Genomic DNA, 57,671 nt, shown 5'->3' on the forward strand with positions numbered 1-57,671 from the left:
TGAAAAAGTGAGTTGCCGGATTTTAATTGAGTATAGTCGTTGAAAACTGAATGCCTCTTCCTATCAGAGAACTCTAATACAGCAAAGTCATAAGGCCCGCCAATTCTTTTGACAAAATCTTAGTACCTACCTAATATTTCGCCATCAATGAAAGTAGCAAAAAGAACATTTCCCAAAAGGAAACGGAGTCATTATTCCTTGAAAGGAAAGTTAATGTCCCGGTTACAATACCCGATAAGGATCTGGCAGCCATTATTTGAGAATCGAGAAAAGAACAGATATAACTGAAATAGGAATCGGGAACGGATTCTAATACATAAAACCCGGCCAAATCATCTGTAAGCACCATTCTATCCTGAAAAAATATTAATTAAAAAAGGAAAGAAGTCTAATATAACAAAATATTAAATGGCTACCGGAGCTTTAATACCTGGATGCGGATCGTAGTTTTCCAATGTAAAATCTTCAAAGTTAAAATCAAAAATATCTTTGATCTCAGGATTCAGTTTCATAGTTGGAAGGGGTCTTGGATCCCTTGAAAGCTGTCTGTTTACCTGTTCAAAATGGTTGTTGTAGATATGAACGTCTCCAAAACTATGAACATAATCTCCTACTTCAAGATTACAAACCTGTGCTACCATCATCAACAATAAGGCATAGCTGGCAATATTAAATGGTACCCCAAGGAAAACATCAGCACTTCTCTGATATAATTGAAGAGAAAGTTTACCATCTGCTACGTAGAACTGGAATAATGCATGACAAGGTGCAAGTGCCATATTGGGAATTTCGGCAACGTTCCATGCAGATACAATTAATCTTCTGGAGTCCGGGTTCTTTTTAATTTGGTCAATCACTTCAGTAATCTGATCTACTATCTTACCGTCAGCGCCCTGCCAGCTTCTCCACTGCGCTCCATACACAGGTCCCAGGTCTCCATTTTCGTTTGCCCATTCATCCCAGATACTTACTCCGTTATCCTTTAGATATTTGATATTGGTTTCTCCTTTCAAAAACCACAGCAATTCATAAATAATGGATTTTAAATGTACTTTTTTAGTGGTTACCAAAGGAAAACCTTTTGACAGGTCATATCTCAGCTGATATCCGAAAACACTTCTGGTTCCGGTACCGGTTCTGTCGGTTTTATCTGTTCCGTTGTCTAGGATATGTTGTAAAAGGTTCAGGTAATTTTGCATTTTGAAAGGAATTTTATGCCCCAAATTTAGTAAAAAGCATTAAAAAAAGCACCCACTTTCATGAATGCTTTTTATAAGTGCTATATCATTTTTCTATTAACCGGCTGGATACCTGCTGTATAGATTTAATAATAATTTTACCAGATTGTTTCTATATTTTGCTGAATGGTATTGATCGTAAAAGATTCCCCTGCTTTTTTCCCATACATCATTTTTACCAAAGGAGATTCTGCGGAAACGGTCATGATTTTCTGGTTTTCCAATACAATTTCACCCAATGACGCAGAAACATAAAACATTCCTTTATTAGTTTTCACCAATGCTCCGTTTTGAACTTTTTCAGACGGCTCTGCTGTTATTTTCTGCAAAACAGATTGTTGGCTCAAGGTCTCATTAAGCTGCCTCTGAAGATTGTTGATCTCCTGCTGAAGCATCTCTCTTCCGGTTTCATATTTATCTCCCATTGAGCTTTTGGTATCGTTATTGGAAGCTCTTGTTTCTGCAATCAGATTTTCAAAATACTGGATCTTCTCTGTAATTTTTGTATTGATTGTATGTAATATCTCCTGTTTGTTCATTGTCATGATCGTTGTTTTATAATAAATGGCAAAAACCACCCCGTCAAAATCTATGATTTTTACCCCCCTCCAACGGAGGGGAATTAAGTACCTTTAAAGAATAGTTATTAAGGCTTTACAGTTTCTGTCAGAATTTCAAAAGCTTTACTGCTTATTTTTCAAATACAGCATAATCTGAAACTTTGAAACTGAAATCTTTTCCATTATTGAAATCTCTTCTGGTTTTATCAAAAATATTTTTGAATGTACCCGATAGATGTTCATCTTCAATCGAAAAGTTGACAGATTCTTTTGACATATTCAGTACAACAAGTACTTCATCTTTTCCGTTTTTCCTTACGTACGCCAGAATTTTATCATTAGCCGTTGTATTGAGCAGATAAGTCGTTACATTGGAATCTCCGCCTCTTAAAGCCGGATTAGAAGATTTTAATTCTAATAATGTTTTATAAAAATCGGCAACCTGATACGTGTTGGTCCATTTGATGGCATCTTTTTCGAAAAATTCAAGTCTTTTCATATTGGGAAGCTCCTGCCCTGAGTACAATAATGGAACTCCATTCCACGTTGCAGAGAATACTGCCATAGGTTTTGTAATGACTCCATATTTTTCGTACTCTGTTCCGTTCCATGAGTTTTCGTCATGATTTGCCGTAAACCACGCTCTCATAGAAGCGTCTCCGATGTTGGAATATTGTACTAGCAAATCTTTAAGCTCCTGAAGAGGTTCATTTTTCTTATAATAATCCGCGGATTTATGCATCCACTTCCAGGAATAGCTGGCATCAAAAACTTTTCCATATTCAGGACTTTCCAGCTCGTCAAATTCTCCCAGCCAGAAAAGGGGCTTTACTCTTTCCACTTCCGGACGGGCCTGTTCCCAGAAATCTACTTCTACCCATGAAGCCAGATCGCATCTGAAACCATCGATATCTGTTTCCTGTACCCAGAACTTCATTGCATCGATCATAGCATGACGCATTTCCTGATTTTTATAATCCAGTTCGATGATATCATCCATACCTGAAGCGATATGAAATTGTCCATCCGGATCCTTTAGGTAAAATTCAGGATGTGTTTTGGTCCAGACATGATCCCATCCGGTATGGTTGGCAACCCAGTCGATAATAACTTTAAAACCTAATCGGTGTGCTTCATTCACCATATCTTTAAAATCCTGCAGGGTTCCAAACTCCGGATTGACAGAGGTATAATCTGCGGCTGCATAAGGACTTCCTAAGCTGCCTTTTTTCTTCAGTTGAGCGATGGGGGTAATGGGCATAAACCAAAGGGTTTTAACTCCCATAGATTTCAGTCGGGGCATTTCTTTGGCAAAAGCCTTGAAGGTTCCTTCCTGAGTATATTGTCTGATATTTACTTCATAGATATTGGTGGTGTGTTTCCATTCTTTTGGCAATACTGTCATCTTCTTTGTATTTTTTTGAGTGGTACAGGAAACAATTCCCAGACCAATTGCTGTTAATAAAATTAATTTTTTCATTAATCTATTTTTAACAAAAGTAAGGATTGTTTTCTGGGTGAAAAGGGGAAACTATAAAAAGATAAACCTATAGATGGGTTATTTACTGAAAAGACAAAAAAAGCCCCGGATTAAAATCCGGGGCCGTATATTTTACTGATTATCTTTCATCATCATTGTCATCCTCATCATCAAAGACATCATCGTTGTAGTCTTCTTCTTCCTCATCATCGAAATTGTCATCATCCTCGTCTGAGAAGTTTCCTCCAGCTCCGAAATCATCATCGAATCCAAATTCATCGTCTGCCAAAGGCATTGCTGATTTCTTTTTGCTTCCTCCTGCACTTCCGTTCTTGCTTGGAGCCTTCAAGGGAACATTTCCAAATCGGTATACTGTAATTGGGTAATTTACTCCTTTAGTCTCTTCGATTACTTCTATAAGCTCACAGAAGAATTCCCAAAGATCTAAAAGCCCGTACTGGAACTGTGCTTTGTCTCCTACACTTTCAAAAGCCTCATCAATGTAAACGTCTGACATAATCTCACCGTCACCATCATCGCTCATATCTTCCAACGGAACACTTTTTACTATCGTTCCGTCATCTTCTAACAGATTAAAAGTAGAAAGCTCATCTCCCTGCAGACTGAATGCACTTTTAATTCCTAAATGTAAGTTCCATAATGTTTGTTTTCCCTTAACTTCAATATCACGGAAAATATCCTCTTTCGCATCTAATATTACGCGGATTTTGTAAACCATATCAGTTTCTTAAATTACTTTTTTGCCTTTATAATTATGATAAATCTCTGGTGCAAATATATAATAAATGACAGGTGACAAAAAAATATTTCAGGATTTTTTAAAATATTTTTTTTTCTTACATTTTGCCGAAGTTATTTACTTTTTTCAAGCATAAAACTGAATTTTGTTCCTTCAAGATAAACACTCTCTACTGTAATGTTTTCGTTGTGAGCTTCAAGGATGTGTTTAACGATCGCTAAACCTAATCCGGAACCGCCTTCTCTTCTGCTTCGGCTGGTTTCTACTCTGTAGAACCTTTCAAAGATTCTTGGAAGAATTTCAGATTTGATCCCCATACCATTATCGATTACCTCTATCAAAACTTTATTTTTCAGAATGCTGGTTTTTACAATAACTTTAGCTTCCTGTCTGTTAGCGTAATGAATCGCATTGGAAATCAAATTAATAAAAACCTGAGAAATTTTCTGTTTATCAGCTTCTACAAAAATCTGCGGATGAAGGGTCTGAATCTGTAATGTTGTATTTCTTTTTTCTGCCTCAAGGTCGAGAAGGTCAAAGATTTCCTTTATCAGAAGATTGACATCAAATTTTGAAACGGTAAGGTTAATTTCTCCTGCTTCCAGCCTGTTGATCATATCAAGATCTTTCACAATAGCAATAAGCCTTTCCACCGATATATCAATTCTTTCGAGATATTTGTCTCTGATGGTAAGGTTGTCTACTCCGCCGTCTCTCAGGGTCTCTACATAACCCTGAATAGAAAAAAGAGGGGTTTTCAGTTCATGGGAAACGTTTCCGATATATTCTTTACGGTAGCTTTCCATTTCCTTCATCATATCAATTTCCGTTGCTCTCTGCTGGTTGAGGTCCGAGAATCTTTCCCCCAATTCTTTAATGGTGATATTTTCATCATTATCCTGAACCATTTCCTGAGGAAGAATACCGGAAAGTCCTCTTACCTGCTTCTTTCCGTAATAGTTGAAAAGAAGTTCGAGAACCACATAATTGATAATAAATATGAGTATTACACAGATCAGAAGACCGGTCTTAAATAAAGGGGTCTCCTGATAGATATCTTTTAGTGAATCAAAAATGATGACTAAAAAAAGCATCACCAATGTCAGCAGACAAGAGGCAACAAGGGTAAGTCTGTAAAATTTCAATTTTACAAAATTTTAAGGATTGAACGTAAAGTTAGAACTTTTTTATGATTAAACGATCAGTTTATAACCAATACCTTTTAAAGTCTGAATGGTATTGATTCCTAATTTTTCTCTTAATCTTCTGATGTGAACATCAATAGTTCTTTCCCCTACAATCACATCATTCCCCCAAACTTTCTCCAGAATTTCTTCTCTTTTGAAAACTTTTTCAGTATTGGAAGCCAACAGATAAAGTAAATCAAATTCTTTTTTAGGTAAAAGAAATTGCTGCCCGCTTTTGGAAACTCTGAAATTATCTTTATCGATAACAAGATCACCAATTTCGATCAGTTTGGCGTTATCAGAAACCTGAGAGGTTAGCTGTAATAAGGCATTTACTTTAGAAATAAGGATTTTCGGTTTGATCAGCTTTACCACGTAGTCATTAGCACCCGCCTGGAAGCCCGCCAATTGAGAAAACTCTTCGCTTCTTGCGGAAAGAAAAACGATAAGTGTTTTTTGAAGTTCTTTCACTTTACGAAGTTCCTGACAGGTTTCGATGCCATCTTTTTCAGGCATCATTACATCTAGCAGGATAAGATCAGGGATAATTTCCTTTGCTTTTTCTATACCTTCGTTACCATTAGTGGCTGTATAGATATCATATCCTTCTTTTTCTAAATTGTAAGACAGAATCTCTAAAATGTCCAGTTCATCGTCTATTAAAAGAATTTTTTTGCTCATCTTCTAGTTTAAGAATTCCCACAAAAATAGCTATTTTCATTGGTCTTCGTTATTATACTATGTTAACTAATTATTAAAAAACAAATTGTCAATTTTAAATTGAAAAATCAACAAAAAAAGCACTCAATAAATAAATATAAAACAAATATACTAAATATTTTCTAAAATAAAAACAAAAAATACATAGATAAAAAATGAATCCCACGCCCTTTTAATAGACCTTATCTATTAACACAAACTTCACAATTAATTAAAATTCTCCTAAAGTTTTCTTAAAATCTTAGCCTTTATTTTGCCCTTGAAAAAGAAGTAAAAGAAGTAATAATGAAAAAACAACTCCACAAGAGCATTGTGCTACTTGCCTTGTTTTCTGCTGGCTATGCGTTTGCACAAAGTCAGATTCTGGAAGGTAGGGTATTGGATGAAAAAGACAATACTCCTATACAAGGTGTAAAAGTAAAAGTAAATGATCAGGAAGTAACTACTGACATTTCCGGATACTACTCTATCAACTTATCACCCGGCACCAATTACATTATAACAGTAAGTTCTAATGGGTACAACAAAAAAGAGATCAGTGAAGTTATTGTAAAAAATGACAGTAATACTCATCTTGATATTGTGTTGGACAAGCCAACTACCAAAGAAAAAGAAATTGAGGGAGTTGTCATCAGATCAAACGCCAGAAAAGAAACCATCGCTTCTACTATCGGATTGCAAAAGAATGCCGGCGTAGTTTCTCAGGTTATCGGGGTTGAAGCTATTAAAAGAAGCCCGGACAGAAATACCGGAGAAGTTCTGAAAAGAGTTTCAGGGGTGAGTCTATTCGACGGAAAATACATTGTCGTAAGAGGTTTATCTGACCGTTATAACCAGGCAATGTTAAATGGTATTCAGCTTTCCAGTACGGAACCAGACCGTAAAACATTCTCTTTTGACCTTTTTCCAGCGAACGTTATTGAAACACTGGTGATCAACAAGACCTTTATTCCTGAATATACAGGTGAATGGGGAGGCGGATTGATCCAGGTAAATACAAAAGATATTCCCAATAAAGATTTCCTGAATGTACAGGTAGGTGTTGGAGGTAACACCGCCACTATGGGGCAGGAATTTTATATGCAGAAAGGCGGAAAATGGGACTTCTTAGGGATAGATGACGGTACAAGAAAAATTCCTACTAATATGCCTGCCAAAAATGCATTCAGTATTTTAACAGAAGCGCAGAAAACTGAAATTGGTAAAGGATATACTAAGAATTTTGGATACAACACAGTAGGATACCCTGAAAATATCAGTTTTCAATTGGACGGAGGTTTCAATACAAAGCTTTTCGGAAAGGATCTAGGGGTAATCGCAGTAGTGAATTACAGCAATAATAAGAGAAGAACAGAGTCTACCAACCGTTTCTTTACCATCAACAATCAACTTGCAGACACCAACTTTGATTATTTTACTGAAAAGTACAGTAATGACGTGATCCTGGGAGGGATGTTGAACCTTTCTTTAAAGTTTAACAACAATAATAAAATTTCCCTAAAGAACATCATCACCAGCAATACGGTGAACCATATGTCTTTCAGAACCGGAAAAGATTTCGAATTTGATCCGATCAATGGAACCAACATCATGGCAAGGGAAATAGGTTTTAAACAAACTACTTTCTATAACTCTACCATCAATGGTACTCATAAAATAGATGCTCTGGGTGGCTTTACGGTGAACTGGTACGGAAGTTTCGGGATCCTGGATCAGTATATTCCATTGCTACAGCGTCTGCAGTATAACCAATATACAAACATAGACGGAAGCCCTTATCTGGCATTGATCTCTAACGGTCTTTCCCAGAAATCCGGGAGTGTTTTCTACTCTACTCTGAGCGACTATTTATATAATGCCGGTGGGGATATTTCTAAAACATTCACAATGTTTGGGCAGAAACAAACCATCAAAGGTGGGTATTTGTTCCAGGTAAAAGACAGAATTTACAACTCAAGACCTTTCTCTGTAAGGCTTGAAAATTATAATCAGGGATTACTTTCTCAACCATTTGAGACTATTTTTAATCCAAACAACTTCGGGAACGACGGAAGATTTACGTTTGATGAAATCGCCGGAGATCAGTACCGATATATCGCCAACACGATCCTTAATGCAGGATATTTACAGTTTGACAACAACTTTACACCATGGTTAAGAGCTATTTGGGGATTAAGAGTTGAGAATTTCGACCAGTTAGTGGGAAGCACAAAAAGAAGTGACGACCGTTTTGTAAATACACGGGTAACCGACTTCTTACCAGCAGTAAACTTAACATTCAAGATAAATCCTAAAATGAACATCCGTCTTGCAGGTTCTCAAACTGTGGTAAGACCGGAATTCAGAGAGGTTTCTCCTTTGGCATATTATGATTTCGATCTGGGAGCTACTGTGATTGGTAACAAATCTATTGAAAGAACGAAAATTACAAATGCTGACCTTCGTTGGGAATTCTATCCAAGAAACGGAGAGATCGTTTCCGTGGCAGGTTTCTATAAAAACTTCAAAAAGCCGATCGAGCTGTACTTTAACCAATCAGGGGTAGGTACAAGTAACACGTTCAACTATCTTAACGTAGATAAAGCCGATGCTTATGGAGTGGAGCTTGAATTCAGAAAAAAACTTGACTTCGCAAGCGCTCTTAAAAACTTCACTTTAGGTGGAAACTTCGCATTGATCAAGAACAGAGTAACAGATGAGGCTACGAAGATCGACAGACCCATGCAGGGACAGTCTCCGTACACCATCAACTTAAGCCTTCAGTATGATGCAGAGAAAAGCGGATGGAGCTCTACTGTACTTTTCAACATGATCGGGAGAAGAATACTTTATGTAGGAAACGATCAGGTTCCACCAATCTGGGAAGCACCAAGACCTTTACTAGACTTCCAGGTAGCTAAGAAAATCTGGAAAAACAAAGGAGAAATCAAGCTTAATGTTTCAGATATCCTGAACCGTCGTGCTAAGTTCTACCATGACCTGAACGACAATGGCAAATATGACGGCAAAGATGCTCTTGCTATTGAAAGACTTACGGGAACCAATATCAGCTTAACACTGGGATACAGTTTTTAATTCAATCAACAAATAATCTAATAAAAATAATTTAATTCTTTATAACATGAAAAAGTTCGTTTTATATTCTTTAATGCTTGGCGCTATAGTATCAACTACCGCTTGTAGAAATATAGAAGAAGATGGACCTACCATCATTCAAAATGGAGGTAACGGAAACGGAGAAACTGAAAATCTTATTCTTTCAGGAAAAATCACATCAAATCTTACCCTTAAAGCTAATAAAATTTATAAACTAAGAGGATTAGTATATGTAACAAATGGAGCTACTTTAACCATCGAGCCTGGTACAAAAATCGTAGGTGAGGCAGATAAAAACGGTGCTCTTATCATTACAAAAGGAAGTAAAATAATGGCGGAAGGAACTGCTGCGAACCCTATCATCTTCACATCTGAAAAACCAAGCCCTAAAAGAGGTGACTGGGCAGGTGTTGTGATCTTAGGAAATGCCCCTACCAACGCATCTTTCGGTGGTGTAAATGGTGTTGGAGAAATTGAAGGAGGAATCAACAACTCTGAAGGTCTTGGACTTTACGGAGGAACGAATGCTGCTGATAACAGTGGTATCTTAAAATATGTAAGAATTGAATATGCTGGATATGCTTTCTTACCGGATAAAGAGATCAACGGACTTACATTCGGAGGAGTTGGTAACGGTACTACAGTAGATTATGTAGAGGTTGCTTACGCTAACGATGACAGTTTTGAGTGGTTCGGAGGTACCGTAAACTGTTCTCACCTTATTTCTTACAAAGGTCTTGATGATGATTTCGATACTGATAACGGTTTCTCAGGAAATATACAGTTCGGTATTGCGGTAAGAGATCCTCAGGTAGCTGACGTTTCAGGTTCTAACGCATTTGAGTCTGATAACGATGCAAACGGTTCTTCTTTATTACCTCAAACATCTGCTACATTCTCGAACATGACGATCATCGGGCCAATCAACTCTGCGGCTCCTGGATCTATCAACTCATTATTCCAGAATGCATTACAGATCAGAAGAAACTCTACTATATCTGTATTTAACTCAGCGTTCACAGGATTCCCTGTAGGTTTATTCATTGATGCTACTAAAGGTACACCAACAGATAACAATATTGTAGGAAACAGATTATTCTTTGAAAACAATATTTTAGCAGGAAACACGACTCCTTTAAAATTCGGACCGTCTACTTCTACGCCAACAACTTATACAATCAACGACCTTACAAGCTGGTATAATGCTAAAGGAAACACGATCCTTGCTTCTACCGCTGACTTAAAACTTGCCGGTGCATGGGCTCCTGCAGGAACAACACCAAACTTTACGCCTTCTGCCGGATCTCCATTATTAACAGGCGGAGTCTTCACCAATGCTAAACTGAGCACTTGGTTCAAGAAAGTAACGTACAGAGGTGCTGTTGCAGATGCTAATGACACTTGGTATGCTGGATGGACCAACTTTAACCTGTAATATTTTACATCAATATAGTAGTTAGATTTCATTTCAAATCAAAAGCCTTCGGAACTCTTTCCGAAGGCTTTTTGTATATAATCACCTCAAACAGGAATTTTCAATATGAATAAGTGTTTACATTGAATAAGCGTACACCATAAATTCCATCACAATCCGACTCCCTATTCAACATCCAACTAAGGATGAATTCAACATTTCTTATACTCATATGTACAATTAATCTCTACGAATCACTAAAGCAAATTGAATTTCTAAATCTTAATTACAAAAAAAACAGCCACCGAAAACACGATGACTGCTTCACAAAAAACAAGGGTATAAAAATAGGGGGCTATATACAATTTTACATTACTGTCATTCTGACGAAGGAAGAATCTCATAATATAGCTTAGATTCTTCATTTCACTTCGTTACATTCAGAATGACAGAGTCATCATAATAAGATAACCGCATTAGTGCAAAATTGTGTGTAATTACCTAAAAATATATACGTTTCAATTAATTTCTCAGGAACAAATTCCCGTTATGCATCAAACCTTTTATCTCAGAAATTCTGGAAACAGCTTCTGCCGAACATGAAGCATCTGCAAGGACTACTGCTGCTTCATCACCAGCTTTAGGCCATTGCTGATTCCCTTTCTCATCTAAAGGAAGCGTACTCTGAGTCGCAAACTGTAACGCTCTGGACAATGCCAATTCTGTTGCATACCCATACAGTTCGGCAATCAGATTAGCTTTCTGAAGCATACTTCCGGATCCGAAAGTACTCCAATAATCCTGTACATTATCATTTCCTATCAATACATTTACGCCATATTTTTTCAAAGTTGGAATAGGCATTATGGTTTTATTGAAAGGTACGGAAGAAGCAATCCCAACCTTTCCTGCGGCCAGTCTTTCTGCAATCTGTTCTGTTTCTTTAGGAGAAAGATGAGCCAAGGCAAAAGCATGGCTTACAAATGTTTTTCCCTGAAGTGCAGGATTTTCAATTGCTTTATCTATCAGATAGTTGATGGTCTTTATTCCGGACTCTCCTACTTCATGAAGGTGAATATCTATTCCTTTCTGATGATCCAGTGCAAGCTGTACAGTAAAATCCATGACTTTCTCAATACTCCCATCAATACTTAAAGGATCCAATCCGCCAATAAAGCTTACACTTTTAAGCTGAGCGGCTTCTTTCATTAAAGGAACCGTTTCTGTATAATAAACTCCATGCTGTGGAAAGGCAACCAGTTCTGCTTTAAAAGAATCTTTTTTATTTTCAAGAGCCTGTTCAAGATGTTCAAGAGATTTCAAGCCTGAAGTCGGGTCTATATTGAAATGGGTTCGGGCAAAATGAGTCCCGTAATGTTGCTGTAAACTGATAAGCTGCTCTGCTCTTTCTACGGATGTTTCCAACAGTTTGGGAATGATTTCCTGTTCATAGGCAATCATATCTTTTACGGTTCTTCTCTTCGGAGAAAGTGCCTGCCACGGAAGTCCGTATAATGTTTTATCCAAATGAATGTGCATATCCCGAAATGCAGGAAGCATCAGATATCCTTTGGCATCTATTGCATGGGAAGAAGGATCGTTGGTTTTTATCTTTTTAATTTTTCCATCTTCAATTTCGATACTGAAAAGGTCTGTTTTTGTACCAATAACCTCTTCATTTTCGTATTCAAAACCTGTTTCCAGGCGGACATTTTTTAAGGTATATTTTCCTTTTGCAGCTGATTGATAAGGGAATTGCATGATTTAATATTTTAACCCTACAAAATTACATCAGCTTCATCCGAAAACCGGTGTATTAATTATGTCTTATTTTGTATAAATTATTCCTTGAACTGGGAAGGAGTCATCCCTGTCTGTGCTTTAAAGAATTTTGAAAAACTCGCATGGTCATAGAAACCGAGGTCGTATACAATATCTTTCACCGACATTTCAGACACTTTTAAAAGGCGCTTTGCTTCCAGTAAAATACGATCCTGAATAAGAGATGAAGCAGAAGCATTAAGATTTTTTTTACAGACAATATTCAGATAATTGGCAGAAATATTAAGCTTATCCGCATAAAAGGAAACAGATCGTTCTGTTTTGAAATGATGATCAATAAGGGACAGGAATTTTGAAATGATAGGGTTTGAATTGTAGACTTCAAAATCTTTAAAAGCTCCTTCCACCGTTTTACTGACCAATAAACCTATGAGCTCACTACGTTTCTGAATAAGATCCCAAAACACATTTTCTCCATTCAGTTCTTTCTGAATAGCCTGAAATTCATACAGAAACACCTCAAAATCATCTTTAGAAAGGTTAATAACAGGATGATTCTGATAATAAGAAGCGGAAAATCTTAATGAAGGTAAAAAACTTTCAAACCAATCTCTGCTGATCATCAACTGATATCCCACAGTGTCCTTTTCAATGACCCACTGATGAACCTGATCCGGAAAAACAAGATGAATCTGGAAGTCTTTCACCTGATATTCTGTAAAATCTATGGTATGTGAGCCTACTCCATGCTCAAAAAGATTGATGATAAAAAAGTCATGCTTATGAGGGGCATCAATAGAGCGTGCTCCATGAAGTTCATTGAACAACAAATGACAGCCTTTCAGCTGATTTTCATTAAACTCATGAATTCCTAAAACCGGAAAATGTTCTGTATGATAGCTCACGCAACCTGTATTTCTTCTAAAATTAATAAAATTTATGAGAAAAAATAAAATAACCACAAAAGAAATTACGATTCCCTTTGTGGCTAAAAAACACTCACTAAATTATATTCTGTTTTGAAAAATCAAAGAATTTATCGTTTAAAATATCCGAATTTCAAAGAAATAGGAAAGCTTTCACCGTTATGAATCTTCAGTTAAAAAACAACATTTCCCTGATGCACCAGTGACTTCACTTCAGAAATCCTTGATACTGCCTCTGCTGAACAGCTTGCATCGATCAGAACAAAATCTGCCTGATCACCGGCCTTAGGCCACTGTTGAGTTCCTTTATCATCTAACGGAAGTATATTTCCTGTGGCCAATTTCAAACTTCTTGACAGCATCAACTCAGTTGAATACCCATATAACTGCGACATCAGATTGGCTTTCTGAAGTACACTTCCTGTTCCAAATGTATTCCAGTGATCTACAATGCTGTCGTTACCGGTTAAAACCGTTACATGATGTTTGTATAATGTTGGAATTGGCATAATCATTCTTCCAAAAGGAATGGTAGAAACGATTCCGATCTGTGCTTCTCCCAGTTTTTCTGCAATTTCTTCCTGCTTTGTGGCTTCCAGTTTGGCCAATATAAAACAGTGGCTCAGATAAGTTTTTCCTTTTAATGAAGGATTTTCATTCACCTTTTTAATAAGATATTCTACTGTTTTTAATCCGGAATCGGCAGTTTCATGTAAATGAATATCGATGCCCTTTTTGTTGTCTAAAGCCAGCTGAACAGTAAAATCCACTACCTTTTCTATATCACCATCTATATTGAATGGGTCTACTCCACCAATGAAATCGATATCCATGGCGGCAGCTTCTTTAAGATAAGGTACAGAATCTGTATAAAATACTCCATGTTGCGGAAATGCTACCAATTCTGATCCAAATCCTTTCTTTTTGTTATCTAAAGCTTTCTGAAGATTTTTTAAAGACTGCAGTTTTGAAGTTGGTTCAATATTCACATGACTTCTTGCAAAAGAAGTTCCTTTTGATTGTAATAATTCAATCATTTTTTCAGCTTTGAATGTTGAGTTTTTCAACATTTCAGGGAGAATCTTCTTCTCAAGCTCAATCATTCCTTTTACGCCTCCGGTTCTTTTTCTCACGGCCTGCCAATGATCTCCATAAAAAGTTTTATCCAGATGAATATGCATATCTTTAAATGCAGGCAACATCAAAAGGCCTTTGGCATCTATTGCTTTAGAATGCGGCTGATTAGGAGCAATCTTAGTAATCTTTCCTTTTTCAATTTCTATATAGAACAGATCGGTTTTGGTAGAAGCAACTTCACCTTCTTCGTAGGTAAAACCTGTTTCAAGACGAACGTTTTTAAGACTTATTTTCCCTTTTGCCAGACTATTATTCTGTTCAAAAAGCGGTGATGCTGTCATGATACTGGGTATTAAAGTAAATCCCGCCATTGCCAATGCTGAATTTCTAATAAAATCCTTACGGGATATGGTATTGTCTGAAGTCTTCATTTCCAATCTATTTATGACAAAATTAAAAAGAAGTACTCTGAACGAGGTGTATGGTTTATTACAAAATCTGTATGATTTATGCTTTGTAGCGGTTACTTGCTAAAATACCTGGTTTATATTTTCAAATTACAATAAAAAGGCATCCATGGCAATTGTCATTCCGTAGCAATCCAGATTATGTTGTTTTACTTTGTTGAGAATCCTTCGGAGTGACAAACATTATGGATATTTTATCAAGCTCTTTATCCATTACGAAGAAACATGAACTTCTTTTGCATAGAAAAACCGGATTTTTAAATCCGGTTTCACTTATTTTTACTCGTTAGAATATTCAAATTTTCTTACTGCTTCCAGTGTCATATCAATTTCCTGATCCTTTATAGCATCACTGATGAAATAAGTTTCATATCCACTTGGTGGAAGGTAAACACCCTTTCCAAGCATTTGATGGAAGAAATTATTGAACAATGCATGATTAGCTTCCTGTGCTTCATCAAAATTAGACACGCTTTTGATATGGAAAAATACGGACATCATTGAACCTTTTCTGTTGATTCTATGGGCGATTCCTTTTTCATTTAAAATTTTTCCAATTTCAAAATCTAAGGTTTCTGTTGTCTTATTTAACCTGTTGAAAAATTCAGGATCGTTTTTAATCAGTTGAAGTGTTTTTAATCCAGCTCTCATAGCCAAAGGGTTACCACTTAATGTACCTGCCTGATATACACCTCCTTTTGGAGCCAGATGATCCATAATTTCATTTCTTCCCGCAAAAGCACCTACCGGAAGTCCTCCTCCGATTACTTTTCCGTAAGTAACCAAATCTGCTTTCACATTGAAAAGTTCCTGCGCTCCTCCAAATTCTAATCTGAAACCTGTCATTACTTCATCAAAGATTAATAAAGCTCCGTTTTCGTCACAGATTTTTCTTAAGTTCTGTAAGAAGTCATTTTCAGGTAAAACGCATCCCATATTTCCTGCAACAGGTTCTATGATGACGGCAGCAATTTCTCCCGGATTATGACGGAATAAGTCTTGGACCTGCTCAAAATCATTATAACGAGCCAATAACGTATCTTTTGCTGTTCCTGCTGTTACTCCCGGAGAGTTTGGATTTCCGAAAGTAGCGGCACCGCTACCTGCTTTGATCAGGAAAGAATCCGAATGCCCATGATAACATCCTTCAAATTTCACAATTTTATCTCTTCCCGTGTAGCCTCTTGCCAGTCTGATAGCACTCATACAAGCTTCTGTTCCTGAAGAAACCATTCTGATCTGATCAATATTCGGAACATTTTCAATAATAAATTTGGCAATTTCAGTTTCCAGTTCTGTAGGTGCTCCGAAAGAGAATCCTTTTTCTGCCTGGATTTTAAGTTCTTCCAATACTTCAGGATGAGTGTGTCCCAAAATTGCCGGTCCCCAAGAATTGATATAATCAATGTAGGTATTATCATCGGCATCAGTAAGGTAAGCACCTTTTGCCGATTTCATGAAAACAGGCACTCCTCCTACGGATTTGAATGCTCTTACCGGTGAGTTTACTCCTCCCGGAATGTATTTGTAGGCTTCATCAAATAAAGCCGAACTTCTTTGATACTTCATATATAATATAAAAATTGAGAGGTAGGCAGATTATGTATAATAACCTATTCTCAACAAAATTAGTTTCGAGGTTTTCTATCTATTAAATAAATTAGCTGCCCTGCAGATGGCTGTTGTCCTTCATCCATTCTGTTTTTAGCATATAATTTATGTAGTTTAATTCCGAATTTCTGAGCAATATCGTGCATATCTTCTCCAGATTCGGCTTTATAAGTAGCTGTATTTCCTGTAGAGTTTTTAGATTCAAGGAAGACGATATCGTTTTTCTTCAACGTTTCATTGTCCAGCTCGTTCCATTTCATCAGTCGGCTTTCGCTAACTTTAAATTTGTTGGCTATGAATTTTATATCGGTATCTTCAGGAATTACAACATATTTCAGACCGTCATTAGGGTGGCTTTTAATCAGGATCGAGTTAAGAATTTCCGCTTTCGTTTTGATTCTTTCCACTCTTTTCTGCTGCTGAGCATAAGAGGTCTGCTTGTAAGGAACCTCTACAGTCACCGGTTCTTTCACTTTCCTTCCGGCTTTAGATGGTTCCAGCTGTGCCATGAAAGTTCTGTCGTCCTTCAGATCCGGATACATTTTAAGAACAGCATACAATACTTCGTTAGAGTTGGTATTGTCGTATTCGTATAGTTTATACTTTTCAATTTTGGTGATCAGAATGGAAGCATAACGTGGGTTGGTAGCATATCCCGCTTTTTTCAGTCCGGTGGCCCATGCTCTGTAATCTTTCATATCCAGTTTAAAAAGATTGGCGTAATACTTTCTGGTGGATAAAAATATGGAGTGATCTTCGTAAGACTGTCTTGGGTCTTCATATACACGGAAGCACTCGTTTGGAGCATCATCTGTGTGTTTCATTGTTTTCCCCGTCCAATCTTCTTTACATTTGATCCCGAAATGGTTTTTACCTTCCAGCGCCAATCTGCTCTGTCCTCCCCCTGTTTCCAAAAGTCCCTGGGCAAGGGTAATAGAAGCCGGAATTTTGTATTTTTCCATTTCTTCTACTGCATACTTTGCAAATTTCTGAATGTACTGATCTTCGGTTGCCCAGCTTTGGGCTGAAAATTTTGATAAAACTAAAAGGCTTATGGATAGAAAAAGTCTTTTCATGTTTTTCAATTTTACTTATATAATTAAATTTCTATTCTGTTTTTCTAAAAGCAGATTAGCTCCTTCAATCCCCTGCAAACCGCCTGTATGAAAGCACAAAATTCTGCTGTTTTCAGGAAAATAATCTTCATCAATCAGTTCAAAAACTTTCTTCATCATCTTTCCTGTATAAATCGGTTCTAAAGGGATGTTATATTTCTCTTTAAAATCATTGATAAAATGGATATTTTCATCACTTATTTTACCATAACCACCAAAACTTGAATCTATTAGATTAAAGTTCTGTTTCAAAGTTAATTCAAAAATTTTACTTTCCAGTGAAGCATCATCAACAGCTTTAAATCCTATAACTTTCTGATTATCTTCACAAAACCTTGAAATACCCGCAACGGTTCCTCCGGTTCCGACTGCGGTGCAAAGATAGTCAAAATCTTTTGTTTGTTCATTGAGCATCATTTTCACCCCTTCTACAGCCTTTTCATTGGTCCCTCCTTCCGGAACCACTAATGCCTCCGGAAACTCATCCTGAAGGAATTCTGTCAGTTTTTCTTTATGACGGTATTCTTCGCGGGTGACAAATTTCAGGTTCATGCCGTTTCTTTTCGCAAAAACTAATGTTGGGTTATCCCGCCATTTATGTTCCAGCTCTTCTCCCCTTATGATCCCTAATGTTGGAATGCCTGCCAGGTTTCCTACTGCAGACACCGCTGCAATATGATTGGAAAATGCTCCACCAAAAGTAATGACATAAGGTTTCTCCGGATTTTTCTTCCAATAGCTGTTAATATTATAGAAAAGTTTCCAGTATTTATTTCCTGAAATTTGAGGATGAATAAGGTCTTCTCTTTTGATAAAAAGCTTTATCTTTTTATGGATAGGAATTTCCTGAATAGGAATAGGTTCTGTAGGAAGTTGTAATAGCATTCTGATTTTTTGAACTACTGAAGGTTTATTCTTTGCAAAAGTAGAAAAAGATTTGATGTTGCGAAGGGTTTCTTTTTTAACCGCAGATGACGCAGATTTTCGCAGCTGATTGGGTTTCAGATTATGCTTTCTTATGAGTAATGAAATGCATAAAGCGGTATGCAAATTTTATATTGAAAGACACCAAGTTTATGATTTTACAAATATTTTCTGAAGTTCCAGAATTTTCTTTTTTTGAGATAATTCAGATTATTCTCATTGGCGTAAGCTTCTCTTTCAAATGAGATTCTCCTGTAAGCAAGATCACCGTCTTTAAGCTTAAAAAACCAGTAATAATACTCGATTACATAGAAAATGTAGAAAAAAATAATGAGCATTTCCAGCTGTTGGCGCAAATGGATTTTTTCGTGATTGATAAGTATATTATTTTCCTTATCTTCGGGTCTCCTAATGAAGATAAAGGGAAAAAGAGCAATGCCGTTAATTTTTAATTTTTTTAAAGGCTTTTGGCATACAATTATCATATAACAAATATAAAAAGTTTTTTGACTTGCATTTAACTTATGGCCCATTATGATATCAAAGAAGGTGAAGACTTTTACTATAATGAACAGGGGTATAAAGTTTTTACAGAAAAGTTTCATCTGAAAAGAGGTCACTGCTGTAAAAGCGGCTGCAGACACTGTCCTTACGGGTACGATAAAAAGACTGATACATTCATTAAAAGTGATAAAAAAAATAAATAAAATGAAAAAGTATATTTTTATTTTGTTGGCATCTGCTACACTGGGATTAACTTCTTGTAGCCCTTTTCAGATACGCTCAGATTATGCTGATACAGCCAATTTCAATTCTTATAAAACATATAAAATCAGAATTGATGATCTAAAACTGAATGATATTGATAAAGACAGAGTTTTAAATGAGCTGTCGAGACAGCTTCAAAGTAAAGGACTTCAATCCGGAGAAAACCCTGATCTGATTATCAACGTAAAAGCAAACCATAAAAAAGTTACCGACATCAATACAACTTCTCCCTACGGAATGTGGGGCTGGGGCGGACCCTTCGGATGGGGTGTTGGCATGAACAGAACATGGACAAGCAACTACAACGAAGGAGCCATTATTGTGGATCTGATTGATGCAAAAACCAATAAACTGGTATGGCAGGGTATCGGAAGCGGAATTTCTGTAGATTCTCCAAAATCGAAACAAAGACAGATTCCTGAAATCATGGCCGAGATTATGAAAAACTATCCGCCACAGAAAAAATAAAATTTAAATCATCCATTATATAGCCGGCACATTTTTTTGTGCCGGCTTTTTTTTGAATGTCATAATTCCAGTATTCATAATGCATTACTCATCATTTATTTTTCACCTATTATTGAATGTAGTGCATTTAAAATTAACAATAATGTAATTTCTTATTGATAAAAATGTAGTATTCTTGCTGAAACTTGTATTGATATGAAAAAAATCATCTTATTTTCAGTATTTGCTGGATTGGCCCATGCACAGGCTCCTGCAGGATACTACAATGCCGCTAACGGATTGAGTGGCGCCGCTCTGAAAACTGCATTAAGCACTATTATTACCAACGGCCATCAGGACAAAGGGTACAATGGGTTGTGGACTGCCTATAAAACAACAGATATTGATCGAGATTATGAAAATGATGGTTCTATTCTTGATATTTATTCTGAAAAACCAGTGGGTGCAGATCCTTATAAATACACCCCCGGAACCAATCAGTGTGGGACGTATTCCACTGAAGGGAACTGCTACAACAGAGAACACATTATTCCTCAAAGCTTTTTCAATGAAGCATCACCGATGGTTGCCGATATTCACTTCATCCGAGCAACTGACGGAAAGGTCAACGGAATGAGAAGTAATTATCCTTTCGGGAAAGTGGGAAGTGCTACTTTTACTTCTAAAAACGGATCAAAATTAGGTTCTTCTTCATCTTCAGGATATTCGGGAACTGTTTTTGAGCCCATAGATGAGTTTAAAGGAGATGTTGCCCGTATGATTTTCTATTTTGTAACGCGTTACCAAAGCAAATTATCTTCTTTTTCTTCGGGAAATATGTTGGGAAGTTCTACATTCCCGGGATTACAGACATGGGAACTTAATGTTCTTCTTGCATGGCATAATCAGGACCCTGTTTCTTCGGCAGAGATCAAGAGAAATAATGCTTCTTACACATACCAGGGAAACAGAAATCCTTTTATTGATAACCCAAATTACGTCAATCTTATCTGGGGATCATCCAGTACGGGCAGTACGGGTACGACTCCAACCACCCCTACTAATCCTTCGAGCAGCTGTGCAAATGAAAATTTTGAAAATATTCCGGCTTCCAGTGCCTCTTATGACAATAAAACATGGAGCAACGGAGGAATTTCATGGACGGCTACGGATGCAAGAACAGATCAAACAGTTAATAACAGAGCAATTACCATAAGAAATGGTTCTTTAACTTCTGGAAACTCCGGTAATGGAATTGGTTCTTTAACAGTAACAACGCAGCTGAAGTTTTCAGGAACTAATGGAACTTTTGATGTAAAGGTGAACGGAACAAAAGTGGGAACTATTCCATACAATACTTCTGCCACTACTACAACGATCAGTAATATTAATATTTCAGGAAATGTATCGGTAAGTCTGGTGAACAATTCATCTAGTAACAGAGTTGCGGTGGATGATCTTTCATGGACCTGCTACTCTGGTTCTTCAGCGAGACAGGCTCAGAGCTCTGCTCAGGAAGTTGCTGCCCCTAGCTTTATGATTTCTCCTAACCCGGTAACCAACCAGGAAATTTTTGTAAAGGGAGATATTAAGAATGTTAAAAAAGCGGAGATTTATAACTTCCAGGGGAAAGTTCTTCAGAGTATTGATCAGCCCTTCAGAAATGGGAACTCCATCAGAACCGGAAACCTTGGTCAGGGAGTCTATATTTTAAAACTGGACCAAGCAACGTTGCAGTTTTTGGTAAAATAATTATAAAAAAGTATATAAAAAAGGTTGGTTTCTATTACAGAGACCAACCTTTTTAGATTATCAACGTTGTAATTGATCATTTTTTTAACTGCTGATCATATATGGTCACTGATCCTTCAACCATTCCGAAGAGATTTTATCTGCATCCGGATATCCTGAATCTTTAAGAAAGTCTTCCCATTCTTTATCTTTGAAAACAAACAGATTAGAGCGGGATTCATCGGGTTTATTCTCTATTTCAGTTTCACAGTAATAATAGATAAGATCATTGCTTTTCCAAATAGAAACTTCCTGACGGAATTTATTGGGTGATCTAATGATTTCACTGTCTTTGCCTTCAGGTTCAAACCTTTCCCGTATGGTATCAAAAAAAGGGGTACGAAGAGTCTTATTTAGATTTTCGAGAAGTGCTTTCTGTTCTTTTTCGGTGTAAATATCAAGTTGATACATTCCCAGTTCATCATTCTTTTCGTTGGCGAGAGCTCCGATTTCGGGGTTTACATTTCCATAATGCAAAACCACTTTATTGGTGTTTTTACTGTTTCTACCGTCTAGGCTTATTCCGTTAAAGTGCAGTAATTTCTCTGATGAAAAGGCCAGCCTGTCATTTCCTACAAGGGTACCCTCATCCGTCGTTACGGTATCACTGGCAGCCATTGCTCCTGCAGATTTTAAGATATTATTGATATTCTTACCGATATGAAGGCCTGCAAGGTTAAAGGGTTCTGTCTGGATGCTGTTCTGAACTTCGTTATGAGCATCACAGGATTTCTTTTTATGCTGACCACAGGATACCAATCCCACAAAAATGATTGGCATGAGAAGATATTTCGTTTTTTTTAGGCTTTTGTTCATATCCGGTTCTGATCATAAATCAGGATAATTTTAAAGTAAGATTAACCAATTGTTTGGATGTTAAGTTAGAGAATAATTTTTTCTAAAGTTAAAAAAAATAAAAACTGCTTCCCCATTTTGAAAAGCAGCCTCTTCATTTATATCACACTCAGCTTATCTCCTTTTTTCTTTTTCTGAAACAAAAAGTCCAGATAGATTTTCTCATCAGGATTCTTTTTATTTTTCAGTCTGATGATTCCTTCTTTATCTGCTTTATTGAGGATAGAAACGAGTTTTCCATATCCCTGAAATTCCAGATAAAATGTTTCTTCAAACAATGGTTCTATTTCATATTCATCATTTTGTAAGAGCTTTAAGAATTCGTTGCTTCTGGCTTCTTTTTCAGCGGCTCCGTAATAAAGAGTCTGCGAGGTAAGCTCTTCCCTATCTTTGATCAGCTGAAGGAACTTTTCTTTATCTTTATTTTTAATGAGGTCATAGATCTTTCTATATTCTGCAATAACCTCATCTTTCAGTTTCTTATCCTCTTCAAATTCTTTCTTCAGGTTAACAGAATTTCTCCATCCTACAAGATCAAAAGGTACGTCTGCTTCAAAGGTGGAACGCCATTCATAAACGGGTAGCCCTTTAAGCGGCAGTGCAACTTTTGGCTCATAGCGGGCTTCTACATACCCTGGTTTTCCGTATTCTCCTTTTTCTGCTGCCCAATATTCTTTCTGTTGATCGAGGAAAATACCTTCTGCCCCGTTCATTGCAGGATTGTAGGTTACTTTTTTAAGGTCGGGATAAGGATAATGGAAAAAGATCAGATTCAAACCTCCGGCGTCTCCGAAAACATTCTGTCCCAATGCGGGATACATTCTCACCTTCACTTCATGGGTCCCGCTGGTTAGCAAAAGTGGGTTGATTTCATGAGCACCTATTGCACCACCCTGGTTCTGTGAAGCTTCTCCTTTAAAGTTATACAAAAGCACATCATCTACATACACTTCAAATTGTATACTCTGGCTGTGAATATCGATGGAATTCACTCTTTTTTCGTTGACAATTCTGTCTTTTCTAATCGGGTATTCTTTATCTTTTTCGTTGTCTGTAATCATCTTGTCTCGTTGTTTCCAAAAGTTTTCATTTTTCTTAACTTCATTGATGGTTTCCTGTGATATGGATTTATTACAGGAAGCAATTATCAGAAATACACTTAAAAAAAGTATTTTTTTCATTATGTTAAATAGAATTTGGGTAGATCATCGATGTCCGCTTTAAGGAAAGGATCGTTTTCGTTACCAAATTTTCGGGTTGTTTTTATTCCACGGATAACGATTTCTACTTCAAAGGTAACAATCAATCCTGAGAATCCCACAAATGGTTTTACATAAAGGCCTTTCTTTTCTTCCGAATCTATGGAGAGTTTGGCAGAGAAATAAGCATCAAACTGTCCCGTTACATTAATCTCTATTAAAGGTTTTGCGGAAAATCCTTTTACCACGACTGAAGCACTTACTTTAAGCAGTATTTTAAGGCCCAATTTTGCTCCCAGATCGAGATTCCCTCCTTTTATTCCTCCGTCGAGGGTATTAATTTCCAGGGCTTTAAAATCTACACTGAACTGTCCGTAAAATTTGGCTTCTAACGTGATTCCTCCGTTGGCAAGAGCAAGTGTTCCCTGCAGTCCGGCTACAAAAGCGGCCACAAAAGGGTGCATTCTGCTTCCTACGGCTAATAGATCGATCACAAAATTGGCTCCTACCAGCGGATCTGCCTTAAAATTTAAAGTTCCTACCGTTGAAATCTGTTTGTCATACTGCCCGGCCCCTCTTTCCAGATACCAGCTTACGGAGGTGCTCAAGGAAGGAGATTCCACTTCAAACATAAAGGGAGGTTTGCTGGAGCTTTTCATCACGGCACCGCCTAAAGTACCTTTCACACGGTCTGCTATTTCTTTGTACCTAATAAAAATCCCAAGGATTCTTCTTAATTTTTCAGCGAACTCACCTCCATAGTCTGTCTTTTGTGTTCCGCCGTCCCATTCAGCCTGAAGTTTTAATCCAAACTTGTTAAGCATTTCAGGGCTGTTTTTCAGTCTGGCGGATTCTTTTCCTGAAGAAACAGCTTTAGACTGAGCTTTTCTCATATCGCGCGTGATATCTTTCACATCGTCTGGAAGTGGATTCTGTCTGCTGTATTCCGGGAGATTTCCATGAGTGTAGGCTGCAGCATTTGAAAAGTTAAACGAGAACTCAAGGGTCCATTTGATATCCGGATAGGCTTTAATTAAAACAGGAGTCGTCTTTTCACTACTAAAATATCTACAGCTGTGAACATGAAGATGAAACTGATTGGGGTTTGTCGCCATTGGCCATATATAGGCTAACGGAGCGGCATTAAATCTGGATAAATTAGAATATACTTTATAAGGAAAGGAAGGTTTATCGAAAGTCTGCTTCGTATCTCCACTATCGATCGTCTGCCCAACATCTACCATGTATATTTCCTTCTTGTGTTTATTTTTACTGTCTCTGAAGCAAATTTTGGTATCAAAACCGACTACATCGATGATCAGTTCTTTTTTGGTAGAAACGGTAGGTGCTACAACTTCATAGCTAATGGTTTGGGCATTGTGGGCATTGAATACAAAAGAGATGTCTACTCTTCTGTTATTTTCATAGCTCTCTTCGTTTCGGTACTTGATATTATCCCGTCCCATTTTATCATCGGTAGGATCTACTTCTCCTTTTCCGGAAGCGGTTATCCTGCTTCGGTCCAACCCACCATCTCCAAAGAACTTCTTAACAACATCCGCCCTTCTCTGTGATAAGCTTTTATTATAGTTCTGTTTTCCTATCACACAAGCATAACCGCTTAGACTGATCGTTGCTCCTTTATGCTCTAAAAGAAATTTTAAAATATTGTTCAGTACTGCTTCACCATCTTTATCAATGATTGTAGAATCGAATTTGAAGAAAATAGTCCGTTGAATATGTTCCTGAGGAGCGCTGATATTCTTCAAGCCTTTACCATCCTCAAATACTTTAACGGTAGTATTATCGGCTTTACCTTCTTTTTTTCCGATTTCTGTAATCTTGATAAGTTCAAATTTACAAGGTTCATATCGTACGGTACTTACATCCGGCTTGTATACTTTAGTAGGGGTCTGGTTCTGGCTTACATTAACATTGGTAGAGCTTACTTTATTTTTTACATTCAGATAAATGGCATGAAGATCGTCTCCCAAATTATCTTTAATATAAGTGTTTGAAGCTACATCTTTTACTTTAATATAAAATTCTTCCACATCCGTGATTCGGTTCACGGCAGTCATCCATGCATAAGTATTATCTATCTTAAGATTCACTTCACCATCTATTACCTGAACATTGTTATAGACAAAGATCTTTTTGTCGTCTCTGGCCAATTGCTGATTCCAAAGCTCTATGGTAAGAATATTTCCATTAAGTCCTTCGGTAAGCAAATTCAGATAAACGGTTTGTCCGTAGGAAATATATTTGTCTTTTTTGTTGTTTTTAATACTGTTGCTGCTTCCTCTTTGAAGCGTCCATTTACTGCTGATGATTTTAGGATCACACCAGCCTTTTACATACAGTCCGGTCGGATTTTTTTTATCTCGTACCCCTGAAAGGCTGGCTTCTATATAATAATGATAGCTTCCACAAATTCTTTTGGGAATCATAAGTTTATAACCGTTAGAAGATGGCAGCTGAGCAACGATAACCTGTTTGTCACTGCTCTGTCTCATCCATATGAGTTCTTTCTTTTTGTCTTCAGCGGTAGTTCCCGGCAACCAGTCATCTACTCCAAAATACACCCACTGATCTGGTTTTATGGTAATTCTCTGTCCTAAAACCGACATTTTAGGATAGTAAAGTCCTTTTGTAATTTTTATTTTTTTAACGCCTTTCGCCATTGTATTTTCATTTAAATTACATCATCTTCCCCACCGTGTGAAGGTGCTTCATTATACATTGATTCTGTATCCACCAAAGGGTTGATCTGTTGCTGTACATCTTTATCTGAATTCTTGAAATTCTGCTGACTGGCTTCTGCCCTCTGACCATGATCTATGATTTCAATGCATGGTGTTCCTGCTATAGCGCAAATAGCTTTGCTGTCTTCAAGAATCATAAAGCCACCGTTGCTGAGTTGTACTTTGTCGTAAAAACTCTGCCATTCTGTAACCATAATCTTACATGGCGGCGGCGGACTTCCCTGTTTTGTACAGTTTCCGAATGTATTTTTTTCAAAGGTAGAACCCCCAGTTTCTTTTGTGGTTACGATGAGTTTTTTTGAAGCGCTTTTATCGTTGGCATATTCTTTCTGATGGGTAAGTACTTTGAGTTTGTCCGGAGCTTGCCCAAACTGACATTTGCACATGGCTCCCTGCACTACAATATGTTTTTCTGCCATGGTTACTGTTCTTTATTTGAAACAAAAAGTCTGGTCAGGAAATCATTTCCAAATTCCAGACGGATGAAGGATGTATTTATTTTAAAGGTAACCACCGTAAGTGCTGTGGAAGAGCTTTCACCCGTATCTACCGTTGTCTGATAAAGCTGAGCATTGTATTTTGCAAATTTTGCTTTGCATTCTGAGGGTGAACTTTCATTAAAAACAAGCCCATAAGGCAAACCAGCTACTTTTTTATCGCCATAGTATTGCAATGCGTAATATTCCTGACCATCGTTCAGTTTTGTAAGGATCAGATTAAAAACCTCATCGATGTCCCAACTGGCATATATTCCATTTTTACAGTCTTTGCATTCCAGTTCATTGGGTTGTATCTGTAAAAGTTTTGTGATAGCCTCTTGAGTAGTGGGCAGGGGAATAAACTGTTTTTTATTGAATAAGTTCTGCAGTTTTTTTGAAGTTACTTTTTCAATAGCGTTTCTTTTTTCAAAATCGGCTGCGGGATCGCCTGGTCCTTCTACAATATTCACAATCATCTCATCTGAGTCTTCTGCTGCCTTTGATTCTTTACCATTCAAAAGAAATTCTTTGATCTCTTTCTCCACTTTTCCTGTAGATTTTGTGAGTTTCGTATCTACCTCTTTTTGGGAAAAACGGTCGGGAACTACTCTTTCAAGGAAAATACTGACTTTGGTACTTTTTTTAGAAATTTTATCAAAAGTAATCTTCCAGTTGGCCTCTTCTATGAATTGCTTCGGTTTGGCTCCTTTTTTCAATGCCAAATCGAGATAAGGATTTTGACTATTTTTATCGTATTTCAGATTATAAAGATCTATTGTGGTAGAAAAATTATCGTCATCAGCTGCTGCTGCTTTAGGGTCATCATTTGTAAATTCATTTTTGAAACTAAAAATAATGTTCTGTAAGGCTTCTATATTTTGGGGTACTGTAAATTCAACTTTCTGCCCAAAAGACAGACTGAAGCACAGCAATAAAGCGAGTGTGATAACATGTTGTTGTAATTTAAATTTCATTTTGCTTTGGTTTTTTTATTTTTAAATAGCGGCAATCGCTACTGATATTTTCTTTTTTTCCTTCAACATGATGGAGCATTCCAGATACAGGGATTCCGGGAGTAAAGTTTTCCCGTTCAGATAATATTGGATTCTGAAATCTCCGTTTTCGTTCATGGTAGGATTTTCTTCTATAATGAGTGAAAAGGGTGATCTTGAGATAAAATCGTGTGTTGTTCTTTCTTCATATAATTTGCCTTTGCCTTCAATATTGACCAGATGATACTCGTTCTTAAGAGGATCAACTTCTATCTGAATTTTGTAATGGGGCTCTATCGGATTATTGACTATCGGAAAGGTTTCTTCTCTTTCAATCTGAAAGTCTGGACCAAAACTCTGATAAATTCCCAGAAATAAGGTTCTGATGAGATAGTCATTTTTAAGATAAAGATCTATGGCATCCGGTTCTTCTATTATTTGCTCAATCTTTTGGCAATACTCATCTACAGTTTCACCATCAAATTCTTTATATACCTCATCTTTAACACTGGGCCACCTTTCTTTAAAAACACTCAGATTCTCAATTCCATTGAATTTCCCGGATTCGTTGACGCTGATCTGTAAAGGATATAATACTTTTGAGGTTTTGTAAGCAAGCATATCTGCTATTTCATTGATCTCTTCTTCATTCAGATAAAGGTTCGAGATTCTGTCTATTTCAAAAAAGTGCAGATTGTTTTCATGCTTTACCCAACGTACTGAAACCTCATATTTTAATTCATTGTGATGATCTCCTGTTTCTATATTGATGATCACTCCATATTTATAGAACGAGTGGTACGGCTGGAAAATGAGACTGTTTCCTCTTCCGAATTTCACCAAAAGATTTTTATCTGCAACTGCCGTTCTCGGAATAAATATTTCTTTTTGTACGGTAAGCTCTATCAGAATCATATCTTTTACAGGGCACAGGTTATTATGAAATAACTTTAGAGCTCCTATATCGAGATTGTAGAGCGCTGATATAGTTTTTAGGGTTTCACCTTTCTGAATAATGTGTTTGTTATACTTCTGCATGATCTTATTGTATTACTCTAGAGTAATATTCTTATTCCTGATATTTCCAGAAATTATCCAAATCTATCTTTTTTATAAAAATCTCTTTATTTTCCTGTTTAAAAATCAACTGTCTGCCACTGAAATCTCCATTCATTTTCAGTATAATTTCTACGGGCTTAGTTTTGTCAACATTTTTAAATAATTCAAACATTTCCTGTTCATCTGCATATTTTACTTCAAACACGTATTTGTCTCCATTCGAATTTGAAAATAAAAAAGAAAAATATCTTGGTACAGCTCTTAATTTAAATTGATTGTCATTGAGTGCAGCGCCGAATAATGTTTCCATTTCTCCATTAAACATTTCTACGATGACATGCTCCAGTTTGTAGTTTGGAATATTAATTTCCGGTTTCCATCTATATTTTTCACGATAGGTATCCCATATCCCATAGGGAATTCCTTTTTTCTTTAGGTTTTCATAGGCCTCGGGTACGGAGCTACTGATATCAAAAAAAGTATCACGCGAAATGGTGGGATTTCCAGGGACATAATCTGCCATGCTGATCTCTGTTTCTTTGGCCTGAAACCTTGCAATTTCAATCTGTTGATCACCTCCGTACATCCAAACTACTACCACACCTCCGGGAGCGCATCCAGTAATAATATAGGAGTAATTCTCTTTTTCTCCGGAACGCCAATTGATAATTCCTTTATTAAAAAGTTCTTTTATCTTTTCTACCGGCAGATCCCAACTTCCTTTATAAAATTTTCTTTCCATAAAAGAAGCCCAACTAATTTCCAATTTTACTGGAATTGCTTTTGCGTCTTTTCCTTGTATGTGGGTGGAGCCAATATGTCCCCACGTTTCATTAGAAATTCCTGAAGACGGTATATATACTGTACTTCCATCTTCCAAAAACAGTGTTCCTTTGTAGATATTCATAGGATACATTTTGGGAGAGCTTTCGGTAGGAAGCCATTCATATTTATTCATATTTTTCTGGCAAGAGATTAGGAGATATTGAAATATCAGTAAGTAGGCAAATAGTTTTTTCATATCTCGAAAGTTATTGCATTGTATTATTTTAATTAAAATTTGTTCTATGAGGAAGAACAAAATAAATGATTATCCAAACGACAATTATCACCAAATTTGTCATCATTTTATTTTTATCCTTTCGCCTGAAAAATGCTTCTATTAAAAGATAGATAAGGGCTATTAAGAATAAAAACAGCGGCAATAGATCTATATTATACCGTTGTCTTTTAAAATTATTTTCAGCAAACATTAAAAAAAACACGAGGTAAGGCAGCAATGGAATTATAAATCTTGTAATTGTATATTTTATCATATTTTTATGAATTAGGTGCAATTCTACGCCATCTGGTTACTTTCAGGTTTTTTTTATCTAACGTATAATTGGGTCTGTAACCAATTTCCCCGAATCTTGAGTTCCAGTGAATATAACGGTTTCGTAAATCCATTAGCATATTATGATCATTCACAATGGTATTGAATTTTTCCGTTGTCATTTTTTTCTGTTCCCACTGCTTTCTAAAGGCTTCAATCTCTTTATTGGTATAATAAGACATTTTGGGTTTGGTTCCTTTGATATATTCCTGAAGCCTGGTCTTTACTTTGGTTAAGTCCAGAGGATAGTATTTGTTTTCTGTTCCGTTAGGTATTTTATAGTTTTCGGCTATTTTTGCTAAGTTAAAAGTTCCCTCATACGTTTCATTAATCATCTCGGTAAGGAGTTGTAATGTAACAAAACTATATCTATTGCTAATGCCTTGTCTATTGATATGGGTTTCGTGCCATGAGTTTGGAGCGACTACTTCGCTTCTCTTAAACCACCCTTGTTCAATGAGGTCATTTAAATCATTATTCAAAATTTTGTCATAGTCTGAATCACTTAATCCGTCTCCCCATGTATTGTCAAGATCCATGATTTGTCTGTTCAGTTCCTTCATATTATGGGTATAACATCCTCCAACATCTGAATGCACGCCGGGCAGAAAGAAGTCGTTTCCACCCGCATTTCTGGTGAGGGTGATCATAAAGTTTTCTCTATGTTCATCTGATGCGCAGAAATGGATAATTTTCTTAGCCTTCAATGTATTTAAATGTAATTCCTCGACATCATTAGTAAAATCAGGGCTTATCGTTTTATTGGTGGCATTGGGATCATAAGAAGAAACGGTATCATACAATCCTAATACCCGAACGGAAATAGTTTCAATATTAATTTTCTGTTCCTGGAGTTTCAAGCCCAAATGTCCTCTTCCCGGAAGTTCTTTTAATGCGGTATAGTAGCCGTCGCTATCTGTTGGAACGGCCTTGGCTCCCTGTACGGGAGGCACATAAGAAAGCGGATAATATTTTGATTTGTTTATTTCGTATACAAAATTTCTTGCTGCTGCAGCCCCTCTACTAAATCCAAATACATCAAGGGTTAAGGTATTGACCCGTTTGTCTTTCTTCAGTTCAATAACTTTCTTCACAATCTCTTCACAGCCCTTTCTCACTTTGGCACGGATTCCCATACTACCAGCTCCAAAGGCAACTCCCAGATGGTCGGTAAGATCATCACTATCTGCTTTAAGATTTTCTGTCCCTATTCCTTCTATGTATATTTTTGCAACATAATCTTCTGTATTGTACCAATATTCTTTTCTTGCAACATTGGATAAATCATTTTCATAGCTATCATCATCTTTATTAGAATATTTATCGTACTTCTTTTTTTCTTCTTCTGTTCTCTTATAATCAGGTTCGTTTCCTCCTGCTTTGGTATTACTTCTGTTATTTTGGGTCCCGTCAAAAAAAATACCGATTCTAATATTTATCTCTCCTTTTGGTGGTGGAGGTGGTGAATAATTTCCAAAAACTATATTTGACATCTGCTCCTATTTATTTTGAATTACATATTGATCCATCTGTTTTATCGGATATTTTTTACCGTTCTGTTCCATGGATACTTCTGCTTTGGTTCCGCTGCTTATATCGATAATAATGTCTGTAGGAAGGTCTTTATTTAATCCACCAAAAATTTTATACATATCGGTTTTTTCAAAATCGAGAGGAAGGAAGGTACCGTTATATACTTTGCTGGCATCTTTTATATAGTTTGGATTCCCTGTAAATACGACCTGTGAGCTTTGTTTTTTGCCTTCTTTATTTTTCCATTGAAAGTAAAAAAGATAAGGGACTGCCCGTTTTTTATAAGGTAAAGTAACTGCGGAATTGTCTTGAAGTGTGCTTTCACGTTCTCCATTAGCCAGATAAAAGTTTCTTTTCTCAAGAGTACTTCCCGCTGGAAGAATTACCTTAGGGCTCCAATTCAATTTTTCTCTAAAAATTTCATATAACTGGGGATCCGGATAACCGTCTTCTTTTATTTTTTCAGTTACAATAGGTTTTACGATTCCCGGATCGCTGATAATATCTTCTCTATATTGGGGTTCGAATACGTATTTAAATTTATCATACGCTTCGTCTTTGGTAATGTTGATCTCTTTTCCTTGAAAACTTCCAACTTCCACCTGATGTCCATCGCCATATAACCACAGGACAAGTTTTCCTTTGGGTCCCAATCCGATCACGAAAGTTTCATAGGTTCCCTTTTTCACAGAATCAAAATAGGTTTGACTGAACCCTTCGTTGAATAGCTGAGTAATTTTCTTAGTATCGAGCTCCCAATGCCCTGCGTAAAATTTATTTTCGACCAAGGAATACCAAGTAAATTCTAAAGTATGAGGGACTTTTACAGGGGTATCTGTACCACCACCATGTTTACCCGGTTCTCCCCAGCCTCCGCCAACAATTCCCCAGATATCGGAAAACGGAAATTGATAATCGTCTGCAATAAGTTCTCCGTAATAGGCCTGCATCGGGTATTCATTAGGAGCTGACAAAGTTCCTGTCCATTTAAATTTTTCTTCCATTTTTTTATTTTGACAACTTACTAATGAGAAACTTCCTATGATGAAAAAAATCAGGATTCTTAATTTATTTATTCCCATGAGAAACGATTTTCTTATTACTAGCTAAAACCAAATTTTCTTTTTGTGCTTCTACATTGATCTTCTTTGCTATTTTCTCCACCTTTTTTCCTACACTCAGATGATAGGAATCTTTAACCGTGATTGTAATATTGGTTGCTGTTTTTATAATAGCCATATCAGAACAATTTAGATTTTTCTGCACTGTTGAATTCTACAATTTTTCCACTTTGCATCGTCATATTTTCCATTTCGCTGAACATGGATATTTCGCCCGCTATTTCATGAGAGGTTTCGGATTGTCTTTTGAATTCTTTTTCTATCATTTCGGTTCTCGTATCTGAAGATTCCATGATGTCTCCTGAGGCCGTAAGTCTCATATCTTTTCCGGCAATAGAAATAATATCTTCATTGGCCGTACTGGTAATACTGGCTCCTGCCCCTACTGATATTTCTTTTCCTGCTGTAATGCTTATGTTCTCGCCTGCATTCAGTGTAAAGTTTTTGGGAGCGGTCATGCTGATATTTCCTTTACCATCCATAAAATATTTATTTCCGCTAGGGTCAAGAATAGTAACACTTCCTTCTTCATCATTCATGAGAACTCTTATTCCGCTTCTTGTCTGTATAGATTTCAAATGGTTGTTCACTCCGCCTCCTAAAGCGACTCCGCCATGGAACATTCCTCCCATTACAAAAGGTCTGTCCGGATGACTGTGAACGAAGTTAACCATTACCTGATCTCCAACTTCCGGAATGGCCACATATCCTCTGTTTTGGGTAATCTGATCGGTTCCTCCTGCATCAGGGCTCATCATACGAATGAAATGAGTACTGTCATTCGTCTGCCAGTCAAATCTCACCTGTATTCTTCCCTGCCCTTCCGGATCTGTATTGGAAATCACGGTTGCTGTCTGTGGCTCTGCTTTAGGAACAGTAAAATCCGGTTTGGGTAAAAATCCGGTGTCTGCAGCAATTCCCAGAAAGCTTCCTGTATAATGTCCTCTTGTATCAATCTCATGTTCAGATTCTGTAATCATAATTCTGGTGAAGTATGATGTTTCATTAGAATCAGGTTTACGCATCTGTACATCTGCAACACACCCTGGATGGAGAAATGGAACCGTTGTATTTCCGGAAACAGAAAAAACATTAACCGCTTCACTTCCTGATGCACTTTTCTGTGAGTATTCTACATCAAGATGGGTGTTTGCCTTAATAGGAGCGACCTGTAAAGCCGGAGTTTTATAAATAGAGTCGTTGTGACTGTATGCTGTTTTCGCAAGATCACCTACATGCTTAATGGGTGTTGAACCTGAAATGAGTTTTTCATCTTTATTACTATTGTAACCATAGAATTGTGGTCTCGTGTGCACAGCTTTCAACTCTACTTTGATGTCATGAGCACTGCTTCCATACGTTAATGTGATAGGTTTGTTCTGAGGGGGAAGTTTTCCGAAATGAAGAACTTCACCGTCATAATAAAACTGTTCGCCATACGCTTCAGCCATTCTTGCCAGATAATTGTAATGGGTTTCATCATACTGGCTGCTGTAAATGATCTGGGAATAATTGTTGGCATCCACTCTGATGTCAAAACGGCTTTTATCAATCCCCTGCTTAATAACATCTTCCGCGATAATTCCTATATTCACAGGTTGAGAACCTCCAAAACTTTGGATATGCGGAGCGCCATCAAGAAGAATAGTTGGGCTGTAGCCTGTCAGGATAATATTCCCAAGGCTCATCTGTTCCTGGCTGAAACCTACTCCTGTAATTACTCCAACAAAAGTTCTCTCAGGACTGTTGTCTATATCTTTATACGAAATGACGGCTGTAAGGCGTTTCCCCAGAAATTTATTGGCTTCTTCAAGAGAGTGGGTTTGCCTGTCACCAAGCGTATCATGTGCTAAGGTAAGCGTAAATTCGTGATGACGTACAGTACTTTGTTTAAGCTTAAAGTGTTTATAATATTTGATAATTTTCCCTTCAATGACGAGAGAAAGTTTTACCAATCTGTTGATTCCTGTATGGTGATTTTCAGATACTCCATCTGCATTCTGGGTAGGCCGAAAGGATGTTGTTCTTGATTTTTCAGGATTATTTGACATATTTTGTGATGAGTTGTTTAATTTTCAGATTATTCAATCAAACGGATTTTTTTAAATAAGCAAAAAATTCTTAAGATTTGGTTTTAATAAAGGGTAAAAAAGACCGTCTTATAAGGACAGTCTTTTTATATCTTACTCCTGAAGGTTTAGCTTAAGGGCCAAAGTCCGTCATAAGAAGAATTTCCGTATGTAACGCTTTCTGCACTTATAATAAAGCTGATCAGCATATTATTGCTGTCTATTGCGTCAAAGTCTACTTCATGCTGGATCACATATCCGTTTTCCCACTTCAAAGAGATGAGTGTTCCTTCTTCATGAGATTTGTTGAAGTTGATTTCTCCGTTGGTCGGTTTATATTTACTGTTGAGTAAACTTTCCAAAATGTCGGATTTTTCTGTTGCTTCTATTGTTACTTTAATTAATGCATTTGACGGATCTGAAGCGACACGTCCTGAAACGTCTGTAGATCTTGATACGCTGTAATTCATTTTCAACAGCTTTTGAGCTTCACCTCCATTGAATTTTAAGATTCCTCTTGAATTTCCTGCCATATTCTTACATTTTAATCTTTAGTGATTACTCCCGTATATAAAAGGTTTGAATAACAAATATAGGCTTCATGTTCTAATTGAAAAAGTTTTTAAACAAGAGTTTCAGAAATTGTAGTAGTTCTACGACAATTTCTATCCGGAAACGATATTTTAATCTTTTTTTCTTAAAAAAATCTATTCAACAGAAATAAACACTGACAATCAATATTTTAACAATTAAAAAAATCACTCTTCCTAAAAAAATTATACCATACAATGAAAAGCGTAAAAACTTAAGTCAATGTAAAAGAACACACTACAAACAAAAAGTACACGTAAGATTTATGAAAATCATCGATTTCACATCTTAAGTGTACTTCTCTATGAGGTTTACCTTTAATCTAACCAGTCAAATTCAGAAATTAATTAGAGAAAATCCGAGTAGTAATGTTTGTAAATATAACTCACTATTATAATAACAAGATTGATGACAACCAGACTCATTAAAAAGGTTCCGTATTTCCTTTTTTTGTCAATATAACTTAAACCAAGGGTAAAAAAAAACAATAATAAAGTATACACTGCCGGATACATATGAAAAGCTTCAGAAAATTTTCCCTCAAAAACGAGGACTATAGCTCTCTGTGCTCCGCATCCAAGACATTCCACACCCAGAATTTTTTTGCTGGGACAGGTCAGCATAAAGTCTTCAATATTCATTTTTACCAGGATAGATGATTCGGAAGTTATGATGATATTTTTGCTCTGGTATACTGGTGAGGGAAAAAACAGTCTTCCTTCATCTCAAATGAGCCCTGAACGGCAATATAAGGGTTTCGTAAAATTTCACGGGCTATGAAAATAAGATCTGCCTCACCTTTCTGAAGGATTTCCTCCGCCTGTTCCAATTCAGTAATTAAGCCAACAGCTCCGGTTCTTACGGCTGCCTCATTCTTTACCTGTGAAGATAAAGGAACCTGATAACCGTTGAAAACAGATATTTTGGCACCATGAATATTTCCTCCGCTTGATACATCCACCAAATCCACAGCATGTTCTTTTAAAATTTTTGCCAATGCTACACTGCTTTGAATATCCCAACCGTTCTCAGCGTATTCAGTACCGGAAATTCTCACAAAAAGGGCTGTATTTTCAGTAAGCTCTTCATTCACTGCCTCTACAATTTCCAGTAGAAATCGAATTCGGTTTTCAAAACTTCCGCCATATTCATCTGTTCTGATATTGGAAAGTGGTGATAAAAACTGGTGAATAAGATAACCGTGAGCGCCATGAAGTTCAATAATATCAAAACCTGCGTTTACGGCTCTCCTAGCTGCTTTTCTAAAATCCTGAACCAATTCTTTCACCTCATCTGTACTTAATACATGAGGAATTCTTTCTGAAGGATGGTAAGGAATGGGACTTGGAGCAACCGTTTCCCAACCTTCTTCTAAGGAAATCTGCAGATTATTCCATGTGGAACCTTTTCTTCCGGCATGCGCCAACTGGATTCCTATTTTACTTTCCGAGTGATGATGAACAAATTCTACAATTCGCTGAAGTTTTTCAGCCTGCTCATCATTCCAGATTCCCATACAATGGTTGGTGATTCTTCCTCTGGGTTCTACTCCTGTAGCTTCTACCATCAGTAATCCGGTTCCCCCTTGCGCCCTGCTTCCGTAATGAACGAAATGAAAGTCGTTAGCCAATCCGTTTTCACATGAATACATGCACATAGGAGACATTACCCATCTGTTTTTCAGCTCTACATTTCTGAATTTTATTGGTGTATATAACATTTTCTTCTTTTAAAAATTGAACTTTATCATTGGAGGAAAAATATTGCCCACCTCGTTAAAAAGAACTAATTTTACCCCCCTTTTTTAGTGTACAATATATGAAAAAAGACATACAGATCAGTTACGAATATTTTAAGAATAGCAGCGAACTGAACGATATAGAAAAAAAACTATTCGAAAAAGCCAAAGAGGCTCGCGAAAATGCCTATGCACCGTATTCTCAGTTTTTTGTAGGATGCTCAGTATTATTGGAAAACGGAGAAATATATTCCGGAAACAACCAGGAAAATGCAGCATTTCCTTCAGGTCTCTGTGCGGAAAGAACGACATTATTTTGGGTGGCGGCTAATTTTCCCAATGTGAAGGTAAAAAAGATTTTTGTAGTTGGAGGACCTAAAATATTTCATGAGAAAAATCCACCGATTCCTCCTTGTGGAGCCTGCCGACAAAGCTTAATTGAGTATGAAACGAAGCAAAATGAGAACATCGACCTTTATTTTTCAAGTATGAATGACGAGGTGGTAAAAGTGCATGCAGTGAAAGATCTGCTTCCGTTTTATTTTGATTCAACGTTCTTGTAAAAGGGTATTCCAAAACGGCCAATGAGATTGGTAACTTTAAAATTTAATATTTAGCTTTTGCTGTGATATTATAGAATCTGTTTATTAATCCCTCGGGGTTTTTATAGATGGTAATTAGTTTAAAACCTGTAGAATTTCTACAGGTTTTTATTTTTCTCAGAGATTTCTTTTTTGACCGCAGATGACACGGATTTTCGCAGATGATTGAGAATATTTTTTTAAATTCTTCTAATTCCGATCTGGTGATAATCAAAATATTTTGTCTCTGGTTCAAAATAAAAAGCTGTCTCCATTAGAAACAGCCTTGTTTTGTTTTTTATTCTTCAGATTCTACATCTTCATCATCTTCGTATTGTTCCAGATAATACGTAAAGCTAAAGTCTTCTACTTCTTCTTCGGCATCTTCCAGAGTAGTCAGCAGGTCTTCAAAAATTTCCAACTGATCTACCGTCATATTAACGAATTCGAGGTGAAGCGGCATTTCTAAGTTACCGGTAATGGTATCGAAAAGCGCATCAAGATTATCACCAAAATGCTCAGGAAGCTGAATCTTCTCCTTTAATTGGGTGTAGAAATCTTCATAGTCACCTATGTCTGTAAAATCTATATATACTGTCTTCATATTGAACTAAATTTCCAATTTTTATTGATTAAAAAAGTTTTGCATTTTTTGCAGAAGTCCGTTTCCTCATTAGTCGGATTTTTACCTTCTGCATTTCTCATAAAACATGTTTTTTCAGGGCAATGCCTTAACCCTTGTGTATGTCCCAGCTCATGAATGGCTACTTTATAAAACTGTTCATCTGAATTTTCTTTGCTCAGTCTAAAGTTTGAAGCCACACAAGCTTTTCCAGGTGTATATCCCAGTCCCATTATTCCAAAGTCTTTTATTTTACCTCTGGTTGCACTTATATCTTTAGAAGTTAAGCCAATTGTTACAAAGCCTTCCTTAGTTTTATAGTCTAAAAACTTAATAATTGAATCTGCCCGGTAACGGTTCCTCTCTTTATAATAAGTATTTTCTGGAAAATCTATCACTTCAAGAACTTTCACATTAGGATATACTCTTTTTATTCCGTTTGCTACCTTTATCACCTTTTCAGGCTTTAGACCTTTAAAGGGTTGTATAAGGATCTTTACAGCCGGTCTTTTTTGTTCTTCTTTTACAATCTTCTTCTTTTCTGAGCACGAGAAGACCAGAAATAAAGCTGACACATAAAGAAGACTACAATTTTTCAAAATTAAAATTTATAATAAATTAAATAGAAACTAAATACGCCCTAGCTTCATCATTTTCAATCCTTGTAATGAAAGTCTATATTTTTCCAGTTTTACTGTTTTTCAAAACTCTTATAGTGGTTTTTGGTAAGATATACATCACCGTTTTCTGTATAAATGATACGGTCTGCATTTCTTCCTCCACAATGATAATTTACATCTGCCTCAAAATATTTTTCACCATCCGGAAGTCTTCCTTCTCTGTTCCCAAACTTGTCTCCACCAATAGCTTTGCCAGGAACAGCCTCGCAAAGGTTTCCTTTTGAAGGATCCCAACCCTGGCGTCTGGCTTCACTTTTTGTAATGTAATAGTCGGGTAAATGATGGTTCTTTTTCACATAGCTTATTACGGTTCCTTCTTTTGTCAGTTCCTCGATAGAGTTCTGTCCTTCAGAGTTACTGGAGCCATATTGGTTTTCTGTGGAAGTACTTCCATAGTTTACCGTTTCTATTTTTGCAGGATTTTTATCCGCAATAAAATTCTTATAGATATACATTACAGACATTCCGAAAAGAAGTCCTAAACATATAAAAAAGACGGATCTTATTTTACCATTCATAATAACTTGAATTAATGTAACAATTTACCGATAAGATAATGTAAGTATATTAAAATGACAGAATATTGATAAACTGTTTCATCATTATATAGCTACATTATACGATTTTATTCACTTCTCCATTCTTCCGGAATATCACAAACCGGGATAGGATCTATTTTATGTTTTGCTGCTTTGTGCATTCTGTCGAAAATCAGGAATACTTCTTTATCTCTTCCTTCATAGTCATCTGCTGTTTTGGCTCCGTATTCTTTCTGGATTTTTTCCAGTTCGGGATAGGTAGCTCCAATCTGCTGTTCATCTGTTCGGTCTACATCCCAAAGACCGTCTGTAGGAATTGCTTCCTGAATGCTTTTAATGAGATTAAGTCCTTTGGCAAGAGTGTATACCTCAGTTTTATAAAGGTCTGCAATGGGAGACACATCTACTCCTCCATCACCATATTTTGTATAAAATCCAATTCCGAAATCTTCCACTTTGTTTCCTGTTCCACATACTAAAAGACCGTTCAGCTGCCCATAATAATAAAGAGTAAGCATTCTAAGACGGGATCTTGTATTGGCAAAAGCCAATTTCTCGTTAGGGTAAAGATCTTCTTTTACATCAAATGTTTTGTAAAGCTCTTCAAAAGCGGGAGTAAGATCTACAGACATTATTTCTACATTGGAAAATCTTGATTTCAAATCATTCATATGATCCTTTGCACGGTCTACCTGATCAGCTTTCTGGCGTATTGGCATTTCAATAAGTAAAGTTTTCAGCCCGGTCATTGCTGCCAGCGTAGAAACCACTCCTGAATCTACTCCTCCTGAAACCCCTATTACATATCCGTTTACTCTTGCTTTTGTAGCATAATCTTTTAACCAGCTTACTATATGATCTATTACTTTTTGTGTCTGCATTATTATATTTTTTTAGTCTATTCCAAATTCTTTGGGATATTTTACCACCCCTTTTTTATCTTTTAATCCGTCTTTTATCAGTTCTATGGCCATGCCATTCTCTTCGGGAATTTCAAACGGAAAAGAAATCCCAAAATTACTGGTTTTTTCGTAACCAAAACGTGGATAATATTTTTCATATCCAATAAGGATTACAGATTGATATCCTAACTCTTTGGCAATACGGTGCCCCTCACGGATCAGCTGCCCTCCAAGTCCCTGATTCTGAAATTCAGGTTTCACGGAAACAGGAGCTAGTGCCAGAGACTCAAACGATTCTGAATCATTTACAATTTGGATTTTTGTAAACAGAATATGCCCTACAATTTTGCCATTTTCGTCTTCTGCAACCAATGATAATTCGGGAATAAAAGCTTCAGATTTTCTTAGCTTTTCAACCAGAAAATGTTCCTGATGATCACTTTGCTCCGTATCTCTGAACGCTTCTTCCGTAAGTTCAAAAACCTGTTGGTAATCTTTTTTTTCTTCCTGTCTTATGGTCATCATTTATTGTACATATTTTTCGCGATTCACCTCGTACCAGAAACAAATACCGTCCGGTTCTTCAAATTCGCCTGTTTTTTCAAATCCTAATTTTCTTAAAATATAATTGGAGGCATCATGTTCAGAATGAGCATAGGCGTAGATTGTATCTGCTTTCAGTTCATTAAAACCATAGTCAAGAGAAGCGATTCCAGATTCTACGGCATATCCTTTTCCCCAAGCTTCCTGTACAAAGCGGTATCCCAATTCTAAAACATTTTGATAGCCGTTTACTTCTTTAGTGATTAATTTTAATCCGCTCCATCCTACCATGGTTCCGGTTTCCTTTTCCACAACGGCCAGCCTTCCTACTCCATTTTCTTCATATTGTTTCTGGATCATTTTGATCATTTCTTCAGACTCTCTTTTATCCGTAACCGGAGGCACTCCTATATATTTCATGACTTCCGGATCAGAGTCCATCTTAAACAGCCGTTCCAAATCGCTTTCTTCCAGTTTTCTTAAAATCAATCTTTTCGTTTCTATTCTCATCTTATTATTTGGTTATTAATTTCTGAAGATGGCCATTCCAACTCCTATTCTTTCTTAATTTTCAAACAAATTTCTGCGAATGACTTTATTTATTTTTTACTTAAAATTTTAAAATTCCGGCTTACACAAAAAAGGATGATTAAAATAGAACCGGGAGCTGTAAATATTTTAATTTTCATCATGAATTGTCTATTTAATCCTTATTTTTGTAAACTTAAATTCCATGTAAAAATAATGAAGATTTTTAGATATATTGCGCTTTCTTCTATTTTAGTTGCGGGACTTCAATCTTGCAAAAAAGAACCTGAAAATCAATGGAAGGTAGAGATAAAAACCGCTGCCGAAAAAGTTGAAATAACAGATATTTCAAAGGAATTCTATAATCTAGGTGTTCCGTTGGATCAGTTTAAAGCTAAATTTCCTTGGTTTCAAGGAAGTGTTTCTGATGCAGATTTTGGAAAGAGAAGAACTGATGCAGAGGAAATAAAAATCTATAAAGAAGCTATTGGGAAAATAGATCAGGCTAAATTACAAAAAGAGCTTGGAGACTTATTTTCGCATATCAAACATTATTTTCCACAGTTTAAAACGCCAAAAGTATATTTGTTTTCATCGGCATTACAGATGGTTCAGGATCCTATTTTTTATGATCAGAAAGGAAACCTTCTCTTTATAGATGTTACCGGTTTTATGGGTGATGGAAATCCTAATTATAAAGGTCTGGAATTATATTTTCAAAAATCCATGAATCCACAGAACATTGTTCCTAAGGTTTCTCAATTGTTTGCTGAAAGTATTGTTACAGAATCTCCTGAACACCAGAAATTTATTGATCAGATCATTTTAAACGGAAAAGTAATGATTCTTCAGGATGCTTTTCTTCCTGACTTCCCCGATTATCTGAAAATGAATTACACTCAAAAGCAATATGAGTGGGCAACCAGTAATGAAGCGAATATCTGGAATTACTTTGTAGAAAGCAACCTGATCTTTGGAGATGATCCGAGACTTGGAGAACGTTTTATTTCTCCGGGGCCATTCTCGAAGTTTTATACAGAAATTGACAATGAATCTTCACCGCAAATCGGAATTTTTACAGGGTGGCAGGTTTGTAAATCTTATCTTAAGGAAAAACCAGAAACCAAACTTACTGATTTCCTGAAAATGGATGCGACAACCATATTCAATCAGTCTGGTTATAAGCCGAAACTTAAATAATAGAAAATTTAGAATTTAGAAAAATAGAAAAAATGAGAAAGACTCAGATTACGATAGATGTAGAGCTTGATGAAAATCATGTCCCGGAAAGTATTACCTGGAATGCTCAGGATGGAGGAATTGAAAAGGAAGAAACCAAAGCAACCATGATCTCTGTATGGGATGAAAAAACAATGGAAGCTTTAAGAATCGACCTTTGGACAAAAGAAATGCCTGTAGATCAAATGAAGATGTTCATCCACCAGATTTTAATATCTTTAGGAAATACGTATCAGAGAGCTACCGGTGAGGAGGATGTAGCACAGTGGATGGAACAGATCGCTGAGGAGTTTGCTGTAAAATCTGCTATCAAGTAAAAAACGTTATAAGCAGAGCGCAATAAGCGGTAAGCTTTTTGTATTCAGCTTAGAGCAATTTTAATAAAAACAATTAGCTTAAGCAATATTTTCTAAAGCCTATTGCTTAATGCTCAAGCCTAAAGCAAAAAATTATGAATTTTAATACAAAAGTAATTCACGGAGGGCAGCACCACGAGTCTGCTACAGGGTCTGTAAATGTTCCTGTATTTCTAACCTCTACGTTTGCACAAAAGAGCCCGGGAGTACATTCCGGATATGAATATTCAAGAGCTGCCAACCCTACAAGACAGGCATTGGAAGACTCTTTGGCAAGTATTGAAAATGGAGCGAGAGGATTAGCTTTCGGTTCAGGTCTTGCGGCGATCGACTGTGTTTTGAAATTATTAAACCCAGGCGATGAAGTAGTTGCTGTAGATGACCTTTATGGAGGTACTTACAGAATGTTCACAAGACTTTTTGAAAAATATCAACTTAAATTCACTTTCGTGAATTTTGATGATGCTTCTAAAATTGCAGACGTTATCACAGATAAAACAAAGCTGATCTGGGTAGAAACACCAACAAATCCATTGATGAAGCTGGTAGACATCAAAGCAGTGGTAGAAATTGCCAAAGGAAAAGATATTTTAGTAGCGGTAGACAATACTTTTGCGACTCCTTATATTCAGAGACCAATTGATTTGGGCGCTGATATTGTAATGCACTCTGCCACGAAATATTTAGGAGGTCACTCAGACGTTATTGCAGGAGCCCTTATTGCTAAAGATGCTGAACTAGGAGAAAAACTTCACTTCATTCAGTTTGCTAGCGGTGGTATTTTAGGTCCACATGATTCTTATCTTGTACTGAGAGGAATCAAAACTTTGGCTTTAAGAATGCAAAGACATTCTGACAATGGTCTTGCAGTAGCTCAATACCTTGAGAAACATCCTGCAGTAGATAAAGTAATCTACCCTGGATTGGAATCTCACCCTCAGTATGATCTTGCAAAATCTCAAATGAAGGAAGCGGGAGGAATGGTTTCATTTACTTTCAAATCCGGTAAAAAAGAAGATGCTATCAAATTCTTAGAAAAAGTAAGAGTATTTACATTAGCAGAATCTTTAGGAGGTGTAGAATCTTTAGCCAACCATCCGGCTTTAATGACACACGCTTCAATCCCAGCTGAAAAACGTGCAGAATTGGGAATTACTGATGACTTAGTTCGTTTAAGCGTAGGCATCGAAGATGCAGAAGATCTTATTGCAGATCTGGAGAAAGCTTTTTCTTAATAAACAACAAACTGAAATGAGAAGGGTATTTTATCCTTCTCATTTTATTATCACCTCAAAACAAATATGAAAAACACAAGAAAAGCAACTCCTTCCGATCTACCTCAACTGACCAGGTTATTTGATGAGTACAGAATATTTTATCATAAAGAATCAGACCTCTCTGCGGCAGAAACTTTTCTAAAAGAAAGAATTGATAATAATGATTCTGAAATTTTTGTTGCAGAAGAAGACCAAAAGCTGGTAGGTTTTGTACAATTATACCCTATATTTTCATCCACAAGAATGCAGCGCTACTGGCTGTTAAACGACCTGTATGTCAATACAAATTATAGAGGAAAAGGATATTCTAAGGCTTTGATTGAGACATCAAAAGACCTGTGCAGATCTTCAAAAGCCTGTGGAATTCTACTTGAAACCGGAAAAAGCAACGATATTGGAAACCAATTATATCCATCCTGCGGTTTTGAGCTTTACGATTCTGTGAATTTCTATGAATGGAGCAATTCATAAAACATTAGTTACAACTTATAACACAAAAAAACATGACAGATTTCCAAAAATATATTCAAAGATATTTAGATTTGATTCCTTCTGAAAACTGGTTAGAAGAACTGCAAAAGTCAGAAAATAAAACCATAGGAATCTTTTCTAATCTTACTGAAGAACAATCTACTTTTGCCTATGCAGAAGGAAAATGGACATTAAAAGGAGTACTTCTTCACCTATCTGATACGGAAAGAGTTTTTCAATACAGAATATTGGCTTTTGCCCGAGGAGAAAAAAGCAATCTTCCCGGCTTTGATGAAAACGAATATGCTGAAAAATCTTTCGCCGATACAAGATCGTTGGAATCTCTGCTGGAAGAATATAAACTGGTAAGAAAATCTTCTCAAATTTTACTGAAAACCCTTCAGCCCTCAGCATTACAAAACACTGGTATTGCCAATGGCAATGAGGTTTCTGTAGAAACTATTGGAAAACTTATTGTAGGACACAATTATCACCACCTGAATATCATTGAAGAAAGATATCTATTGAAGCTGGGATGGATGTAAAGTTTTGGCTAAAGCCAGAAGATTTTTTCCTTAATTTTTAAATGGGCTAAAGCCCATTTCTATTGAATTTGATAAAATGTGTTATTATTATATTAAGCATATAATATTTAACAGTTTATATTGAATTGAATATAAATAATGTTGCTATTTTATGTATGCAAATGATATCCGTATCAAAATGTAGTTTAAATTATATTAAATTCCATAAGTACAGCATAACTGTTTCAACCAATTAACACACTCACGATAAAAACATCAATAGAAACGGGCTTTAGCCCGTTTTTCATTTAAGCAAACCTCCATTGGCTTTAGCCAAAACATAATTTTAAAATATTATATTTGATAAAAACAGCACAAATGTCATTTATCAAAATTTATATCCATCTTGTTTTTTCAACAAAAAACAGAGCTCCAATTCTTAACACCTTTGATATACGAATAAAGGTATGGAAACACATTAAAGAATACGCTACAGAAAAAGGAATCTTTTTAGATATGATTAATGGCTACTCAGATCATTGCCATTGTTTAATCTCTCTTGGATCAAATCAGAATATTGAAAAAACTGTTCAACTATTAAAAGGTGAATCTTCTTATTGGATCAATAAAAACCAACTCACAAAAGAAAAATTTGCTTGGCAGGATGAGTATTTTGCAGTCTCAGTTTCTGAATCAATCGTTGATTCTGTAAGGAATTATATTAAAAATCAGGAAAAACATCATCAGAAAAAAAGTTATACTGATGAACATAATGAATTTATTGAAAAATATCATTTTAAAATATAGGTTTTAACTAAAGCCGAAATTCTTCTTTATTTTTTTATTGAATTGAAAAAACAAAACTGTAGTTATCGAATAATATTCACAATATCCGTTAATAGAATAGGACTCAAGCCCATTTAAAAATAAATTCCCCTTCATTATTTTTAGCCGAAACTTATAAAACCAATCATATTTATATCTTAATTTTTTGCCCAAATTTTCCAGATTCTCTACCTTTATCAACTGTTTTAGAATTCAAAAAAATTATGGAAAACATTATTGAAATATTAAAATCCGGCGGCACAATTCTTTACCCTACCGATACCATCTGGGGAATTGGTTGTGATGCTACCAATATAGAGGCTGTCAATAAAATTTTTGACATTAAAAAGCGTGAAAAAAATAAATCGATGATCATTCTTGTAGAATCTGAAAAGAGACTTCAGGATCTGGTGGACGTTCCGGAAATGGCCTGGGAAATTATTGATCTTAGTGAAAAACCGGTAACCATTGTGTATGAAAACCCAAGAGGACTTCCTAAAGAACTTCTTGCCGAAGATGGCAGTATCGGTATCCGATTGGTAAAAAATGATTTTTGTAAAAGATTGATTTCAAAGCTGAACAAACCACTAGTCTCAACATCTGCTAACTTCAGTGGTGAAAAGAGTCCGTTGAAATTTTCAGACATTTCTGAAGAGATGATCAACCTTGTAGATTACGCTGTGGAAGAAGACAGAGAAAAAGTTTCAAAATACTCAGGGTCTTCGGTGATCAAAATATGGGCAGATAACAGGATTAAAGTTCTTAGAGAATAATAATATAGGAACAATTCATATTTTTTAGGGTCTTGGCGGTATATATCGGCAGGATTTCTTTTTTTTAATTTTATCTTTGCAAACTCATCTCATAAAATATACTGTATGAATCATCAAGAATTTGCTCAGGTATGGGTAGATGCCTGGAACTCTCATGATTTGGAGGATATCCTCTCCCATTATTCTGAAGATATTGAGATTACAACTCCAATGATAGCCATTGCTACAGGTGGTAAAGAAAGTTCTTTACAAGGGAAAGCATCTATTCGGGAATATTGGCATAAGGCCCTGGATAAATTTCCGGATCTTCATTTTGATTTGATTCATGCCACTGCAGGAGTAAATTCTGTAGCACTATTTTATAAGTCGATCATGGATAAACATGCCATTGAGGTTATGTTTTTTAATGAAGAAGGGAAAATTAATAAAATGTATGCCCATTATGATTAATGAGCTGCATCGGTAGAAACAGACACTATTATTAACGATGAAAATTAATCTTACTCAAAATAAGAATTTAAAACTATTTAAAATCATTTCTGAAGCAGCGGAAAGGAATAATCAGTCCGTGTATATTGTGGGCGGATATGTTCGCGATCTTCTGATGAAAAGAAAAGCTTCCACCGATATTGACTTTGTAACGGAACAAAGCGGTATTGAGCTTGCTCAGAATGTTGCTCAGGATATTGATCCTAAATTAAAGGTTTCCGTTTTCAAAACTTATGGAACCGCCATGATCAAGTATAAAGATCTTGAGCTGGAATTTGTTGGCGCAAGAAAAGAAAGTTATACAGAAAACAGCCGAAAGCCGGAAGTAGAAGGCGGAAGCCTGGAAGATGATCAGAAAAGAAGAGATTTCACCATCAATGCAATGGCGATTTCTTTAAATCAGCATAATTTCGGAGAACTCATCGATCCGTTTAATGGGATTGAGGATCTTGAAAAAGAAATTTTAAGAACGCCATTAGAACCTGCTCAAACGTATTCTGACGATCCGTTGAGAATGATGAGAGCTGTACGTTTTGCTTCTACATTAAGCTTTACGATTGAAGAGAATTCTTTAAACGCCATCAAACAGGAATCTGAAAGAATCAAAATTGTATCTATGGAAAGAATCATGGTGGAATTCAACAAAATCATGCTTTCTGCAAAACCTTCTGTAGGCTTAAGTTTAATGGAAAAAACAGGACTTCTGAAACTGATTATCCCTGAACTTCTAGAACTGAAGGGGGTGGAAGAAGTGGAAGGACAAACCCACAAAGACAACTTCTATCATACGCTTGAAGTAGTAGACAATATTTCATTGAATACAGAGAACCTTTGGCTTCGATGGGCAGCATTGCTGCATGATATAGGTAAAGCGCCAACCAAAAAGTTTGTAGAAGGTACAGGCTGGACTTTCCACGGACACGAGTTTCTAGGTTCAAAAATGGTAAAAGCTCTTTTTCAGAGGTTAAAACTCCCTTTAGGAAGTGATATGAAGTACGTTCAGAAAATGGTAAAACTATCTTCCCGCCCTATCGCTTTGATTACGGATGATGCTTCTGATTCTGCATTAAGAAGACTTTTATTTGATGCCGGAGAAAACCTTGAGGACCTTTTCACTCTTTGTAAGGCAGATATTACTACTAAGAATTCTAAAAAACAGGAGAAATTCAAAAGAAACTTTGAATATGTTGCCGTAAAAATAAAAGAAGTAGAAGAAAAAGATCAGGTAAGGAACTTCCAACCTCCTATCACAGGAGAAGAGATCATGGAAATGTTTAATCTTAAGCCAGGCCGTGAGATCGGGATTTTAAAAGAAAAGGTAAAAGAAGCCATTCTTGAAGGCGAGATTCCCAATGAAAAAGAAGAAGCTACCAAGTTTGTGATTGCTGAAGCAGAAAAACTGGGATTAACATTGTAATTCTATTATAGATAAAAATAAGCCCGGCGGGATCTTCGATCCCGCCGGGCTTATTTTTTTCCCATCTTCTCTGAAAACAAACCCGGGCGGTTTCGAAGAAACCGCCCGGACAAAAAACACAAATGATGAAAAAAAATAAAAAATTATATTTTCATATGCTGTTTGGTACATTATGGATTTACATATGCTCCATTGGCCCCTAGACCTCCTGTTTTGAAGCTAGAAATCTTGCTTCCATTCGCTGCAGAATATACAGTCATTTCACTTTCTGCTTTAAAGCCTTTAACATCCGATGCAAAGATTTTTCCATCAACAACATTAAAGCCGTATAATGTAAAATAAGCACCTCCTCCATCTGAGGCTGTTAATAAAGCAGTGGTAGGAACAGTAGGAGTTGCTACACTTGTAGTATATACTTTAGTTCCTGAACTGAAATAAAATTTACCATTATCGATCTGAAGATTTGTAGCATTTGGAATTCCTGTTAAAGTAATAACAGGTGTAATTGTTCCTGTACTGGAAATCTTATAGATATAAGAATCTGTAGTTGTTGAAGAAATAGTATACACATTTGTATTATCTGAAACAATTCTGTTGATGTCACCGTTCGGAACGGTAATCTGCGTCATATTATCAGTCGCTGTATTAATATAGGTCACTTTATTTCCTGATCCAAATGTAGCATTCTGTACAAATACATTTCCTCCGGCTTGTACAATTTTATCTATATTTTCAGTAAAATCGGTTTTCTTTACCAGTGAAAGGTCAGAAATTTTATATTTTGTTACACTTTTAGCGCCTGAAGACAAATTCATATTAGTAACATAAATAAATCCATTTGCAAAGGCAATCCCTCTTGGGTTGTTAATCTGATCCGTGATGGTCCCTACTTTTTTAAAAGTATAACGATCTACAACAACAATTTTATTAGAATTGTTCATCACAAGGTATGCCTTGTTACCGTCCAGACCAATGGTCTGAAGAACATCTCCCAATATTTCGTTATTGTTATTGTAAGCATAGATATTATCCTGTTTCAGGCCTAAATCTCTTGTAAGGAACATTACGTTAGCTCCATAGGACTGAAAATTTCCTTCATTGGAAATTAAATATCCGTTCTGGTAAGTGATAGGTGATATTTCTATGTTATCACTATCATTGCTACACGAAATGTTAAATAACAATACAAATGCAAATAGTACCGTTAAAATTCTAGTTACTCTCATAATATATTAATTTTAGTTTTTAAAAATTAATGGCTGCATACACTCCATAATTTCTTTTAGGTAAAGGATAAAAAGAAACTGTTTTGTAATAAGTGTTTGTTATATTATTCACTTTAACACCTAGAGTATATTTCTTTGAAACTGTTGCCGAAATTCCTGTATTTAAAATAAAATAAGGATCAATCGCCGTATCTCTTTTTTCATCCGTTCCTGTATATGTAAGGCCATTCACAAGTGCCTGAGCATACAATTTGATAAAACCATATTCATAATCCAAATTGGCTGTTCCACGGTGCATTGGAATATAAGCTAATTGTTTCTTAGACTCCTTATCTATCGATTTGGTATAATAATATCCTGCACTTATTCCTATTTTATGGTTTCCGAATTGTTTATTAAAAGACAACTGAGACTCCAATCCGTAAGATTCTGTTTTGTTGACATTAAAGGCCTGCCAATATCCCAGAGCTGTTGGCATCCATACAATAAGATCGGTTCCTTCCAAAAAGTAAGGAGACACATTCAGTTTAAAACTTCCTACTTTAAATTCGTGGTTCATGTCTACCTGAACAGAAGTTTCCGGTCTCAGATCTTTATTTCCTCCCGGTTCGTAATAGATATCATTAAATGAAGGATATCTGAAGTTTTTAGACAAATTAAGTCCTACATTATACCATTTTGAAGTGTTCCATTTTCCGGAGAATGAGAACAAAACCGGAGAACTGATGTCTTCTACAAAATCTTTTTTGAATCCCCCTTCAAAGCGCAGATCCTTCGTTGCAAAATACCTCAATAAGGCAGAAACAGAACCTATATTTCGGCTTACATTCGTTATTCCACTTTTGTAACCTTCCCCTTTATTCACCTGAAATTCTCCAATAAGGTTCACATTCCATTTTGAATTCAGGAAATAGTTGAAATCATTTTTTACAATATAATTTTTCCCTGTACCACCGCTGGATTTAGGAAGATTTAAATCTCCATAATACTGGAAGTTTTCTTCGGTATATGCCGCTTTGAATGCGTTACTGAATTTTGCTTTATTCCAGTCCCAGGCAATAAGACTTCTTACACTTTGGGTTTTATATTTTGTTTTGGTTGCTGTTTCTTCGTATACTGGGTAATGCTGCGAAGAGTCAAAAAACTGACTTTGCCATGATACCTTGTGCTCGTTGGTTACTTTATAGGAAGCCCCTACGTTGAAGGATGTATTGTAGTAATTTCCGTTCCTGTTGATGTAGTTCAGGTCACTTACTTTATAATCGTTTTCACTTACAGAATAATTTCCCGAAGCTTTAAAACTGAACTTATCATTGCTGTAAGAACCTTTAAGAAAGTTATTAAAAGTATTAAAAGAAGCAACTTCTGAAAATAATGAACCATGGAACCCTTTATTAAAATCCAGGGTATTGTTCATATGAATACTTCCGCCCACTGCTCCACTTCCGTAGATGACACTTCCGCCGCCGGCTTTTATTCCAATCTGATCATATCCGAACAAAGGCATATTGTTGATATCTCCCTGTCCTAAAAAATTAGAATTGATATTAATTCCGTTCCATACAAAGGCGGTCTGCTGTGCAGTAGTTCCCCTGAAAGACGGTGAAGAAACAGCACCACGGCCATTTTCCTTAATATAAACCTGCGACTGAAACCTCAGCAGTTCGGAAAGATTGGTGGAATTTTTCTCAGTATCTTCGGGAGAAATGGTTTTCACAGGGTGAAAGAGCTTCACTCTATTCATCTGGTTATCGAAGATGTAAATCGTATCAATGACTTTCTCTTGCCCGAAAAGAAAACAACCATACGATGAAAAAAGCAGTACTAAAGATCTTTTTATATTCATATTAATGCACTTTTCCTCCGAAAGCAATATGTTTTTTATGATTATGATTCTGGCAGGTCTCCTGACTTTCGCATTCTGCACCTTCCCGTGATACACAGTGGTTGTTTGCAGAAACTTTTGTTGCGATTTACAGTTGCGGGGACAGTCCGGGAGTTACACCCGATTCCCTTTTCATTCCAATACACTGGAAACCAAATTTCTTGCAAAGATAGCTTTTTATATCTATTTGCCAAAGATCCCTGAGATCATGATCAATACTTTTATTCTTCCTTCATTTCATCTCAATATCATATAGAAAAATGGCCATTTTCAATATTGAAAACAGCCATGTAAAATCCCACTTTTACTATTGATGATATGAATTTAAAACTATATCCGAATTTATTTTTTAATGAATTTATAGGATTCCATCTTTCCTCCTTTCAAAGAATACTGAAGGATATAATTTCCTTTAGATAAAGATGAAACATCCACCTGATTATGTATAGAACTAAAAGTTTTTACGATTTGCCCTACCATATTGTAGATCTCTGCTTTTTCTATTTTTTCTGTTCCTTGTATGTATAAAATATCTGATACAGGATTTGGATAGATGCCCGTCACAGCTTTCTCTTTAACAATATCATTCACAGATAAAAATTCTGAAAGATCCAGGTAAAACCCAACAATCTGATTGGATGCATTAGTACCTACCCCTGCTATCTTCTTTCCATCCTGGGAAATTGCCAATGGAAGCCCCATAGAGACACCGTTGGTTGCAATTCCTAATGATGTGGCATAATCGTTCAGATTAATACGACCTCCGGCTTGAGTCCAGATAAAGCCTTCCCCCGACATTGGCGGAGCCCCAAATGCTCTATAAAAACCTATAACGGTAGATCCGTCAGCCGAAATACCTGTTGCACCCCCTTTAAAGCTGAATGATGCATTAGGATGTGTTATATAAGTAAGCCCCGTAACTGTATTCCAAACATAAGGATTAGGGTTTGCCGCTCCAATTATTGTATTTCCGTCTGCAGAAACACCTCCTGCTTCCCCTACATTATTCCCGTTATTATCTGTAATAAAACTTTCTACTCCGTCTATCCATTTAGCCCCGCTTCTTGTTCCTGTTGCCTCGTCCTGCCATCCTACTACTACTGTCCCTGCAGCACTTATTGCATTTGCTCTGGAACTTCTTCCGGCAACCATACTTCCTAAATCTATAACTCCGCTTACCGCGTCCCACTTTACCGCATGAGCATTGGCTGCAGTAAGATAACCCAATCCTACAATGGTACTTCCGTCTATCGACATTCCCCAGGTAGAACTTACACTGCCATCCCAACCTGTAGGAACAAGCCCACCTCTGTTGGTCCAGGTAGAATTGGTAATATCATACGTTGATATTTCATTAAAACCCGTAGTAGAATTTGTAATCGTAGATGCTATTTTAGTTCCGTCATTAGAAACTACCGTTTTTCCTGAGGCAGGATATCCGTTTGAGATTGATCCAATCTGTACCAATCCGCCAGCAGCAGACCATTTGAATATAGCGCCCGCACTGGTATGCATACTTACAACACCATTATTGGAAACTGCCCCTACATTATAATTACCAAGTCCCATTACGGTAAGCTGAGCATCTGCCATTCCAACTTTTAAGAAGAAACAGAACGCTACTACTTTCATTGACATTTTGTAAAAGTTTTTCATATATTGTTATATTTAGCATTTTGATTTAGCGAAAACAATATTAATATTATATTTACCCAATTAAAAGAAATTGGCTTTCAGAATTCGTGAATTTTAAAAGAATTTAAACAGTAAAAACTTAATAATCAAACACATAATAAAACCTCATTTTGAAGATGGATTTCATGAAAATCATTCAAAAAAACACAAAAAACAATTTATTATTTAGAGACGTAATTGAAAATAAGGGGAAAATTCTACTGCTGATACTTGTATTTTGGTCTGTTACCATGAATGGGCAGCTTAGCCAGGACTTTAGTATTTTATCAGATAAAGCGTTTCAGAAACTCTATCAAAACTCAGATGAATGCATCAGCTATGCTCAGGGAATACTTGTAAATGATCAGGATGCAGAGCATCAGATTGTACTTCAGAATATTATTTCTCAGGCTTTTGCCATGAAAGGAGATTATGTACAGTCTGTGAATACGTTCTCACAAAAAGAAGATTCTGATCAGAGCCGGAAGCTTTCTTACTTTATGCAGATCTTCAGTGCTTATAATCTTGCGGATCAGTATCAAAACCTTGGGCTGTACAATCAGTCTAAAAAAATTATAACCGACCTTCTTTCAGATCAGAAACTCCTCAAAAGCAGTGATCTTAAACTCAGGATCACCACCGCAAAACTCTATCAGCTGCAAGCTCTGAATTTTGGAATTAATAAAGATTATTCTTCAGCCTTAAAAGACCTTGACAAAAGTGATCAGTATCTGGATCATCATAATGAAGAAAATAAAATAATCGCGATGGAAAACAGGATTTTCCGTTCCTTTTATTGGATGAAGCAAAACAAAATGTCTGAATACAAAGTACTGATAGAAAATATTATTAATGAACTCAACAATCAGGAAAGTCAGCCGTTTTTGCTGGGCCTGGCCTATGAAAATATTTCCCAGTACTATTTTTTGAAACAGGATTACAAAACAGCCATTCAGCAGTTGGAAATTGGACTTTCATTGGTGGAAGACCTTCCTTTCAATAATCTGAAAATTAAATTGTACGAATCATTATCCAGAAATTATTTCGCTCTGCATGACGATGCTAAATACCATCAATACTACAAATTATACAATGATTTGAAAACAAAAACAGATTCCAGCACAAAAGAAGGAATACGTTATATTGTAAAGCTTGTAGAAAATAATCAGAACAAAAGCATTGAATTTCAAAAGCAGACCTCGCTTAGAACCCTACTCCCTTTAATGATCTTTTTGTCCCTTATCATTATAGGATTGCTTGTTTATTTCATCGTCGAAAAAAATAAAAATAAGGACTTAAAGAAACAATTCGATTTCTTTGAAAGACAGAGTAGAAAACCGTCCCCAATCACTATTGTATCCAAAAATTCTTCTGATCCCGAAAAAATTACAACAAAAGATCCTGGAGTTTCCAGAATATCGAAGGAAAAGGAAGATGAAATTCTCCAAAAACTTGAAGAATTTGAACTGTCAGACCGATATCTTAATAAAAACATGTCGCTATCGGTGCTTTCCTCACAGATGGAAGTGAATACAAAATACCTGTCTGAAATTATCAATAACAACAAAGAGAAAAACTTCAATGGTTATATTAACAAACTAAGGATCAACCACATTGCCCAACTATTAAAGAATGATCCTACCTTCCTCAATTATAAAGTAAGCTACCTTGCGGAATATGCAGGTTTTTCATCACACAGCGCATTCACAACGGTTTTCAAATCGGTTACCGGAATGTCTCCCAACACTTATATTCAGGAAATCAGTAAAAGCAAAACTTTATGACCAATTTTTTTAAAATACTGTTGCTGGTTCTATTACCTTTTTCTACCGTAAAAGCTCAGAATACCTCAGATAGTGCTCTGATCAGAAAAGCCCGTCTTCAAATTTATGACAATCCCGACCGCACGATTGCCATCGGAAAACAGCTTTTAAAAAAAGAACATACCATCAAAACCTCTATTGATATTTATATGCTACTTTCTACCGCTAATATTGCCAAGAGAAATTTTGATGAATCTTTAAAGTATATTTTAAAAGCTAAAGAACTTTCACAGAAAACCAACGACACCAAAAGCCAGGTAAGCGTCCTCATTGCCGCGGCCATACAGTATCAGCAAATGGAACTCTTCAGCAAGAGTCTTGAAACATTGAATGAAGCTGATCTCTATCTGAAAAAATTACCTGAACATACTTCTGAAAAATATGGTGAAACGGCCAGAAGCTATGCCATCAGAGGAATGATCTATAAAAGCCAATCTAATTCTGAGATTGCTCTGGAAAAGTTTTTGATTTCTATACAGAATTTTGAAAGAGTACCTTTAAAAAGAACCGCTTACTCTAATATGAGTGTGGTATATTACAATATTGGCTACTGTTATCTTAATCTCAATCAAATTGACAGAGCCCAACAGTCCTTTTTACAGTCGATAGATTATGCCCGAAGAAACCAAGCTAAAAGTCTGGAAGCATTCGCCCTGAAAGGAATGGCAGAACTCTACAAACAACAGCACAAAAATCAGGCAGCGCTGGATCTTTTGACCAATGCAGAAGCTCTTTCTAAAAATACGGGAGATATTACCCTGAATGAAGGAATCTATAAAGAAATGGCAGACAATTATCTGGCTATTGGAAAACAGGATTCGTTCCAGCTGTATAACAAAAAGTTTTTTGAAATGCGCTTTCAGAGAAAGCAAAACGAATTGGTTTCTATAAATCATGTCATCAATGAACATAATAAAGAAACTCTTGTCAAAAGTGAAGCGCTAAAATCTTACTACAACAATATCCAAATGATCTCTGTGGTCATAGGAACTATTCTTATCGCTCTTCTCTCCTATTGTATCATCAAAATAAGAAAGCAGAATAAAATGTTCCAAAAAAGAATACAGCACATCATCAGAACTTCCTGATTGGCTTACAATAAAAAAACATTCCGGGTTGCGGAATGTTTTTTATGATGTATAATGTTCAGTTTATTTACCAATAACTTCAGTGATAGGGTTTCCTACATTTCCACTTGGGAACTGAATTTTCAGTAATGAAGAAACGGTAGGAGCAATATCGGTCATGTTATACGCCTTATTGCTTTCTCCCTGTTTCACACCCCAACCCATAAAGATCAATGGAATGTGCGAATCATAAGAATTCCATACACTGTGTGTAGTTCCTGTTTTAGAATATGGAGGAAGCATAGAGTCGTGAGAGATCAATTGAATATCACCACTTCTCTGTCTGTTGATTCCGTTGATAATTCTTTGTTTGATAGGCTCCGGAATGCTTGATTCCTGAACTTTGTCTACAGAAACAGCGTATAAAACTGTTGGATCTTTTTCCAGCTCTTTAACGGCGAAGTTTCTTACATCGTCCAGTTCAAGTTTACTGTCTGCCAATACTTTTCTGTCAAAATAGATCTGATAATTATCAATTGCATTGATCAGCTTATCAGCTCCGAATTTCTCTTTCAGCTTTTGATTAAGATTTTTCTCTGCTCCTTCACCAAAGAAACCTGTCGGGATCTTATGTTCTTTCAGGAATCCTACGGAGTGTGCACCACCGTGGTCTGCAGAAAGGAAAACAGTATATTCACCTTTACCTACTTTTGAATCCAGATACTTGAAGAATTCTGCCAAATCCTGATCTAATCTGATGTACACATCTTCTACTTCAATAGAATTAGGCCCAAATTTATGTCCTGCATAATCTGTTGAAGCCAGATTGATCGCCAGGAAGTCTGTAATATTATCTCCACCCAGTTTTTCACCTTCCACAGAAGCCTCTGCCAATTTCAATGTCAATGTATTCCCGAAAGGAGTGTAACGGATATTATCTCTTTTAGACTGGTAATCAGCTGCTAAATTACTGTAAGGGAATGTAGGTGTTTTCGCACTTCCCAACAGTCCTTCCCATGGTGAATTGTCTGGAGCACTTTCTGTATACTCGTTGATCGGAAGTAAAGTATTCCAACCGTTTGCTACCAATT

54 protein-coding genes and 1 riboswitch (1 of these 55 only partly in view) are annotated in these 57,671 nt (G+C 36.3%); of the genes, 17 read left to right on the plus strand and 37 right to left on the minus strand.

The annotated features are described in order from the left end of the window. Positions 1-404 precede the first annotated feature (404 nt). The 6 genes from ACQ76T_RS12645 to ACQ76T_RS12670 form a co-directional block, all read right to left on the minus strand. The gene (locus ACQ76T_RS12645) at positions 405-1,199 is read right to left on the minus strand and encodes a thymidylate synthase (protein WP_431343642.1); all 795 of its coding nucleotides are present in this window, start codon (positions 1,197-1,199) and stop codon (positions 405-407) included. Between the two features lie 137 nt (positions 1,200-1,336). Next, positions 1,337-1,783, minus strand: a complete 447-nt coding sequence (locus ACQ76T_RS12650) for a hypothetical protein (RefSeq protein ID WP_431343643.1) — start codon at positions 1,781-1,783, stop codon at positions 1,337-1,339. A gap of 145 nt (positions 1,784-1,928) precedes the next feature. Continuing rightward, complete coding sequence (locus ACQ76T_RS12655; RefSeq protein ID WP_431343644.1) at positions 1,929-3,278, minus strand: alpha-amylase family glycosyl hydrolase; 1,350 nt, start codon at positions 3,276-3,278, stop codon at positions 1,929-1,931. A 139-nt stretch (positions 3,279-3,417) separates the two neighbouring features. Beyond that, positions 3,418-4,017 carry an IS1096 element passenger TnpR family protein gene (locus tag ACQ76T_RS12660; protein WP_431343645.1) on the minus strand — a complete coding sequence of 200 codons (600 nt, stop codon included), beginning with the start codon at positions 4,015-4,017 and terminating at the stop codon, positions 3,418-3,420. Positions 4,018-4,151: 134 nt separating this feature from the next. Next, positions 4,152-5,183: a sensor histidine kinase gene (locus ACQ76T_RS12665; protein ID WP_431343646.1), complete on the minus strand. Its 1,032-nt coding sequence runs from the start codon at positions 5,181-5,183 to the stop codon at positions 4,152-4,154. Positions 5,184-5,231: 48 nt separating this feature from the next. Then, a complete protein-coding gene (locus ACQ76T_RS12670; RefSeq protein ID WP_292012013.1) occupies positions 5,232-5,906 on the minus strand; it encodes a response regulator in 675 nt (224 codons plus the stop codon). A gap of 324 nt (positions 5,907-6,230) precedes the next feature. On the opposite strand from ACQ76T_RS12670, the gene ACQ76T_RS12675 reads away from it, so the two are divergent. Both ACQ76T_RS12675 and ACQ76T_RS12680 read left to right on the plus strand, forming a co-directional pair. Next, entirely contained in the window at positions 6,231-9,020 is a 2,790-nt protein-coding gene (locus ACQ76T_RS12675; protein ID WP_431343647.1) for a TonB-dependent receptor domain-containing protein, read from the plus strand. Positions 9,021-9,066: 46 nt separating this feature from the next. After that, positions 9,067-10,476 carry a hypothetical protein gene (locus ACQ76T_RS12680; protein WP_431343648.1) on the plus strand — a complete coding sequence of 470 codons (1,410 nt, stop codon included), beginning with the start codon at positions 9,067-9,069 and terminating at the stop codon, positions 10,474-10,476. 501 nt (positions 10,477-10,977) lie between these two features. Here ACQ76T_RS12680 and ACQ76T_RS12685 read toward each other — a convergent pair. The 7 genes from ACQ76T_RS12685 to ACQ76T_RS12715 form a co-directional block, all read right to left on the minus strand. Then, the gene (locus ACQ76T_RS12685; RefSeq protein WP_431343649.1) at positions 10,978-12,216 is read right to left on the minus strand and encodes an amidohydrolase; all 1,239 of its coding nucleotides are present in this window, start codon (positions 12,214-12,216) and stop codon (positions 10,978-10,980) included. A gap of 80 nt (positions 12,217-12,296) precedes the next feature. Further along, on the minus strand, positions 12,297-13,142 hold the full coding sequence (locus tag ACQ76T_RS12690; RefSeq protein ID WP_431343650.1) for an AraC family transcriptional regulator: 846 nt from the start codon (positions 13,140-13,142) through the stop codon (positions 12,297-12,299). A 194-nt stretch (positions 13,143-13,336) separates the two neighbouring features. Next, positions 13,337-14,671 (minus strand): amidohydrolase, encoded by a 1,335-nt coding sequence (locus ACQ76T_RS12695; protein ID WP_431343651.1) that lies wholly within the window; start codon positions 14,669-14,671, stop codon positions 13,337-13,339. A gap of 315 nt (positions 14,672-14,986) precedes the next feature. Further along, a complete protein-coding gene (gene hemL, locus ACQ76T_RS12700) occupies positions 14,987-16,276 on the minus strand; it encodes a glutamate-1-semialdehyde 2,1-aminomutase (RefSeq protein ID WP_431343652.1) in 1,290 nt (429 codons plus the stop codon). A gap of 59 nt (positions 16,277-16,335) precedes the next feature. Next, the gene (locus ACQ76T_RS12705; RefSeq protein WP_431343653.1) at positions 16,336-17,394 is read right to left on the minus strand and encodes a glucosaminidase domain-containing protein; all 1,059 of its coding nucleotides are present in this window, start codon (positions 17,392-17,394) and stop codon (positions 16,336-16,338) included. Between the two features lie 15 nt (positions 17,395-17,409). Further along, positions 17,410-18,318 carry a 1-aminocyclopropane-1-carboxylate deaminase/D-cysteine desulfhydrase gene (locus ACQ76T_RS12710; RefSeq protein ID WP_431343740.1) on the minus strand — a complete coding sequence of 303 codons (909 nt, stop codon included), beginning with the start codon at positions 18,316-18,318 and terminating at the stop codon, positions 17,410-17,412. A 197-nt stretch (positions 18,319-18,515) separates the two neighbouring features. Beyond that, positions 18,516-18,842: a hypothetical protein gene (locus tag ACQ76T_RS12715; protein ID WP_431343654.1), complete on the minus strand. Its 327-nt coding sequence runs from the start codon at positions 18,840-18,842 to the stop codon at positions 18,516-18,518. 39 nt (positions 18,843-18,881) lie between these two features. Here ACQ76T_RS12715 and ACQ76T_RS12720 point away from each other — a divergent pair, with 39 nt between their 5' ends. The 3 genes from ACQ76T_RS12720 to ACQ76T_RS12730 all read left to right on the plus strand — a co-directional run bounded on the left by ACQ76T_RS12720 (position 18,882) and on the right by ACQ76T_RS12730 (position 21,324). Next, positions 18,882-19,064 (plus strand): DUF5522 domain-containing protein, encoded by a 183-nt coding sequence (locus tag ACQ76T_RS12720; protein WP_047420972.1) that lies wholly within the window; start codon positions 18,882-18,884, stop codon positions 19,062-19,064. A gap of 1 nt (position 19,065) precedes the next feature. Continuing rightward, complete coding sequence (locus tag ACQ76T_RS12725; RefSeq protein WP_431343655.1) at positions 19,066-19,593, plus strand: DUF4136 domain-containing protein; 528 nt, start codon at positions 19,066-19,068, stop codon at positions 19,591-19,593. 195 nt (positions 19,594-19,788) lie between these two features. Further along, positions 19,789-21,324, plus strand: coding sequence for an endonuclease (locus tag ACQ76T_RS12730; RefSeq protein ID WP_431343656.1), 1,536 nt, complete (start codon positions 19,789-19,791; stop codon positions 21,322-21,324). 105 nt (positions 21,325-21,429) lie between these two features. On the opposite strand, the gene ACQ76T_RS12735 is transcribed toward ACQ76T_RS12730, so the two are convergent. From ACQ76T_RS12735 to namA, 14 genes are all read right to left on the minus strand, one after another. Next, positions 21,430-22,143: a hypothetical protein gene (locus ACQ76T_RS12735; RefSeq protein ID WP_431343657.1), complete on the minus strand. Its 714-nt coding sequence runs from the start codon at positions 22,141-22,143 to the stop codon at positions 21,430-21,432. 173 nt (positions 22,144-22,316) lie between these two features. After that, positions 22,317-23,399, minus strand: a complete 1,083-nt coding sequence (locus ACQ76T_RS12740; protein ID WP_431343658.1) for a hypothetical protein — start codon at positions 23,397-23,399, stop codon at positions 22,317-22,319. Further along, positions 23,399-26,101: an OmpA family protein gene (locus tag ACQ76T_RS12745; protein ID WP_431343659.1), complete on the minus strand. Its 2,703-nt coding sequence runs from the start codon at positions 26,099-26,101 to the stop codon at positions 23,399-23,401. The genes ACQ76T_RS12740 and ACQ76T_RS12745 overlap by 1 nt, the downstream gene beginning before the upstream one ends. Positions 26,102-26,112: 11 nt before the next feature. Then, entirely contained in the window at positions 26,113-26,601 is a 489-nt protein-coding gene (locus ACQ76T_RS12750; RefSeq protein WP_431343660.1) for a DUF4280 domain-containing protein, read from the minus strand. 2 nt (positions 26,602-26,603) lie between these two features. After that, positions 26,604-27,635 carry a hypothetical protein gene (locus tag ACQ76T_RS12755; protein WP_431343661.1) on the minus strand — a complete coding sequence of 344 codons (1,032 nt, stop codon included), beginning with the start codon at positions 27,633-27,635 and terminating at the stop codon, positions 26,604-26,606. 21 nt (positions 27,636-27,656) lie between these two features. Beyond that, positions 27,657-28,691 (minus strand): hypothetical protein, encoded by a 1,035-nt coding sequence (locus tag ACQ76T_RS12760; RefSeq protein ID WP_431343662.1) that lies wholly within the window; start codon positions 28,689-28,691, stop codon positions 27,657-27,659. A gap of 31 nt (positions 28,692-28,722) precedes the next feature. Beyond that, complete coding sequence (locus tag ACQ76T_RS12765; protein ID WP_431343663.1) at positions 28,723-29,670, minus strand: DUF2931 family protein; 948 nt, start codon at positions 29,668-29,670, stop codon at positions 28,723-28,725. Between the two features lie 362 nt (positions 29,671-30,032). Then, entirely contained in the window at positions 30,033-31,580 is a 1,548-nt protein-coding gene (locus tag ACQ76T_RS12770; protein WP_431343664.1) for a phospholipase effector Tle1 domain-containing protein, read from the minus strand. A 6-nt stretch (positions 31,581-31,586) separates the two neighbouring features. After that, positions 31,587-32,624 carry a DUF2931 family protein gene (locus tag ACQ76T_RS12775; RefSeq protein ID WP_431343665.1) on the minus strand — a complete coding sequence of 346 codons (1,038 nt, stop codon included), beginning with the start codon at positions 32,622-32,624 and terminating at the stop codon, positions 31,587-31,589. Between the two features lie 64 nt (positions 32,625-32,688). Next, the gene (locus tag ACQ76T_RS12780; protein WP_431343666.1) at positions 32,689-32,859 is read right to left on the minus strand and encodes a hypothetical protein; all 171 of its coding nucleotides are present in this window, start codon (positions 32,857-32,859) and stop codon (positions 32,689-32,691) included. A gap of 1 nt (position 32,860) precedes the next feature. Then, positions 32,861-34,792: a type VI secretion system Vgr family protein gene (locus ACQ76T_RS12785; RefSeq protein WP_431343667.1), complete on the minus strand. Its 1,932-nt coding sequence runs from the start codon at positions 34,790-34,792 to the stop codon at positions 32,861-32,863. Between the two features lie 146 nt (positions 34,793-34,938). Beyond that, positions 34,939-35,343, minus strand: a complete 405-nt coding sequence (gene tssD, locus ACQ76T_RS12790; protein WP_431343668.1) for a type VI secretion system tube protein TssD — start codon at positions 35,341-35,343, stop codon at positions 34,939-34,941. 405 nt (positions 35,344-35,748) lie between these two features. Further along, positions 35,749-36,042, minus strand: coding sequence for a DUF2752 domain-containing protein (locus ACQ76T_RS12795; protein ID WP_431343669.1), 294 nt, complete (start codon positions 36,040-36,042; stop codon positions 35,749-35,751). A gap of 26 nt (positions 36,043-36,068) precedes the next feature. Next, positions 36,069-37,121: an NADPH dehydrogenase NamA gene (namA, locus tag ACQ76T_RS12800; protein ID WP_431343670.1), complete on the minus strand. Its 1,053-nt coding sequence runs from the start codon at positions 37,119-37,121 to the stop codon at positions 36,069-36,071. Between the two features lie 98 nt (positions 37,122-37,219). Between namA and ACQ76T_RS12805 the strand changes: the two genes are divergently transcribed. After that, positions 37,220-37,702: a cytidine deaminase gene (locus ACQ76T_RS12805; protein WP_431343671.1), complete on the plus strand. Its 483-nt coding sequence runs from the start codon at positions 37,220-37,222 to the stop codon at positions 37,700-37,702. A 316-nt stretch (positions 37,703-38,018) separates the two neighbouring features. Here ACQ76T_RS12805 and ACQ76T_RS12810 read toward each other — a convergent pair whose 3' ends face one another. From ACQ76T_RS12810 to ACQ76T_RS12835, 6 genes are all read right to left on the minus strand, one after another. Then, on the minus strand, positions 38,019-38,324 hold the full coding sequence (locus ACQ76T_RS12810) for a barstar family protein (protein ID WP_431343672.1): 306 nt from the start codon (positions 38,322-38,324) through the stop codon (positions 38,019-38,021). Beyond that, positions 38,321-38,917 (minus strand): matrixin family metalloprotease, encoded by a 597-nt coding sequence (locus ACQ76T_RS12815; RefSeq protein WP_431343673.1) that lies wholly within the window; start codon positions 38,915-38,917, stop codon positions 38,321-38,323. The genes ACQ76T_RS12810 and ACQ76T_RS12815 overlap by 4 nt, the downstream gene beginning before the upstream one ends. A gap of 116 nt (positions 38,918-39,033) precedes the next feature. Further along, a complete protein-coding gene (locus tag ACQ76T_RS12820) occupies positions 39,034-39,540 on the minus strand; it encodes a ribonuclease domain-containing protein (protein ID WP_431343674.1) in 507 nt (168 codons plus the stop codon). A 107-nt stretch (positions 39,541-39,647) separates the two neighbouring features. Beyond that, positions 39,648-40,442, minus strand: a complete 795-nt coding sequence (gene nadE / locus ACQ76T_RS12825) for an NAD(+) synthase (RefSeq protein ID WP_431343675.1) — start codon at positions 40,440-40,442, stop codon at positions 39,648-39,650. Positions 40,443-40,454: 12 nt separating this feature from the next. Next, positions 40,455-40,985 carry a GNAT family N-acetyltransferase gene (locus ACQ76T_RS12830; protein ID WP_431343741.1) on the minus strand — a complete coding sequence of 177 codons (531 nt, stop codon included), beginning with the start codon at positions 40,983-40,985 and terminating at the stop codon, positions 40,455-40,457. 3 nt (positions 40,986-40,988) lie between these two features. Next, positions 40,989-41,516 (minus strand): GNAT family N-acetyltransferase, encoded by a 528-nt coding sequence (locus ACQ76T_RS12835; RefSeq protein WP_431343676.1) that lies wholly within the window; start codon positions 41,514-41,516, stop codon positions 40,989-40,991. Between the two features lie 234 nt (positions 41,517-41,750). On the opposite strand from ACQ76T_RS12835, the gene ACQ76T_RS12840 reads away from it, so the two are divergent. From ACQ76T_RS12840 to ACQ76T_RS12880, 9 genes are all read left to right on the plus strand, one after another. Further along, positions 41,751-42,734: a gliding motility protein GldB gene (locus ACQ76T_RS12840; RefSeq protein WP_431343677.1), complete on the plus strand. Its 984-nt coding sequence runs from the start codon at positions 41,751-41,753 to the stop codon at positions 42,732-42,734. A 32-nt stretch (positions 42,735-42,766) separates the two neighbouring features. Then, on the plus strand, positions 42,767-43,090 hold the full coding sequence (gene gldC, locus ACQ76T_RS12845; RefSeq protein ID WP_422693623.1) for a gliding motility protein GldC: 324 nt from the start codon (positions 42,767-42,769) through the stop codon (positions 43,088-43,090). 134 nt (positions 43,091-43,224) lie between these two features. After that, positions 43,225-44,364 carry a cystathionine gamma-synthase gene (locus ACQ76T_RS12850; RefSeq protein ID WP_431343678.1) on the plus strand — a complete coding sequence of 380 codons (1,140 nt, stop codon included), beginning with the start codon at positions 43,225-43,227 and terminating at the stop codon, positions 44,362-44,364. Between the two features lie 66 nt (positions 44,365-44,430). Beyond that, complete coding sequence (locus tag ACQ76T_RS12855; protein ID WP_431343679.1) at positions 44,431-44,877, plus strand: GNAT family N-acetyltransferase; 447 nt, start codon at positions 44,431-44,433, stop codon at positions 44,875-44,877. 32 nt (positions 44,878-44,909) lie between these two features. Then, positions 44,910-45,422 carry a DinB family protein gene (locus ACQ76T_RS12860; RefSeq protein WP_431343680.1) on the plus strand — a complete coding sequence of 171 codons (513 nt, stop codon included), beginning with the start codon at positions 44,910-44,912 and terminating at the stop codon, positions 45,420-45,422. Positions 45,423-45,779: 357 nt separating this feature from the next. Then, complete coding sequence (tnpA, locus tag ACQ76T_RS12865; RefSeq protein ID WP_431343681.1) at positions 45,780-46,208, plus strand: IS200/IS605 family transposase; 429 nt, start codon at positions 45,780-45,782, stop codon at positions 46,206-46,208. Between the two features lie 242 nt (positions 46,209-46,450). Next, entirely contained in the window at positions 46,451-46,999 is a 549-nt protein-coding gene (locus ACQ76T_RS12870) for an L-threonylcarbamoyladenylate synthase (protein ID WP_431343682.1), read from the plus strand. 105 nt (positions 47,000-47,104) lie between these two features. Further along, positions 47,105-47,449 (plus strand): nuclear transport factor 2 family protein, encoded by a 345-nt coding sequence (locus ACQ76T_RS12875; RefSeq protein ID WP_431343683.1) that lies wholly within the window; start codon positions 47,105-47,107, stop codon positions 47,447-47,449. A 37-nt stretch (positions 47,450-47,486) separates the two neighbouring features. Continuing rightward, the gene (locus ACQ76T_RS12880; protein WP_431343684.1) at positions 47,487-48,905 is read left to right on the plus strand and encodes a CCA tRNA nucleotidyltransferase; all 1,419 of its coding nucleotides are present in this window, start codon (positions 47,487-47,489) and stop codon (positions 48,903-48,905) included. 170 nt (positions 48,906-49,075) lie between these two features. Here ACQ76T_RS12880 and ACQ76T_RS12885 read toward each other — a convergent pair whose 3' ends face one another. The 3 genes from ACQ76T_RS12885 to ACQ76T_RS12895 all read right to left on the minus strand — a co-directional run bounded on the left by ACQ76T_RS12885 (position 49,076) and on the right by ACQ76T_RS12895 (position 53,672). Next, positions 49,076-50,131 carry a YncE family protein gene (locus ACQ76T_RS12885; RefSeq protein WP_431343685.1) on the minus strand — a complete coding sequence of 352 codons (1,056 nt, stop codon included), beginning with the start codon at positions 50,129-50,131 and terminating at the stop codon, positions 49,076-49,078. Positions 50,132-50,150: 19 nt separating this feature from the next. Continuing rightward, the gene (locus ACQ76T_RS12890) at positions 50,151-51,977 is read right to left on the minus strand and encodes a TonB-dependent receptor plug domain-containing protein (protein ID WP_431343686.1); all 1,827 of its coding nucleotides are present in this window, start codon (positions 51,975-51,977) and stop codon (positions 50,151-50,153) included. A gap of 34 nt (positions 51,978-52,011) precedes the next feature. After that, positions 52,012-52,188: riboswitch (cobalamin riboswitch) on the minus strand. Positions 52,189-52,358: 170 nt separating this feature from the next. After that, the gene (locus tag ACQ76T_RS12895; protein ID WP_431343687.1) at positions 52,359-53,672 is read right to left on the minus strand and encodes a T9SS type A sorting domain-containing protein; all 1,314 of its coding nucleotides are present in this window, start codon (positions 53,670-53,672) and stop codon (positions 52,359-52,361) included. A gap of 164 nt (positions 53,673-53,836) precedes the next feature. Between ACQ76T_RS12895 and ACQ76T_RS12900 the strand changes: the two genes are divergently transcribed. Further along, on the plus strand, positions 53,837-55,474 hold the full coding sequence (locus ACQ76T_RS12900; RefSeq protein ID WP_431343688.1) for a helix-turn-helix domain-containing protein: 1,638 nt from the start codon (positions 53,837-53,839) through the stop codon (positions 55,472-55,474). After that, positions 55,471-56,601, plus strand: a complete 1,131-nt coding sequence (locus ACQ76T_RS12905) for a hypothetical protein (protein WP_431343689.1) — start codon at positions 55,471-55,473, stop codon at positions 56,599-56,601. The genes ACQ76T_RS12900 and ACQ76T_RS12905 overlap by 4 nt, the downstream gene beginning before the upstream one ends. A gap of 63 nt (positions 56,602-56,664) precedes the next feature. Here the strand turns inward: ACQ76T_RS12905 and pafA are convergent, their stop codons facing one another. Continuing rightward, positions 56,665-57,671, minus strand: the 3' portion of a protein-coding gene (gene pafA / locus ACQ76T_RS12910) for an alkaline phosphatase PafA (protein ID WP_431343690.1). Its footprint extends 640 nt past the window's final position; 1,007 of the gene's 1,647 nt are visible here — the last part of the coding sequence; its start codon lies beyond the right edge, outside the window; it ends in the stop codon at positions 56,665-56,667.

Source organism: Chryseobacterium sp. JK1 (genome assembly GCF_050632815.1).
In the GTDB taxonomy this organism is placed as follows: domain Bacteria; phylum Bacteroidota; class Bacteroidia; order Flavobacteriales; family Weeksellaceae; genus Chryseobacterium.

What these genes read in the sequence shown, in the direction of transcription:
- ACQ76T_RS12780 (WP_431343666.1), bottom strand. Translation starts at nt 32,859, where the DNA reads ATGGCTATTATAAAAACAGCAACCAATATTACAATCACGGTTAAAGAT.
- ACQ76T_RS12675 (WP_431343647.1), top strand. Translation starts at nt 6,231, where the DNA reads ATGAAAAAACAACTCCACAAGAGCATTGTGCTACTTGCCTTGTTTTCT.
- ACQ76T_RS12680 (WP_431343648.1), top strand. Translation starts at nt 9,067, where the DNA reads ATGAAAAAGTTCGTTTTATATTCTTTAATGCTTGGCGCTATAGTATCA.
- ACQ76T_RS12705 (WP_431343653.1), bottom strand. Translation starts at nt 17,394, where the DNA reads ATGAAAAGACTTTTTCTATCCATAAGCCTTTTAGTTTTATCAAAATTT.
- ACQ76T_RS12785 (WP_431343667.1), bottom strand. Translation starts at nt 34,792, where the DNA reads ATGTCAAATAATCCTGAAAAATCAAGAACAACATCCTTTCGGCCTACC.
- ACQ76T_RS12885 (WP_431343685.1), bottom strand. Translation starts at nt 50,131, where the DNA reads ATGAGAGTAACTAGAATTTTAACGGTACTATTTGCATTTGTATTGTTA.
- ACQ76T_RS12720 (WP_047420972.1), top strand. Translation starts at nt 18,882, where the DNA reads ATGGCCCATTATGATATCAAAGAAGGTGAAGACTTTTACTATAATGAA.
- ACQ76T_RS12810 (WP_431343672.1), bottom strand. Translation starts at nt 38,324, where the DNA reads ATGAAGACAGTATATATAGATTTTACAGACATAGGTGACTATGAAGAT.
- ACQ76T_RS12880 (WP_431343684.1), top strand. Translation starts at nt 47,487, where the DNA reads ATGAAAATTAATCTTACTCAAAATAAGAATTTAAAACTATTTAAAATC.
- ACQ76T_RS12765 (WP_431343663.1), bottom strand. Translation starts at nt 29,670, where the DNA reads ATGAATAAATATGAATGGCTTCCTACCGAAAGCTCTCCCAAAATGTAT.
- ACQ76T_RS12715 (WP_431343654.1), bottom strand. Translation starts at nt 18,842, where the DNA reads ATGATAATTGTATGCCAAAAGCCTTTAAAAAAATTAAAAATTAACGGC.
- ACQ76T_RS12855 (WP_431343679.1), top strand. Translation starts at nt 44,431, where the DNA reads ATGAAAAACACAAGAAAAGCAACTCCTTCCGATCTACCTCAACTGACC.
- tssD (WP_431343668.1), bottom strand. Translation starts at nt 35,343, where the DNA reads ATGGCAGGAAATTCAAGAGGAATCTTAAAATTCAATGGAGGTGAAGCT.
- ACQ76T_RS12755 (WP_431343661.1), bottom strand. Translation starts at nt 27,635, where the DNA reads ATGAAATTTAAATTACAACAACATGTTATCACACTCGCTTTATTGCTG.
- ACQ76T_RS12840 (WP_431343677.1), top strand. Translation starts at nt 41,751, where the DNA reads ATGAAGATTTTTAGATATATTGCGCTTTCTTCTATTTTAGTTGCGGGA.
- nadE (WP_431343675.1), bottom strand. Translation starts at nt 40,442, where the DNA reads ATGCAGACACAAAAAGTAATAGATCATATAGTAAGCTGGTTAAAAGAT.
- ACQ76T_RS12835 (WP_431343676.1), bottom strand. Translation starts at nt 41,516, where the DNA reads ATGAGAATAGAAACGAAAAGATTGATTTTAAGAAAACTGGAAGAAAGC.
- ACQ76T_RS12650 (WP_431343643.1), bottom strand. Translation starts at nt 1,783, where the DNA reads ATGACAATGAACAAACAGGAGATATTACATACAATCAATACAAAAATT.
- ACQ76T_RS12850 (WP_431343678.1), top strand. Translation starts at nt 43,225, where the DNA reads ATGAATTTTAATACAAAAGTAATTCACGGAGGGCAGCACCACGAGTCT.
- ACQ76T_RS12905 (WP_431343689.1), top strand. Translation starts at nt 55,471, where the DNA reads ATGACCAATTTTTTTAAAATACTGTTGCTGGTTCTATTACCTTTTTCT.
- ACQ76T_RS12645 (WP_431343642.1), bottom strand. Translation starts at nt 1,199, where the DNA reads ATGCAAAATTACCTGAACCTTTTACAACATATCCTAGACAACGGAACA.
- ACQ76T_RS12750 (WP_431343660.1), bottom strand. Translation starts at nt 26,601, where the DNA reads ATGGCAGAAAAACATATTGTAGTGCAGGGAGCCATGTGCAAATGTCAG.
- ACQ76T_RS12685 (WP_431343649.1), bottom strand. Translation starts at nt 12,216, where the DNA reads ATGCAATTCCCTTATCAATCAGCTGCAAAAGGAAAATATACCTTAAAA.
- ACQ76T_RS12820 (WP_431343674.1), bottom strand. Translation starts at nt 39,540, where the DNA reads ATGAATGGTAAAATAAGATCCGTCTTTTTTATATGTTTAGGACTTCTT.
- ACQ76T_RS12760 (WP_431343662.1), bottom strand. Translation starts at nt 28,691, where the DNA reads ATGCAGAAGTATAACAAACACATTATTCAGAAAGGTGAAACCCTAAAA.
- hemL (WP_431343652.1), bottom strand. Translation starts at nt 16,276, where the DNA reads ATGAAGTATCAAAGAAGTTCGGCTTTATTTGATGAAGCCTACAAATAC.
- gldC (WP_422693623.1), top strand. Translation starts at nt 42,767, where the DNA reads ATGAGAAAGACTCAGATTACGATAGATGTAGAGCTTGATGAAAATCAT.
- ACQ76T_RS12655 (WP_431343644.1), bottom strand. Translation starts at nt 3,278, where the DNA reads ATGAAAAAATTAATTTTATTAACAGCAATTGGTCTGGGAATTGTTTCC.
- ACQ76T_RS12660 (WP_431343645.1), bottom strand. Translation starts at nt 4,017, where the DNA reads ATGGTTTACAAAATCCGCGTAATATTAGATGCGAAAGAGGATATTTTC.
- tnpA (WP_431343681.1), top strand. Translation starts at nt 45,780, where the DNA reads ATGTCATTTATCAAAATTTATATCCATCTTGTTTTTTCAACAAAAAAC.
- ACQ76T_RS12670 (WP_292012013.1), bottom strand. Translation starts at nt 5,906, where the DNA reads ATGAGCAAAAAAATTCTTTTAATAGACGATGAACTGGACATTTTAGAG.
- ACQ76T_RS12795 (WP_431343669.1), bottom strand. Translation starts at nt 36,042, where the DNA reads ATGAATATTGAAGACTTTATGCTGACCTGTCCCAGCAAAAAAATTCTG.
- ACQ76T_RS12830 (WP_431343741.1), bottom strand. Translation starts at nt 40,985, where the DNA reads ATGACCATAAGACAGGAAGAAAAAAAAGATTACCAACAGGTTTTTGAA.
- namA (WP_431343670.1), bottom strand. Translation starts at nt 37,121, where the DNA reads ATGTTATATACACCAATAAAATTCAGAAATGTAGAGCTGAAAAACAGA.
- ACQ76T_RS12725 (WP_431343655.1), top strand. Translation starts at nt 19,066, where the DNA reads ATGAAAAAGTATATTTTTATTTTGTTGGCATCTGCTACACTGGGATTA.
- ACQ76T_RS12695 (WP_431343651.1), bottom strand. Translation starts at nt 14,671, where the DNA reads ATGAAGACTTCAGACAATACCATATCCCGTAAGGATTTTATTAGAAAT.
- ACQ76T_RS12735 (WP_431343657.1), bottom strand. Translation starts at nt 22,143, where the DNA reads ATGCCAATCATTTTTGTGGGATTGGTATCCTGTGGTCAGCATAAAAAG.
- ACQ76T_RS12805 (WP_431343671.1), top strand. Translation starts at nt 37,220, where the DNA reads ATGAAAAAAGACATACAGATCAGTTACGAATATTTTAAGAATAGCAGC.
- ACQ76T_RS12745 (WP_431343659.1), bottom strand. Translation starts at nt 26,101, where the DNA reads ATGGCGAAAGGCGTTAAAAAAATAAAAATTACAAAAGGACTTTACTAT.
- ACQ76T_RS12895 (WP_431343687.1), bottom strand. Translation starts at nt 53,672, where the DNA reads ATGAAAAACTTTTACAAAATGTCAATGAAAGTAGTAGCGTTCTGTTTC.
- ACQ76T_RS12900 (WP_431343688.1), top strand. Translation starts at nt 53,837, where the DNA reads ATGAAAATCATTCAAAAAAACACAAAAAACAATTTATTATTTAGAGAC.
- ACQ76T_RS12730 (WP_431343656.1), top strand. Translation starts at nt 19,789, where the DNA reads ATGAAAAAAATCATCTTATTTTCAGTATTTGCTGGATTGGCCCATGCA.
- ACQ76T_RS12740 (WP_431343658.1), bottom strand. Translation starts at nt 23,399, where the DNA reads ATGAAAAAAATACTTTTTTTAAGTGTATTTCTGATAATTGCTTCCTGT.
- ACQ76T_RS12870 (WP_431343682.1), top strand. Translation starts at nt 46,451, where the DNA reads ATGGAAAACATTATTGAAATATTAAAATCCGGCGGCACAATTCTTTAC.
- ACQ76T_RS12775 (WP_431343665.1), bottom strand. Translation starts at nt 32,624, where the DNA reads ATGGAAGAAAAATTTAAATGGACAGGAACTTTGTCAGCTCCTAATGAA.
- ACQ76T_RS12890 (WP_431343686.1), bottom strand. Translation starts at nt 51,977, where the DNA reads ATGAATATAAAAAGATCTTTAGTACTGCTTTTTTCATCGTATGGTTGT.
- ACQ76T_RS12860 (WP_431343680.1), top strand. Translation starts at nt 44,910, where the DNA reads ATGACAGATTTCCAAAAATATATTCAAAGATATTTAGATTTGATTCCT.
- ACQ76T_RS12710 (WP_431343740.1), bottom strand. Translation starts at nt 18,318, where the DNA reads ATGCTATTACAACTTCCTACAGAACCTATTCCTATTCAGGAAATTCCT.
- ACQ76T_RS12770 (WP_431343664.1), bottom strand. Translation starts at nt 31,580, where the DNA reads ATGTCAAATATAGTTTTTGGAAATTATTCACCACCTCCACCACCAAAA.
- ACQ76T_RS12875 (WP_431343683.1), top strand. Translation starts at nt 47,105, where the DNA reads ATGAATCATCAAGAATTTGCTCAGGTATGGGTAGATGCCTGGAACTCT.